General features: G+C 34.3%; 44 protein-coding genes, 5 tRNA genes and 2 pseudogenes (2 of these 51 running past the window's edge). 38 read left to right on the top strand and 13 right to left on the bottom strand.

What is annotated here, in order from left to right:
* The 3 genes from IPP61_16775 to IPP61_16765 form a co-directional block, all read left to right on the top strand.
* Positions 1-363: the 3' end of a hypothetical protein gene (locus tag IPP61_16775; GenBank protein ID MBL0326797.1), read on the top strand. 678 nt of this gene lie to the left of the window's left edge; only the last 363 of its 1,041 coding nucleotides appear in the window; its start codon lies beyond the left edge, outside the window; the stop codon is at positions 361-363.
* A gap of 177 nt (positions 364-540) precedes the next feature.
* On the top strand, positions 541-1,503 hold the full coding sequence (locus IPP61_16770) for a bile acid:sodium symporter (protein MBL0326796.1): 963 nt from the start codon (positions 541-543) through the stop codon (positions 1,501-1,503).
* Positions 1,504-1,847: 344 nt separating this feature from the next.
* Positions 1,848-2,510 carry a response regulator transcription factor gene (locus IPP61_16765; protein MBL0326795.1) on the top strand — a complete coding sequence of 221 codons (663 nt, stop codon included), beginning with the start codon at positions 1,848-1,850 and terminating at the stop codon, positions 2,508-2,510.
* An 8-nt stretch (positions 2,511-2,518) separates the two neighbouring features.
* Here IPP61_16765 and IPP61_16760 read toward each other — a convergent pair whose 3' ends face one another.
* On the bottom strand, positions 2,519-4,489 hold the full coding sequence (locus tag IPP61_16760) for a hypothetical protein (GenBank protein MBL0326794.1): 1,971 nt from the start codon (positions 4,487-4,489) through the stop codon (positions 2,519-2,521).
* A gap of 163 nt (positions 4,490-4,652) precedes the next feature.
* Here IPP61_16760 and IPP61_16755 point away from each other — a divergent pair, with 163 nt between their 5' ends.
* From IPP61_16755 to IPP61_16735, 5 genes are all read left to right on the top strand, one after another.
* Entirely contained in the window at positions 4,653-5,174 is a 522-nt protein-coding gene (locus tag IPP61_16755) for a hypothetical protein (protein ID MBL0326793.1), read from the top strand.
* Between the two features lie 96 nt (positions 5,175-5,270).
* Positions 5,271-5,600 (top strand): LytTR family transcriptional regulator DNA-binding domain-containing protein, encoded by a 330-nt coding sequence (locus IPP61_16750; GenBank protein MBL0326792.1) that lies wholly within the window; start codon positions 5,271-5,273, stop codon positions 5,598-5,600.
* 2 nt (positions 5,601-5,602) lie between these two features.
* Positions 5,603-8,356: a hypothetical protein gene (locus IPP61_16745; protein ID MBL0326791.1), complete on the top strand. Its 2,754-nt coding sequence runs from the start codon at positions 5,603-5,605 to the stop codon at positions 8,354-8,356.
* The gene (locus tag IPP61_16740; protein MBL0326790.1) at positions 8,353-11,115 is read left to right on the top strand and encodes a hypothetical protein; all 2,763 of its coding nucleotides are present in this window, start codon (positions 8,353-8,355) and stop codon (positions 11,113-11,115) included. The genes IPP61_16745 and IPP61_16740 overlap by 4 nt, the downstream gene beginning before the upstream one ends.
* Positions 11,116-11,135: 20 nt before the next feature.
* Positions 11,136-12,815: a hypothetical protein gene (locus IPP61_16735; protein MBL0326789.1), complete on the top strand. Its 1,680-nt coding sequence runs from the start codon at positions 11,136-11,138 to the stop codon at positions 12,813-12,815.
* A 643-nt stretch (positions 12,816-13,458) separates the two neighbouring features.
* On the opposite strand, the gene ybeY is transcribed toward IPP61_16735, so the two are convergent.
* Positions 13,459-13,875 (bottom strand): rRNA maturation RNase YbeY, encoded by a 417-nt coding sequence (gene ybeY / locus IPP61_16730; GenBank protein MBL0326788.1) that lies wholly within the window; start codon positions 13,873-13,875, stop codon positions 13,459-13,461.
* Positions 13,876-13,878: 3 nt separating this feature from the next.
* The gene (locus tag IPP61_16725; protein MBL0326787.1) at positions 13,879-14,478 is read right to left on the bottom strand and encodes a hypothetical protein; all 600 of its coding nucleotides are present in this window, start codon (positions 14,476-14,478) and stop codon (positions 13,879-13,881) included.
* A 45-nt stretch (positions 14,479-14,523) separates the two neighbouring features.
* Here IPP61_16725 and IPP61_16720 point away from each other — a divergent pair, with 45 nt between their 5' ends.
* The 5 genes from IPP61_16720 (at position 14,524) to IPP61_16700 (ending at position 20,540) form a co-directional block, all read left to right on the top strand.
* On the top strand, positions 14,524-15,393 hold the full coding sequence (locus tag IPP61_16720; GenBank protein ID MBL0326786.1) for a phosphatase: 870 nt from the start codon (positions 14,524-14,526) through the stop codon (positions 15,391-15,393).
* A 6-nt stretch (positions 15,394-15,399) separates the two neighbouring features.
* Positions 15,400-16,809 carry a TlpA family protein disulfide reductase gene (locus tag IPP61_16715; GenBank protein MBL0326785.1) on the top strand — a complete coding sequence of 470 codons (1,410 nt, stop codon included), beginning with the start codon at positions 15,400-15,402 and terminating at the stop codon, positions 16,807-16,809.
* Positions 16,806-17,267 carry a C40 family peptidase gene (locus IPP61_16710; GenBank protein ID MBL0326784.1) on the top strand — a complete coding sequence of 154 codons (462 nt, stop codon included), beginning with the start codon at positions 16,806-16,808 and terminating at the stop codon, positions 17,265-17,267. Before IPP61_16715 ends, IPP61_16710 begins: the two co-directional genes overlap by 4 nt.
* Before the next feature lie 30 nt (positions 17,268-17,297).
* Positions 17,298-20,417: a PD40 domain-containing protein gene (locus tag IPP61_16705; protein ID MBL0326783.1), complete on the top strand. Its 3,120-nt coding sequence runs from the start codon at positions 17,298-17,300 to the stop codon at positions 20,415-20,417.
* Positions 20,418-20,466: 49 nt separating this feature from the next.
* Positions 20,467-20,540, top strand: a tRNA-Ala gene (locus tag IPP61_16700).
* Positions 20,541-20,553: 13 nt separating this feature from the next.
* Here IPP61_16700 and hisC read toward each other — a convergent pair.
* Both hisC and IPP61_16690 read right to left on the bottom strand, forming a co-directional pair.
* Positions 20,554-21,614: pseudogene (hisC, locus tag IPP61_16695) on the bottom strand (histidinol-phosphate transaminase).
* Positions 21,615-21,665: 51 nt separating this feature from the next.
* Positions 21,666-22,733, bottom strand: a complete 1,068-nt coding sequence (locus tag IPP61_16690) for an o-succinylbenzoate synthase (GenBank protein MBL0326782.1) — start codon at positions 22,731-22,733, stop codon at positions 21,666-21,668.
* Positions 22,734-22,735: 2 nt separating this feature from the next.
* On the opposite strand from IPP61_16690, the gene lpxK reads away from it, so the two are divergent.
* Together lpxK and IPP61_16680 are read left to right on the top strand one after the other, a co-directional pair.
* On the top strand, positions 22,736-23,740 hold the full coding sequence (gene lpxK, locus IPP61_16685; GenBank protein ID MBL0326781.1) for a tetraacyldisaccharide 4'-kinase: 1,005 nt from the start codon (positions 22,736-22,738) through the stop codon (positions 23,738-23,740).
* 52 nt (positions 23,741-23,792) lie between these two features.
* Entirely contained in the window at positions 23,793-25,643 is a 1,851-nt protein-coding gene (locus tag IPP61_16680) for a hypothetical protein (protein MBL0326780.1), read from the top strand.
* On the opposite strand, the gene IPP61_16675 is transcribed toward IPP61_16680, so the two are convergent.
* The 3 genes from IPP61_16675 to IPP61_16665 are packed head-to-tail and all read right to left on the bottom strand — an operon-like array spanning position 25,640 to position 28,039.
* A complete protein-coding gene (locus tag IPP61_16675) occupies positions 25,640-25,933 on the bottom strand; it encodes a DUF4286 family protein (GenBank protein MBL0326779.1) in 294 nt (97 codons plus the stop codon). The two genes, IPP61_16680 and IPP61_16675, sit on opposite strands and share 4 nt — an antisense overlap.
* Positions 25,934-25,982: 49 nt before the next feature.
* Positions 25,983-26,549, bottom strand: a complete 567-nt coding sequence (locus IPP61_16670) for a hypothetical protein (protein MBL0326778.1) — start codon at positions 26,547-26,549, stop codon at positions 25,983-25,985.
* Positions 26,550-26,605: 56 nt separating this feature from the next.
* Positions 26,606-28,039 (bottom strand): circularly permuted type 2 ATP-grasp protein, encoded by a 1,434-nt coding sequence (locus IPP61_16665; protein ID MBL0326777.1) that lies wholly within the window; start codon positions 28,037-28,039, stop codon positions 26,606-26,608.
* A 79-nt stretch (positions 28,040-28,118) separates the two neighbouring features.
* Between IPP61_16665 and IPP61_16660 the strand changes: the two genes are divergently transcribed.
* On the top strand, positions 28,119-29,669 hold the full coding sequence (locus tag IPP61_16660) for a hypothetical protein (GenBank protein MBL0326776.1): 1,551 nt from the start codon (positions 28,119-28,121) through the stop codon (positions 29,667-29,669).
* 76 nt (positions 29,670-29,745) lie between these two features.
* On the opposite strand, the gene IPP61_16655 is transcribed toward IPP61_16660, so the two are convergent.
* A tRNA-Leu gene (locus tag IPP61_16655) sits at positions 29,746-29,829 on the bottom strand.
* 69 nt (positions 29,830-29,898) lie between these two features.
* Complete coding sequence (locus IPP61_16650; GenBank protein ID MBL0326775.1) at positions 29,899-30,636, bottom strand: hypothetical protein; 738 nt, start codon at positions 30,634-30,636, stop codon at positions 29,899-29,901.
* 39 nt (positions 30,637-30,675) lie between these two features.
* On the opposite strand from IPP61_16650, the gene IPP61_16645 reads away from it, so the two are divergent.
* The 9 genes and pseudogenes from IPP61_16645 (at position 30,676) to IPP61_16605 (ending at position 40,188) form a co-directional block, all read left to right on the top strand.
* Positions 30,676-30,748, top strand: a tRNA-Lys gene (locus IPP61_16645).
* A 23-nt stretch (positions 30,749-30,771) separates the two neighbouring features.
* A tRNA-Lys gene (locus tag IPP61_16640) sits at positions 30,772-30,844 on the top strand.
* 170 nt (positions 30,845-31,014) lie between these two features.
* Complete coding sequence (gene rlmD, locus IPP61_16635) at positions 31,015-32,424, top strand: 23S rRNA (uracil(1939)-C(5))-methyltransferase RlmD (protein ID MBL0326774.1); 1,410 nt, start codon at positions 31,015-31,017, stop codon at positions 32,422-32,424.
* Positions 32,425-32,442: 18 nt separating this feature from the next.
* Entirely contained in the window at positions 32,443-33,279 is an 837-nt protein-coding gene (locus tag IPP61_16630) for an MBL fold metallo-hydrolase (GenBank protein ID MBL0326773.1), read from the top strand.
* Positions 33,280-33,287: 8 nt separating this feature from the next.
* The gene (locus tag IPP61_16625; protein ID MBL0326772.1) at positions 33,288-34,070 is read left to right on the top strand and encodes a patatin-like phospholipase family protein; all 783 of its coding nucleotides are present in this window, start codon (positions 33,288-33,290) and stop codon (positions 34,068-34,070) included.
* 77 nt (positions 34,071-34,147) lie between these two features.
* The gene (locus tag IPP61_16620; protein ID MBL0326771.1) at positions 34,148-36,280 is read left to right on the top strand and encodes a tetratricopeptide repeat protein; all 2,133 of its coding nucleotides are present in this window, start codon (positions 34,148-34,150) and stop codon (positions 36,278-36,280) included.
* Positions 36,281-36,414: 134 nt separating this feature from the next.
* On the top strand, positions 36,415-38,109 hold the full coding sequence (locus IPP61_16615) for a sodium:solute symporter (protein MBL0326770.1): 1,695 nt from the start codon (positions 36,415-36,417) through the stop codon (positions 38,107-38,109).
* Entirely contained in the window at positions 38,102-38,800 is a 699-nt protein-coding gene (locus tag IPP61_16610) for a response regulator transcription factor (protein MBL0326769.1), read from the top strand. Before IPP61_16615 ends, IPP61_16610 begins: the two co-directional genes overlap by 8 nt.
* A 12-nt stretch (positions 38,801-38,812) precedes the next feature.
* Positions 38,813-40,188: pseudogene (locus IPP61_16605) on the top strand (HAMP domain-containing histidine kinase).
* 35 nt (positions 40,189-40,223) lie between these two features.
* Here the strand turns inward: IPP61_16605 and IPP61_16600 are convergent.
* A tRNA-Met gene (locus tag IPP61_16600) sits at positions 40,224-40,297 on the bottom strand.
* A 141-nt stretch (positions 40,298-40,438) separates the two neighbouring features.
* Between IPP61_16600 and IPP61_16595 the strand changes: the two genes are divergently transcribed.
* The 9 genes from IPP61_16595 (at position 40,439) to dapB (ending at position 49,071) form a co-directional block, all read left to right on the top strand.
* Positions 40,439-40,819 (top strand): ATPase, encoded by a 381-nt coding sequence (locus IPP61_16595; protein ID MBL0326768.1) that lies wholly within the window; start codon positions 40,439-40,441, stop codon positions 40,817-40,819.
* Positions 40,820-40,889: 70 nt separating this feature from the next.
* Positions 40,890-42,368, top strand: a complete 1,479-nt coding sequence (locus IPP61_16590; protein MBL0326767.1) for an LptF/LptG family permease — start codon at positions 40,890-40,892, stop codon at positions 42,366-42,368.
* 177 nt (positions 42,369-42,545) lie between these two features.
* Entirely contained in the window at positions 42,546-42,821 is a 276-nt protein-coding gene (gene rpsO / locus IPP61_16585; protein MBL0326766.1) for a 30S ribosomal protein S15, read from the top strand.
* 122 nt (positions 42,822-42,943) lie between these two features.
* Complete coding sequence (gene pnp / locus IPP61_16580; GenBank protein ID MBL0326765.1) at positions 42,944-45,088, top strand: polyribonucleotide nucleotidyltransferase; 2,145 nt, start codon at positions 42,944-42,946, stop codon at positions 45,086-45,088.
* Between the two features lie 73 nt (positions 45,089-45,161).
* Positions 45,162-46,025: a sigma-70 family RNA polymerase sigma factor gene (locus IPP61_16575; protein MBL0326764.1), complete on the top strand. Its 864-nt coding sequence runs from the start codon at positions 45,162-45,164 to the stop codon at positions 46,023-46,025.
* A gap of 89 nt (positions 46,026-46,114) precedes the next feature.
* Positions 46,115-46,771, top strand: coding sequence for a ParA family protein (locus IPP61_16570; GenBank protein MBL0326763.1), 657 nt, complete (start codon positions 46,115-46,117; stop codon positions 46,769-46,771).
* Positions 46,764-47,654 carry a ParB/RepB/Spo0J family partition protein gene (locus tag IPP61_16565; GenBank protein MBL0326762.1) on the top strand — a complete coding sequence of 297 codons (891 nt, stop codon included), beginning with the start codon at positions 46,764-46,766 and terminating at the stop codon, positions 47,652-47,654. Before IPP61_16570 ends, IPP61_16565 begins: the two co-directional genes overlap by 8 nt.
* A gap of 11 nt (positions 47,655-47,665) precedes the next feature.
* Positions 47,666-48,352 (top strand): hypothetical protein, encoded by a 687-nt coding sequence (locus IPP61_16560; GenBank protein ID MBL0326761.1) that lies wholly within the window; start codon positions 47,666-47,668, stop codon positions 48,350-48,352.
* 2 nt (positions 48,353-48,354) lie between these two features.
* A complete protein-coding gene (dapB, locus tag IPP61_16555; protein ID MBL0326760.1) occupies positions 48,355-49,071 on the top strand; it encodes a 4-hydroxy-tetrahydrodipicolinate reductase in 717 nt (238 codons plus the stop codon).
* A gap of 25 nt (positions 49,072-49,096) precedes the next feature.
* Here the strand turns inward: dapB and IPP61_16550 are convergent, their stop codons facing one another.
* Together IPP61_16550 and IPP61_16545 are read right to left on the bottom strand one after the other, a co-directional pair.
* Entirely contained in the window at positions 49,097-49,603 is a 507-nt protein-coding gene (locus IPP61_16550; protein MBL0326759.1) for a PDZ domain-containing protein, read from the bottom strand.
* Entirely contained in the window at positions 49,566-50,822 is a 1,257-nt protein-coding gene (locus tag IPP61_16545; protein ID MBL0326758.1) for a M61 family metallopeptidase, read from the bottom strand. The genes IPP61_16550 and IPP61_16545 overlap by 38 nt, the downstream gene beginning before the upstream one ends.
* Before the next feature lie 239 nt (positions 50,823-51,061).
* Here IPP61_16545 and IPP61_16540 point away from each other — a divergent pair, with 239 nt between their 5' ends.
* The 4 genes in view from IPP61_16540 to IPP61_16525 are tightly spaced (at most 14 nt apart) and all read left to right on the top strand, a layout consistent with a single transcriptional unit that may run on beyond the window.
* On the top strand, positions 51,062-54,055 hold the full coding sequence (locus IPP61_16540; protein ID MBL0326757.1) for a tetratricopeptide repeat protein: 2,994 nt from the start codon (positions 51,062-51,064) through the stop codon (positions 54,053-54,055).
* Between the two features lie 2 nt (positions 54,056-54,057).
* A complete protein-coding gene (locus tag IPP61_16535; GenBank protein ID MBL0326756.1) occupies positions 54,058-55,758 on the top strand; it encodes a hypothetical protein in 1,701 nt (566 codons plus the stop codon).
* Between the two features lie 14 nt (positions 55,759-55,772).
* Positions 55,773-56,756, top strand: a complete 984-nt coding sequence (locus tag IPP61_16530) for an SPOR domain-containing protein (GenBank protein ID MBL0326755.1) — start codon at positions 55,773-55,775, stop codon at positions 56,754-56,756.
* A gap of 12 nt (positions 56,757-56,768) precedes the next feature.
* Positions 56,769-57,671, top strand: partial view of a hypothetical protein gene (locus IPP61_16525; GenBank protein MBL0326754.1) — the 5' portion only. The gene runs 39 nt beyond the window's last position; only the first 903 of its 942 coding nucleotides appear in the window; its start codon is at positions 56,769-56,771; its stop codon lies beyond the right edge, outside the window.

Genomic DNA, 57,671 nt, shown 5'->3' with positions numbered 1-57,671 from the left:
ACTATTACCGATGATAATGGAAACGCTACTGTGGAATTACCTAGTTATTTTGAAGACCTCAACAAAGATTTTCGCTATCAATTAACTACCATTGGTTCATTTTCGCAGGCTATTATTTCGGAAGAGATTGTAAAAAATTCATTTAGTATAAAAACTGACAAACCCAATATTAAAGTTAGTTGGCAGGTAACAGGAATAAGACACGACGCATTTGCCGAGCAAAACAGAATAATTACTGAAGTAGAGAAAAACTCAAATGAAAAGGGTAAATTTTTACATCCAGAGGCATTTAAAAAAACTAGCAATATGGGAATTATTCAAAATCAATACATTGATAATTTAATAAACCATAAAATAGACTAGAAATTGGAAAGCAAGAAATTTATCCGGATGAAAAAGGCATAAAAAATATTTATTTAAAAGAAGTATTGAATTATCCTTTATCTATTTATTTTTAAATGTTTTAGAATGCTTGACTAAATATAATTACATAAAGAAATGATTTTAAAATATTTAAAATACTTTTAATTTACTTTTTATTTGAAATTCAAACCCGACAATTTTATTCTCGCCCTCATTGTTGTAGTGACCTTGGCTTACTTTTTCCCCAATTTTGGCACAAAAGAAAGCGGTTTCCCAATAGATTCAGTGGCGAGCCTGGGCGTGGCTTTGATATTCTTTTTTTATGGGCTCAAACTCAGCCCTGAAAAACTAAAGTCCGGCTTGAAAAACTGGAAATTGCATGTTTTAGTACAATTATCTACTTTTTTGCTATTTCCAATCATCATATTATTGTTCAGGCCATTAGCTCAAAATGAGCATTTTCAAAATATCTGGCTTGGATTTTTGTTTTTAGCGGCGTTGCCTTCCACTGTGTCTTCGTCTGTGGTGATGGTTTCATTGGCAAAAGGAAATGTGCCCACTGCCATTTTTAATGCCAGTATATCGGGACTCATCGGCATTTTGATTACACCTGTCTGGATGGGATTTTTCATCAAACAATCGGGCAATGAGTATGAATTAAGCGGTATTTACCTCAAATTGCTTTTTGAAATCCTTCTTCCGGTTGTTTTGGGATTGAGCCTTCAAAAATTCCTTGGAAAATACGCTCAAAAATATTCTGCTTATTTGACCACCTTTGACAAATCAGTGATTCTGTTGATTATTTATAAAAGTTTTGCAGTTTCGTTTTCCACCGGTGTATTTAGCTCTGTAAAAATTAAAGATTTGATATTTATTTCTGTGGCTACTTTTATTCTCTTTTTTGTAGTCTATTTTGTTACCGGTTTATTATCTAAGTCGCTAAATTTCAACAGGGAAGACCAAATAACCGCTCAGTTTTGCGGAACCAAAAAATCACTGGTACATGGCACCGTTTTTTCAAAAATCCTTTTTCCAGCCAGCATGCCATTGGGCATTATTTTATTACCATTGATGATATTTCATGCGTTTCAGCTGTTTGTGGTAAGCATAATTGCAACAGAAATGGGTAAAAAGAAATAAATTAATCCAAAATTTGCTCTTTCAATAGCTCAGAATGCGATCGGCTGATTCTATGGCCTGCTTCGGGGATAAAAATTGCTTTCACACTTCAAAATGTTCCTTTTGTCATAGGAGTACGAGAGTGCGAACTTTGGGAGGGAATCTCAGTCGATGCTAAATAAGGAGGATTTGTTATCCAAAAACGAAAATTTGCTTGATAAATATTTGAAAAAATTCAATTATTTGTTAAAAAAATATTGCAAAAAGAAAAATCTGGATTCAAATGATCAAATAATCTCCGCTTGTCTTAATCAAATCAATTCTGTAGGCAAATAGCGTAACTAAATTTTATTATATTGCGGTGAATTTATAGTCCCCTTATGAGAATTCTGATAGCCGACGATCATCAATTTATTCTAGAAAGTATTGAGATATTGTTGTCCACAATTCCTGATTTTGAGGTAGTTGCCATGCACAATAATGCAAAAGACTTGTTGCGGTCCTTGGAGTTATATACTGACATTGACCTTGTGATGACTGACTACAATATGCCCGAAATGAATGGCATAGAACTTACCTATCAAATACGTCAGAAGTTTCCGCAAGTCAAAGTGATGTTATTAACGGTGTCAGAGGAAGTTCAAACTATTCAGGAGGCTTTTCAGGCTGGAGTTGCTGGTTATGTTATGAAAAAGGCCGGTAAAGATGAATTTGAAAAAGCATTGAAAGTTATTGCCTCGGGACAAAAGTACTATAGCGAGTCTGTGGTTTTTGAGCTTTTGAATAGAGACAAAAAAATTTCTGATTTGGTGAGAGATACCTTAAAAGATGACCTAGCCAATCTCTCAGGACGAGAAATCGAAATCATCAAACTTATTGCCGAAGAGAATTCTACAAACGTAATAGCTGAGAAGTTGTTTTTAAGTCCTGCCACAGTGGAGACGCACCGCCATAATATTTTGAAGAAATTAGGTATAAAAAATGTAGTGGGATTAGTGAAATTTGCAATAAAAAATGGGCTGATTTGAAGGAATGCTTATATAGGGATTACTATCTCTACACTTAGGCCTGCTTTGTTAATAAAGTCTATTTTTCCTTTCAAAGAAGCTACTCTAGACCTCAAATTGGGCATTCCCATGCCATTTTTCTCGGATTTTTCAGATAAACCTATTCCGTTGTCCGAAATTTTCATAATCAAATTAGTCCTGTTTTCTTCAAGTATAACAGCGGCCTCGGTGGCTTGCGAATGTTTGAGGATATTGTTGGAAACCTCCAGGAGAATACTGAAAATTTCATATTCGATTTTAATATCAAATCGACCAAAATTTTCGGATGTTTCGTTTTTGAAATGTGTTTTTCCAAGTGAATTTAACTCCACCAAGAGTTTTTGTATGGCTACTTTTAATCCTTTGGTTTCGAGTTCTTCAGGCAGCAAATTGTGCGAAATTAGTCGTACGTCAGTATAAACTTCGGCCAAGGCATTAATCGTCGAATAGTAAATATTATCCTGCTTTTCGGTCTCAAACTTAGGTTGTATAGATTCCAACCTCCAACGAATACCGGATATTTTGGCAGAAAGATTATCGTGAAGTTCTTGTGCAACTCGTTTACGTTCTATGGTTTGTCCTTTCAGTAAAGCTTCTTTTATTTCTCCGTTTTTTGCCCGGAGTTTTCGGTTATTGGTAAAAATATAAAAACTAAATCCAAAGCCAGTGAGTAGGCTTATAATGAGTGCGTTACGAATAAAATTGTTTTTGTTTGCTTCGGATTGTAGTTTTTCGTTCTCGAGGGTTTTTATTTGATTTTCTTTTTTTGTTAAATAAAAATCAGCCTGAATTTTACTGTTTTTCTGTAGAGCTAAGGAGTCTTCTTTTCTTTTAAAAATCTTGAGGTAATTTATTTCTTTTTCTTTAGAGATTTTTTCATTCAAAAGGTTCTGAAATTCGAGCTTTTGAATGGCAGATTCTTTACTGGCGAGGTCATAGTCGGCATATATTTTTTGGGTTTTCTCAGTAGCAAGTGAATCTTCATGTGCTTTATATTTTTCTAAAAATTCTAGTGCTTTCTCTTTATTATTTTTGAATTTATAAAACCCATATAAGTAACCCTCAGCTATTGAAATAAACTTCTTTACTCCAAATTTTTTGGAATATTCGTAAGATTTCTCGAGGAATTCCTGACTTTTAGTAAAGTTTAATTTAAGTGCTTCGTGCTCGGCTTTAAATCTATAAATAGATAATAAACTGTAGTAATCTTGCTGCTCCTCAGCCAATCGGAGCGTTATTTCGGAGTAGGTTAGGGCGTTTTTTCTATCAAGTAACACATTGTAAGTAGTTGAAAGCATGCCATATATAATATTTTTGGTTAAATATTCTACATGGGCTTCTTGGCTGAGTTTTTCGGCTGATTTTAAATCACATAAAGCCTGTTTATAATTTCCCGAAGTATTCCAAAAATTGGCTTGATATACCAATCCAAGACATAGAATTTCATTATTTTTGGCCCTTACTCCCAAGCCGTATATTTCCTTGGAAATAGCCATGCCTTTTTTCAGAAACTCATTTTTACTGACAGCAATATTTTGAATATTCCATAACATAGTGGAGGCTATTCTAACTTTTGCCATTGCCAAAGCTTCATAGTTCCTTGTTTTTTCGAGTAAATCTTTCGCCCTCAGTGCATAAGTCAAACCTCTTGAAAAGTCGTTTTCAAAATACGCAATGTAATATGATTTGTTCATTAAAAACATTCCTTCACCTGTTTTCCATTTGGTTTTTTTGGAAAGGATTTCTAAAGAATCTAACCTCGATTTTGAGTGTTTCTCATGGAAATAAATAGAATAATAGGAATATCTCCACATTGAAGTAAGCAACAATGTATCTCTGCTAAATGAGGCAGGCATTTTGGTTACCTTTTTTACCTCTTTGGCCAAACTATCCATAATGGGTCTACCTGCCAGAGCATTAATCGAAAGAAGAACTAAAAAAAGCAGGGGTATTTTTTTCATTCAGATGTAATATAAACTTCTGAAATAAAGATAAAAAGCAGTTATTTCCTAAAATATCCGATAAAATACAGGAATACCTGTAGAGCTTCTCTCGAAAAATACAAGAATACGTGGATTGATTGGGTTTAGGGAAGTGAGCAAATTTGTATAAATTATTTTGCCTATGAAAAAAGTAATATTCCAAGTATTTGTGTCATTGATATTTTTAAGCTGTAAAGAGGAAATTACTGTCGTTCCTGAAAGCAAAACAGACCTATTGACCAAACAAAAATGGAACATTTATAAATATACTATTGGTACTCCGAACACACCTACTCGAAGTATTTCACAGTTGGCCAGCGAAAAAAATAACGGCAAATATTACGCTGATTTTTCATTTGCATATTCTATATATAAAAAAGATGGCAATTTAACAGTATTAAACACATCCAATGAGTTGGTCGATTATAAATGGAAATTTATAAATGAAACGCAAATAGAAACAACCAGAGTGCAAAATGGCAATTCCCAGATTGATGATATAATAGAGTTAAGTGAAACTAGACTTGTGTTAAAAACTACACTAAAAAAAGGCGTGACCCCAAATGATCGGTGGAATTCGGTAGCAGCAGATCTTCGTTCGCATGGCTTTGGGGTTGGTTTTACTGAGGTTTATATTATTGAAGAATTTACGGCCGAAAGATAGTTTAAGGTTTTTTTTAGGGGAAAAGATATTTTTTCTGGCAAGTTTGGATATCAAATATGAATGAAATTTTGAAAATATTTTTGTAAAAATATAACCATGAAAACACCAGAAATAGCAATAGGAGGAAGAAAGAAAGTTTTGCCAAGCGAGGTAATTTTGTTTGAAGCTGAAATCAATTACACCAGGCTGCATTTGAGTAATGGTCAATACTTATTTGTAGCTACCACTTTAAAAAAACTCGAAAAAAGCTTCTCTTCTTTCAGATTTATTTATAGAACCCACAAAGGTTTTATGATAAATCTGAATTTTGTACAAAGTCATGATAGTAATGAAGTTACGCTAAAAAATAACAGAAAGATATTGGTTTCAAGAAGGCGGAAAGAATTGTTTTTGAAGAATTTGGGAGAGATGAATTTTAAAGTTTAAAAATGAAAAGGTTAATTTTTATTTATTTGTCTTTTTGCTTTTCAACATTTGCTCAAAATGTAGAACTCGTAAAAGATATCAAAACAACAGGTTCCGAAATAAATAGTTTTGGAGTTTCTGGAAATAGTATTTATTATTTGGTACCTGAACTAGACTATGAATTGTGGAAGAATGATGGGACTGTTGGAGGAAATACAAGGCTTAGTAATCCTATTCCGATGGGTGGCCAATTTGTCAGAGGGTTAATGGAGCATTTTAAAGATGCCAATGGAAATGTGTTCTTTAAAAATATATTTTACAGTCCTGAAAAGTGGGAGCTTTGGAAATCTAATGGAACATTTGGAAGCCTTTCTTTACTAAAAACATTCAATGATACCAGTAAATCTAAACTGTATGATTTAGGGTCTTCTGTTTTTTTTGCAAGCAATGATAATGTTTCGGTTGGAAATGAACTTTGGAAAAGTGATGGAACAAGCCTAGGAACCGCATTGTTTAAAGATGTCTTTTTAGGTGCATCTTCTTCTAATCCTGTTTTATTGGAAAAGCTGAATAATCAACTCTATTTTACAGCTTTGGGTACAAATGGCCTAGATTTATGGAAAACAGATGGAACTTTGGCCAACACAGTTTTTGTGAAAAATCTTTCAAGCAATAGTAATTATCTAGCTCAAGAAAATGCAATTGTCGTAAATGGATTATTGTATTTTACAGTAAATACTGGTGCTTCAAATCAAGAAATATGGTCAACTGATGGATCCTCTTTAAACACTATTAAAGTAGCTTCATTTTGTAAAGATGTACTGTTTGTAAATTACCAAAATCAACTTTATTATACCACCACAATATCGAATGGCAATAGCGACCTCTGGAAAAGCAATGGAACTCTTACAGGTACGAGTTTAATTTCCAGCTTCAATTATCGAGTTATCGAATCTGAGGTTTCGATGAGTAAAATTTTTTTGGCAGCGGCTGACAATGTAAACTTTATTTTTCAACTTAGAACCAGTGATGGAACAGTTGGAAATGATTTATTGGTAAAAGAATTTGATTCGGGAAGTACATATTTTGCTAATTTGACAGATGTTAATAATACGCTATATTTTACAATAAATGATGTTACAAACGGAGAAGAAGTATATGTAAGCGATGGAACAGAGCTAGGAACTGTGCTTTTGAAAGATATTGCAACAGGTTTGGATTTTCTTGATGACCCTGCATCTTCATACCCAAACATGCTTACGAAAGTTAATAATTCTTTGTACTTTTTAGCTAGCGAAAACTCGATAGAAAAATTGTTTAAAAGCAATGGTACAACTATTGGTACTGAAACTTTTTCTATTTTCAATGGTAGTTCATTGCCATATCAGCTAATTAATTTTAACAACAACATTGCTTTCACTGCACGTAATGACATCCATCAACAAGAACTTTGGACTAGTGATGGCTCTACTACAGGTACAGCTTTAGTAAAAGACATTAATAATCTCAATACTTCAGATTTTTATTCGAAGTTTACGGTTTGCAACAACCTCTTGTTTTTTGCTGTTGGATCAGAAATTTGGCGGTCCGATGGTACTTTGGTTGGCACTTTCCTTTTAAATGGTCCTACACCCAATTTTGAAGGAAATTTAGATTGCAGTTGTTTAGGAAACACTTTGGTTTTTGCAGGAAAAGACGCCAATGGAACCGAGCTTTGGAAAACAGATGGTTCGAACCCTAATACTGTACTATTAAAAGATATATTAGCTGGCTCTAACAGTTCTATTCCTACCAATTTTATTACAATCAATGGAGTTATTTATTTCGGAGTTTATGGCACAGGTGGTGCCAAAGAACTTTGGAAAACTGACGGAACAGCTTCAGGGACAGTTATGGTTAAAAGCTTCGGTCTGGTATTTTTAGATTTCCTTGACACATTTACTCCTTTTGGATCAATATTATATTTTAGGGTCGGAAATCAGTTATGGAAAAGTGATGGAACAGAGGTTGGTACAGTATTATTAAAATCTTTCAATTCATTGAATTCTCTTTTTAAAGTTGTAAACGGGATTCTTTATTTCGGAGCAAATTTTAACAATCAATATGGCCTTTGGAAAAGTGATGGTACGGTGGGCGGCACAATATCTGTAAAAAACATGAGCTATACACTTCAAAACTTTGCTGAACTCAATGGAAACCTTTTTTTTAGTTTGTATGAGTCTGCCACTGGCTCTGAACTATGGAAATCTGATGGCACTTTAATAGGAACCGTTATGGTTAAAGATATTAATCCTATAACTGGAGCGAGTGGAATAGATAGTAATTCTCCTAATCCCATTTACAACTTTGACGGGGCTTTATATTTTTCAGCCAATGATGGTGTAAATGGCACAGAGCTATGGAAAAGTGATGGAACCAATGCTGGTACTGCTCTTTTCGCAGATATTAATCCTGTTGGAAATTCAAACCCTAAGTATCTTGTTAAAATGGGAACCTACATTTATTTCCAAGCAAAATCTACTACCCTGGGTAAAGAACTTTATAGAATTAACCTAGTTAATGGCATCTTCGAATCCATTACTACTGGAAATTGGAATACTGGAAGCACATGGATATCGCCGACAAATACTCTTTTGCCATCTGCATCTTCTGCTACAAAAATTAATTCTACACACATAGTAACCATCCCCAACACTGGCAACGAAGTAAAAACCATTCAAATGAATGGAGGAGTGATTAATCTAAATGGTGGCACTTTGGAAATAAAAAATCAATGAGAAAACTATTGTACCTATTAATTTTTCTGAGCCACTTAGTAGATGCTCAAATTCCTGATTTAGTAAAAGAAATCAGGACTTTGCCCCCAACTACACCAACAAATAGTACAACTTACGGTGGTGGCCAACATCCGCTCGGGCAAGCTACAATGGGTGGATATGTATATTTTTGGGGAAAATCTTGTCAAACTTGTGGTTACTCTTTGTACAAAAGTAATGGTACAGCTGCTGGTACACATGAGATTAGGAGTTTTAATGGTGATGGAGATAGAAATTTTCAATTAATAGCCTCCAATAACAAGGTTTTTTTCAAAATTGATTGGCATATTTATGCAACTGATGGCACTACGGCTGGTACTGTAGAGATTGCAACCGATGTAACTAGATATTCGATTGGTTTGGTTATAAGCAATAATTTTCTTTTTTATTTTGAAAATAAGAATGGACAGTCTCAACTGACTAAGTCCGATGGAACTGTGGCAGGAACTACCGTGGTATATCAATTTGGTACATCAAGTCCTGACCGTCTTTTTGATAATAATGGGACACTGTTTTTTACCGTGGATAATATCTACCTCTGGAAAAGTGATGGCACAAATGCCAGTACAAGTAGTATTGCAGGTACAAACGGATTTGAAAACCCTGTAAATGTAAACGGTACTTTATATTTTAATGTGGGCACTCAACTATGGAAAACACAAGGAACTTTGGCAACAACTGGTGTAGTAACTACCCTGAGTAATATCCCAATTAACCTTACAAATTTGAGTGGTGTGCTATATTTTGTAAATGGCAATGCTCTTTGGAAGAGCGACGGAACTGCTGCAGGTACGGTATTGGTCAAAAATATCGTGATGGGTTTATATGGCCTAATAGTTTTTAATAATACCCTTTATTTCGGTGGTAATGATGGTACAACAGGCTATGAACTTTGGCGAAGTGACGGCACAAACGCAGGTACATATTTGGTAAAAGATATTAATATTGGCACAAATAATGGATTATACAGTCTTGATGAATATTTAATTCCTCCTACCAATAATGTCTTTTATTTTTTTGGAAATGATGGCTCAACGGGCAATGAAATATGGAGAAGTGATGGCACAAATGCTGGCACTTATTTGGTGAAAGATATTTATGCTGGAGTAAATTCTTCTTTTTCACTTTACAATACCGACTTTTTAGGGGTAACCAATTCTTCTTTGTTGTTTACCGCCAATGATGGCGTTACTGGACTACAATTATGGAAAACCGATGGCACAAATGCTAATACAACTTTGTTAAAAACCATTGCTCCAAGTATATCTTCCTCATTTGATTTCCTCTACAGTATTCCCAACATTGCTCAGTTAGATTCTAATAACTTGATTGTAGTACCGAAAGATGATAGCGATACTACTGCCCTTTGGAAAACCGATGGTACGGCAATCAACACCCTTAAAATTAAAAAAATACAATTAGATAATTTCTGGACAGGAGATTTTGGAAGATTGAATAATAAAATTTATTTCAGTGGAGGTAATTTTAGTTCAACCTTTGGCAATTTCGACCTTTGGGTAACTGATGGCACAACAACAGGAACACAACTATTAACTAATCTTAGACCTTCAGGAAGTTCATCACCTTCACAATTTTACACATTTAATGGCTTGGTGTATATGGAAGCTTGGAATACTGCTACCCAAAAATCTGTATATCGAACTGATGGTACGGTGGCAGGTACTTTTAAGCTATTAGATAATTACTCAATTGGTGCTTATGTTGAGTTTAATGGGAATTTGTTTTTCAAAAACTTTAAAGGTAATCTATATCGAACAGATGGAAGCATAGTAAACACCGTGGCAGTTACTAATTTAAGTATCAATAATAGTTTAAACGCAAGTTCGGAATTAGCCGTTGCTAACAATTTAATTTTTTTCGTTGCTTATAATGCAAGTAGCGGAGCAGAACTATGGAGTAGTAATGGTACTATTGCAGGAACTGGTCTTATAAAAGATATAAATGTAGGAGTTGGCTCATCCAGTATTCAAGATTTTGCAGTATTAAATAACAGCCTATATTTTCTTGCCTTCGATGGTACTAATTATGGACTTTGGAAGTCTGATGGCTCAAATGCAGGGACGATTTTGGTAAAAACATTGGGTGTTAAAGTAAATATCACATATTATTTTCAATTAAAAAATGTCAATAACGTCCTCTTTTTTGAATACAATGATGGTATAAATGGTCATGAACTTTGGAAAAGCGACGGCACACTCGCAGGAACAGTTTTAGTAAAAGATATCAATCCTAATGGAAGCTCAGCTCCAAGAAACTTAACTGATATAAACGGGAAGCTATATTTTACGGCCAATGACAATATTCATGGTATGGAACTTTGGACAAGCGATGGCACAGCCGCAGGTACAAATATGCTTTATGATGTGAATATTGGGGTTGGAGGCTCGTTTCCCCAATCAATCACTTTTTTCAATAATTACATCTTTTTTTTCGCCTTTTCTGCTACAAATGGCTATGAATTATGGCGTTTCGATCCCAATAATAATATTTTCGAATCTATCACCACCGGAAATTGGAACACTGGTAGCACATGGATTTCTCCATCAAATACGCTTTTGCCAACGGCCACCAAAACGGCTAAAATTAACTCAACCCACACAGTTTCAATCCCTAATACAGGTAACGAAGTAAAAACCATTCAAATGAACGGAGGAATAATAAACTTAAATGGTGGAACGCTTGAAATTAAGAATCAATGAGAAATATTAACTATATAACAATGAAAAATTTATTAAAAATTTTGATTATTAGCTTGTTAGGATTGAGTGGTTTTGCTCAAAACTCTATAACTACCCCAACAGGTATTCCATTAACAATTGGTAATAATGGTGTAAAGCTTGCAAATTTTACTTCGGCATCTGCTACCTCAGCAAGCAATAGTAAAACTTTAAGTGTTGATGCTTCAGGAAACTTAATTTTGGTGCCAGATGTAGTCGGAACATTTCCTAATCCAATTACCACTTCTCCAGGAACCCCTCTTACTATCGGTAACAATGGCGTTAAGCTCGCAAATCTTACATCTGCCTCGGCTACTTCTACCTCAAATAATAAGGCCTTGAGCGTGGATGCAACTGGAAATATCATTTTAGTGCCAGACAACGTCGGAACTTTTCCAAATCCGATAACTACTTCGCCAGGGACACCACTCACAATTGGCAACAATGGTGTTCGACTAGCAAATTTAACTTCTGCTTCTGCAACAACTGCCACGAATGGAAAGGCATTGAGCGTAAATGCAAGTGGAGATTTGATTTTAGTGCCAGATGTTTCAGGTTCAGGTGGTGGTGGAAATCCTAATTTTATTACCTTAAATGCTAATCTAACTTTTGGTGGAATAAGTGCAGGAGCTTTTCTTAATACAAATTCTACAGCCGCTTCAAACGCTACAGGACATACTTTAATGGGAACCAATGCCGGTGCAGCTATTGGAACCAACCCAACAGTCACTACCTATGGAAATACGTTGATTGGTGCCGCAGCTGGTAATTCGACCACAAATGGTGGAAATAATAGCTTTTTAGGAATTAGTTCTGGAGTTTATAACACTACAGGCTCTTTTAATCAATACTTTGGCTCAGGTGCAGGTGCCAATAACCGTACTGGAGATCATAATGTAATGATAGGATCCAATGCGGGTTATGATGGTGTGGGAACAACTGCCAAAAACTCATCATATGGAGTATTTATTGGCAATTACACAGGTGCACAGAATATTGGTAATTTTAATATTGCTATTGGACATGCAGCTTCATCATATAATACTACTGGAGGGGCGACAATAGCGATAGGTGGCTATGCAAATGGTCATTCTGCAGCAACAAATAATATTAATTCTGTTTTTATAGGTTCACAATCAGGTACTTGGACAGGTACAAATCATGCCTCCCCAACCACCGTAGTTAATAATTTGACCAATGCCACTGCAATTGGTTACCAAGCTCAAGTAACAGTTTCAAATGCCTTAACTCTCGGTGGTACTGGGGCAAACGCTGTAAAAGTAGGAATTGGTATGCACAATCCACAGTATCCACTTGATGTAAAAGGCGTTGTAAATATGCGAACTGCTTTTAATTCACCGAGTATGAAAATCAATGATCGTGATTTTATGGGAATTGGCGAATCTGGCGAATTTTGGGTTTCTAATTTTAAAATGAAATACGACAACGAGGCTCAGTGGTCAGACAAGGTTTTTGATAAAAATTATAAGCTCTTAACTATCCAGGAATTGGATGCATTCGTTTCAAAAAACAAGCACTTACCCAATATTCCTTCTGCAGCAGAAGTGGTAAAAAATGGTGTCGACAATACCGAAATGACCTCCAAACTTTTAGAAAAAATTGAAGAAATGAGTTTGTATATTATTCAATTGGAGAAAAGAATTTCTAAGATAGAAAATTAATGGAGGTTACAAATTGAAGTGATTAATTATACTTTAATTAAACCCAAAGATCTCAATAGACCATGGACTGCAATAATATTTGGCTTTTTATTCATTCCCCACCAAAATCAAAGGTATCCTGATACCTTCTCACTCAGTTGTCATAACTATTAACAAAACCGTACGACGCAGCGTTTATATCATCATCAATTCTATTAAGATATTTGGATTTAAGAAAAAAATATAGACTAAAAAAGCATGAAATTCTACATTGTTTTTAAGTGACATTTCAATTTTTCAATAAGAGCAAACAAAAGATTTGTATAGGTAATCCTGTGACTACCTGTAGCAATAAAATGGATTTTTTTCTGTAAAAGGCTGAAGAAAAGTTGCCTAGAAAAGCGTTCCCAATGCCTGGGAGCTCCATAAAGAAAAATCAATTATTGGGAGGTGGCTGAGCCAAAAGTACCACAAAATATAGCAGATTTGTCTCCTTTCACTATTTGTTATTATGGCTTAATACCCAAAATATCAAAATGAGCGATGATTTTTTTTTCAGAAACAATATATTTCCTGAAGCAGGAGCTAAGACTTAGTGAAAACAGAATAAGAATGAAATATTGTTTGAAAGTTTTCATTTATTAATCCATTCAAAACTGGAGGTTCATTTCCAATTTTGTAAATAAAAATCCTCCTTAGCTCTCATTATTTTCACCTCATCATCTTTTTTATCTTTATAACCGCAAAGATGAAGCAATCCGTGTGCAAGCACCCGGAGTAATTCGGTTTCAAAATCAACCTTAAATTTGGAGGCATTTTCCATGACCCTATCTACACTTATAAAAATATCCCCTTCAATTTTGCCCTTCTTCTCTGAATTGTCAAATGTGATGATATCGGTATAAGTATCATGTTGGAGGTATTCGATATTGATTTTTAACAAAGATTCATCATCCATGAAAATATAAGACAATTCCAAAATCTTAAATCCTTCATTTTGAGCCAATTCCTTAAGCCATCTTTTCTTTTTCAGAATTTCTTTTAGCTTAAATCCTTCTTTTTCTGAATGAAAATTTATCATAGATTATTCAATACTTTTTAAAAAATACAAAAATAAAGTGCCGGTAAAATTCCCCAATAACAATCCGGCAATAACCTCCCTGGGCTTATGTCTTGACAATTGCACCCTGGACCAGCCGTTAACAAATCCATAGCCCATTAAGCCTATCCCAAAATATAGATTGGTGGGAATCATCATCAATGCAAACAGAAAATTGAAGCTGGTATGCATCGAAACCTTGATCCACTGGTTAACAATAAAACTTAAAAACAAATGCATAAACAATATTCTAATGATTAATTGCAGATCAGCGGGTACGTTTAAAAAATATAAAACCAGCATCAAAACAAATATCAAAACAAGGGCAAATTGGTACAAAGAATTTCGCCTTTTTTGGTGTGACACATCATAATCACGAAAGTTCTTCCTGTTTACCTGATATTTTATGTAAGACCCAATCGGAATCACCACGATGGCCATCAAATAAAGCAGTAAATGATTGGTGGGCGATCCCTGGTGAAAAAACTGGATATACAAAACCACCAACAAACCCAATGTCATAGGATTACCTATAAAGGAAATAATCCTGGCTATTTTATTCAAACTCTCTGATTCCTTAAGCATTTTCAAAATTATCCATATTTTTGCATAAAATAAAACATTAAACCAATGAAGATTGCCGCCATCGATATAGGATCCAACGCAGCCCGTATGCAGATTTCTTCTGTTCTAAATGACGAAGGAAGAATTTCCTTTAAAAAAGTAGAATATGTGAGGTTTGCTCTTCGCTTGGGTCATGATGTTTTTACTGCCGGAAAAATACACTACGAAAGTGAAGCCCGAATCAAGAAACTTTTGACGGTTTACAAATTGCTGATGGAGCTGCATGAAGTTGACGCCTATCTGATCTGTGCCACGTCGGCACTGAGAGAAGCTGAAAACGGTCTGAATATATGCGAAAGGGTAAAACTGGAACTTGGAATGACGATCAATCTGATTTCCGGTGAAAAAGAAGCGGAAATGATCAATAATGTAATAGTGAATGAGTTGAGAGAAGGTCAGGTATATTTGCATATTGATGTGGGCGGCGGCAGTACCGAGCTCAACCTTTATGATGGAAAAACCAAAGAAACCTCACAGTCGTTTAAAATTGGCTCTGTACGGTTGATGGAGGGGAAAGTCAACAAAGATCAATGGAAAAAAATGCATAATTGGATTGAGGAAAATGTACATAGCCGTAAAAATGTGATTTCAATCGGTACAGGAGGCAACATTTCTAAACTTTTCGAGTTTATTGAGACTAATGAGCAAGGAATGGCCAATTTGCAGCAATTGGAAGATGCACTTAACAATGTGAGTAGTTTTACAGTTGATGAGCGAATAAACAAACTAAAAATGAACCCCGATCGTGCAGATGTGATAGAACATGCATCAGAAATTTATTTTTCAGCGATGAAATGGGCAAAATCTGATCAAATGTTTGTACCTGACTTAGGACTTAAGGACGGAATCTTGCTTGAAGTTTACCAAAACCTATAATTTGATTTGAAAAAAACATTTGTCAATATAATACTCATTCAATTCCTGCTATTTTTTATTGCAAAAATTGAATTAAAAGCCCAGAAAGTATTCAGAATTTCCGGAAAAATAAGCGGTTTTGAGGAAAATTCGATAGGAGTGACTATTTACAAAAACTGGGTAGAAGAACCCTTGGCCTATGATTTGAAACTCGACAAGAAAAAACAGTTTGTTTTTGAAACCGTGCTCGAAGACATTGCTTATTTTGATTTCAATATTGGAGAATATGGTTTTTATCAATGGAAAATAGAACCCGGTGACAATATTAACTTCTCGGCAAACTATGCAGACTTTCATAATTCGATTAAAATAAGTGGTGAAGGCTCAACAAAATTTCAATATTTATTAGAACAGGAAAATAAATTTACCAAAGAAAAAGATTGGGATTTTGAACTCCAGAATTTAAGGAAAATCTCCAGAAAAGGATATTTTGACCTGACCAATTATCTTCGAAATGAGCAACTCAATTTACTTAATAAATACAAAAAAGAACTAAGCGAAAGCTTTTATTCTTTGCAAAGGGCTGATATCATCGGGAAATACTATAATTCCGAATTAGGTTTTTTAATGTTTCATAAGATATTTTCAAAAGATGAGTTAAAAACATTTGATTTTAAAATTGTTAATGCAAAAACACAGGCCAAATCTCTGGAGTTCGGGATATTTATCGAACAATTGATTGATAATACCAACGCAACAGCAAAGAAATATCCTGAAGACAAACTAGTTGAAATTGAGTCAATTAAAGATTATTTTGAATCATTGGATTTGGTTGAAAGGCCGTTATTGGAAAGAATTATTGCTACCAAAATTATTCAGTTTATTGAAAAAGATGGTGCTACTGAAGAGAACAAACTGATGGTAGGGAGTTTTAAAAACTACGCAAAGAATCCTGCCTATGTAAATGCCATCTTAAAAAAGATTATTAAATATCAGGAAGTGGAAACAGGTAGGCAGGTAAAAAACTTTATCCTGCCTGATGAAAAAGGTAACTTAGTTTCTTTGAAAGATTATCGTGGAAAAAATATTATTCTGATAAACTATGCTTCCTGGTGCGGGCCTTGTGTGCAGGATCTGGAATATCTCAAAGTGGTACTAAATTATTTCAAAGCCTATAATGATTTGGTTTTAATTGCGGTTTCTACAGATACAAAAGAAGACTTTGAAAGTTTTGTAAAAGCCTCAAAAAATCAGGCTATAAACCTAAATGCTTATGAAATAGAGGATTATAAAGAGAATTTCAATACTGATTTTTTGCCAAATTACCTTTTGATTGACAAAACTGGCACAATAATTATTGATAAAATTGAGGAACCTTCGCTGGACGAAGGACGATCGCTGATAAGACAGATCGAATCCTTAATCTATAAAAAATGAAAAATCTTGCTTTCTTTTTCATACTGTTATTATTATTCTCATCATGTAGGAAAAACGCTGTTCCCAAAAGTTCGGCCAACGGTAAAATCATCGTAAAAAACGCAGAAAAATACATAGGAACGCCCTACAAGTTTGGTGGATCTGAAACAGATGGAATGGATTGCTCAGGATTGGTATTTCGAGTTTTTGAAGATTTAGAAACAAAAATCCCAAGAGTTAGTTACAAACAAGCTGATCATTTTAAGGAAATTAAACTAGAACATGCAATCCCTGGTGATTTGGTGTACTTTAAGGTGGGTTCTTCAAGAATAAATCATACGGGCATCATTTCGGACATAAAGGGTCCAAAAGAGATATTGTTTATTCATGCCAGCACAACCAAAGGAGTTAGAGAAGACAATTTGTTTTCTAAATACTGGTATCCTAAATTTGTAAAAGTCACTAGACCACATTTGTGATTTTTACGTTAATCTTAGAAAAATATTCTGATGCCAAAGAAGATTATTCTGTTTTTATTTATTTTTTGTCAATCGCCATTGTTGCACTTTGGTCAATCCCAATATTTTGGTCAAAATAAGCAACGAAATAAAACCAATAATTTTAAAGTTACCCAAACCCCGCATTTTGAGTTATACCATTACCTCGATAATAAAAACACTGTTGACGAATTTCTGATCAACACTGAAAACTGGTATAAGCTTCACCAAAATGTGTTTAAAATGGCATTTGTAAAACCCAATCCTGTCATTTTATACAATTCACACCCGGATTTTCAGGAAACTACGGCTATTGGTGGTGAAATTGGTGAGGGTACTGGAGGTGTAACGGAAGGCTTCAGAACAAGAGTGGTTATGCCATTGATGTACACCAATCGTCAAACTGACCATGTTTTAGGCCATGAGTTGGTTCATGCTTTTCAGTATCAAACACTTACCTATGGCAGTGATTCAACCTCTTTGGCCAATATTCAGAATTTACCATTATTTATGGTTGAAGGCCTGGCCGAATATATGTCTTTGGGTCGAATCGATTCACATACAGGTATGTGGATGCGGGATGCTGTGCTTAATAGTGACATACCTACAATAAAGGATTTGGTAGTAAAGCAACATAAATATTTCCCCTATCGCTGGGGACAGGCTTTTTGGGCTTATGTTACTGCCAATTACGGTGATGATATTATTAGGCCATTGTTCAAAGAAACGGCAATTTTTGGATTAGACAGGGCATTTATCAGTGCTTTTAAAATGGATACTGACGCTTTTTCCCTACGTTTTATTAATGATCAGAAACAATATTATAATAAGTTAAAAGAAAACCGGGAAACCGAAATCAGAGGAAAAGTTCTGGCATCTTCCAAATCTGGCGGAGAAATGAACATCGCACCGGTAATAAGTCCTGATGGTAAGTATTTCGCCTATATTTCTTCAAAAAATGTGCTTTCGCTTGACATTTTTGTAGCTGAAAGTGCTACAGGAAAAGTAATTAAAAAAATTGAAAGTACTTCTTTTGGTGCCCATGTCGATTCTTACAGTTTTATTGAAACTTCAGGCTCGTGGTCGCCGGATAATCGAAAACTTGCCATTGTAATTCAATCCAAATCAAAGAATAAACTATTATTGATTGATATTTTCACCGGAGAAAAAAAAGAATATTCTCCAAAAGATATCGATTCGTTTACCCATCCTTCATGGTCGCCAGATGGATCTAAAATCGTATTTTCTGGATTAAAAGATGGAAAATCAGACTTGTATTTATTTGATATTGCCGCTCAGAAGACCGAAAGTTTGACTCAGGACGTTTTTTCCGATATTCAATCGACCTGGAGTCCCGATGGCACTGAAATCTATTTTGTGAGTGATAGGGGAGGAAAAAGAAACTTACTATCAAAAGAAGAGTTTTGTATTGCTAAAATCAATCTTCTTGATAAAAAAATTGAAGTGTTGCCACTTTTTCCTAATGCCGACAACATGAACCCACAGGTCAGTCCGGATGGCAGATTTGTTTATTTCCTTAGTGATCCTGACGGATTCAGAAATCTGTATGCCTTTGATCTGGACACCAAAGAAGTCAAAAAACTAAGCAATTTTTTTACAGGAATAAGCGGTATTACCATGTACTCGCCGGCTATTTCTGTTGCCTCCAAATCAGGTGAGATTTTGTACAATTATTTTTCCAAAGGTGAGTATTCCATAATAAAAGCCAACAAGGAGGAATTGTTAAACGAAACTATCCTTGAATCGAGCTCAAAAAATGGGGCAATTTTGGCTCCCGGAAACGAAATCAATGGGGCTGACATAGTTTCAAATAATTTAAAAGCAGATTATTTGAAAACCAGAATCGGTTTAGGCGAATTTAAAAACCTGAAATACAGTCCAAAGTTTAAATTGGAATATCTGGCCAATTCCGGCCTTGGAATGAGTACCAGTCGCTTTGGTACAGGCGTAGGAGGGGGGATTACGGCACTTTTCAGTGATATGCTCAACAATAACCAATTGATGGGCACTGCAGCCCTAAACGGCGAAATTCAGGACTTTGGTGGCCAACTATTTTATCTTAATCAAAAAAGACCAATACAGTTTGGTATTTCGGCTTCTCATATTCCATATAGGTTTCTTGATTCCACCGGGGTTAAGATTCATGACACACTTGGAACAGTTAATAATCTGAAGTATTATGATGCTACCGTTAATCAAAGAATTGCACGCTTGCTGATAGATGAAGTTTCAATTTTTGTGATGAAGCCTTTAAGTAAAAATACCAGATGGGAATTTGGAGCATCCGCAAATTGGTATTCATTTGTTGTAAAGGAGTACCCACAATTTGGACAAATTGGAGTTGCTCAAAATGGTTCAATTGTTGATTTTCAACCAAATTATTCCGAAAAACCAATAAAAATTGACAATAAATCAGATGGCTATGACAATTTTAAACTTGCTCAGATTTATGCTGCTTTTGTGGGAGATAATACCACTTTTGGTACCACGGCTCCACTTAATGGCTACAGATACAGGTTGGAATTGGCAAAATATATGGGCTCAACCAGCTATAATTCTGTATTAATCGATGGCCGGAAATACAATTATATAAAGCCATTTACCATAGCCTCCCGTTTTATTTATAATGGAAGGCTAAATCCAACCAACCTGGAGCTTCTAAACAAAATAAATCCACTTTATCTGGGTTATCCATGGAATATGCATGGATTTTGGGGAAATGCACTCAGTAAACAAACTGGATTTATTACGCAGGAAAATCTTCAGGGCGAACAAATGGCTTTGGCCAATTTTGAAATCAGATTTCCTTTTACAGGACCTGAAAAGCTTTCTTTAATTAAGTTTGATTATTTACCTAGTGATCTGAATTTCTTCATAGATGCGGGTCAAATATGGTCAAAAAACAATCAAATGGGCGAGACAAAGGAATTTTCTACCTTTGCCAAAAACAATATCTCATTCAAAAATTCCCCGATAATTTCCGCAGGATTAAGTATCAGAATTAATGTTTTGGGATATTTAATCCTCGAACCTTATTTTGCTGTTCCTTATTACAATGGGAAAAAACAGAACGTAGTAACAGGAATGAATTTTATGGTGCCTGGATGGTAATTTTTTTTGAAAATTAAAAAAATGATGTTAGTTTTGCACTCAATAATACGGGGATGTAGCTCAGTTGGCTAGAGTACTTGACTGGCAGTCAAGGGGTCGTCGGTTCGAGCCCGATCTTCTCCACAAAAAAGCCTCATTACGAGGCTTTTTTGCTATAATATCTTTCAATTTCTTCAATTAACTTTTGATTATCCTCCTGATTACCGATTGTAATCCTAAGGCTGTCCTCACATAAAATCACATTTGTACGATCACGAATAATGATTTTCTGAGCAAGAAGGTATTCAAACAGCTCCTTTGCTTTTTCAAATTTCACCAATAGCATGTTGGAATCAGACTTTACTATCTTTTTACAAATGAAAATCCAATTAACTTATTTTCAAGTTCTTCCCGGTTTTTGATGATAACCTTTACGAAATCATTTTTAACATTTTCATTATCAAGAGCTTCCAGAAGTTTCTGTTGCGTTAAAATATTCAGATTATATGGATACTTTATTTTATTCAATATTTTGATTAAAAACGGATGACAATAGGCCACTCCAAGCCTCAATCCGGCCATTCCCCAGGCTTTTGAAAAGGTCTGCAAAACAATCAGATTAGGAAATTGATCCAAATTCTCAATAAAAGAAGAAGTTTCTGCAAAATCAATGTAGGCTTCATCAACCACCACGAGTTTTTCGGGAAATGACTTAAGTATTTGAATTATATCTGAATTATTTAAAAGATTTCCGCTTGGGTTATTGGGTGAACATAACCAAATGATCCTGGTTGCGGTGTTTACCGTATCAAAAACACCATCCATGTCAATCTGAAATTCAGTAGTAAGTGGAACTTCTATCACATCAACCTGCTGTATATCAGCACATACCTTATACATTCCATAGGTAGGAGGTAGGATTAGAATATTATTTTCTTTCGGTTCACAAGTTGCTTTTATTATCAAATCAATAGGTTCATCAGAGCCATTTCCAAGAAATATATTTTCAGGTTTTACTTTCTTAATCGTCGCCAATTTCTTTTTGATTTCCCATTGGTAGGGGTCTGGATATCGATTATGAGCTTCGCCAGTTACAGATTCAAATGGATTTTCGTTGGCATCCAGAAATATTCCCTCAGTTCCGGAATATTCATCTCTTGCCGAAGAATAGGGTTTCAATGCTAATAAATGGGGGCGAATCAATGCCTCGAAGTTCATAAATATCGTTTTTTTATGCAAATTTACCAAAAATAGCCCGCAAGCTAAAACTCAATTGAAATAATCCAGATTCCATTCCAAATCTTTTCTATAACTGATTTGGCCATTTTCAACTTTCAAGGGTGAATCAAAATTGTTATGGTAAAGCTGTCCGGTACCTAATCCCTGAGCAAGACGATTATCGGGAAATTCAGCAACAAACTGACAAATGGCATTTAAACCAATATTTGATTCCAATGCAGAGGTAATCCACCACTTAATATTATTCTTTTCTGCAATATTAATCCATTCCCGGCTTCCGCTTATTCCGCCCATTAAGCTTGGTTTTAAAATGATATATTGCGGTTTTATGATTTCTAAAAGCTCGTTTTTTTCCAAAGTTGGGTTAATCAACTCTTCGTCTAAAACAATAGGAATGGGAGATTTTTGGCATAAAAATGTGATTTCATCGACTTGATTTGCCTCAATAGGTTGTTCTATGCTATGTATGTGAAAATCTGAAAGTCGTTTGAGTTTTTCCAAAGCGTCCGTTTTTGAAAACCCACCATTGGCATCTAGTCTAAGTGTAATTTGTGAAGAGCTAAATTCTTTCCTTAAATTTTTTATGATGCTGAGTTCTTCTTCAAAATTCAGAGCGGCTATTTTCAATTTAATAGTATCAAAACCAGCATCAATTTTTTCTTTTATTTGCCGCTGCATAAATTCTTTACTTCCCATCCACACCAAACCATTAATCGCAATGGGCCGTTGGTTTTCAAAAAACGAATTTTTAAAAATTTCCCGTTTTCCATTATTTTGAAAGTCAAAAAGAGCAGTTTCCAATGCAAAACGAACACTTGGAAATCTTTCTAATGTGTTAATTAAACCTTCAAAATCAATATTTCCTGAACTGAGATTAACCAATTCAACTATTTCTTTTATTTTTCTTTCAGCTATCTCACCATAATCTATGCTAAGGCCTTTAAGAGGCCCGGCTTCTCCGATTCCAAACACATCAGGTTGGTCTTTTTGGAAGATTTTCAGGAAATATGAATCTTTTTTTCTTAAAACTCCTCTCGAAGTACCCGCATCAAATCTGAAATTTAACGTATGTTTGTAGTATTGAGCACCAAAGGCCATAAATGGTAAAATTTTTTAGAAATATTTTGTTTCCCTTTTCTATTTCTTACAAAGTTATCACAACTTTAAGAAACCTGATGTTTGATTTAGGAATTCTAAAACAAACAACACCCGAAATTCCATCAATTGGAGTTGGGAATCTTACCGTTGGTGGCACAGGAAAAACCCCGGTGGTAGATTATCTATTGGAGAAATTGAAGTCAGAGAATGGTATAACCGTGATTAGCAGGGGATATGGACGAAAAACAAAAGGCTTAAGGGTAATAGCAGATGGAGAATCCCCAGAAACTGTTGGAGATGAGCCATTTATGTTATTTTCTAATCATCCTGAAGTACAATTTATTGTTTCAGAAAAAAGAATAAATGCCTTAAATTATTTAAAAAAGGAAAATTCTGGTTCAAATATCCTGATTTTTGATGACGTTTTCCAGCACCGATGGGTAAAACCAAAGGTAATGATTATGCTTTCTGACTTTAACCGGCCATTTTTTAATGATTCCCATTTACCAGTTGGTAATCTACGGGAAAGTAGGTCAGGAGCCAAAAGGGCTGATATTATTTTGGTTACGAAATGTCCGGTTGATTTAAATCCCTACGAAAAGGATGAAATTAAAAACCGGATTGCAAAATATTCTGATGCGAAGGTTTATTTCTCAGAAATGATTAGTTCAATCGAACACCTAAAAACACCGGAGAAAGAAATTCCTGGAGAAAATGTTGTATTGGTATCAGGATTGGCTGATAACGAGCAGTTTTTTGAATCTTTAAAAAATAAATTAAAAATTAGCGACCATTTTAAATTTCCAGATCATTATAAATATTCAGAATCAGACATAAAAAAAATTCTAAATTTCAATCTTCCGGTTGTAACTACAGAAAAAGATATTGTAAAATTCAAAGCCTTTTTGACTAAAGACACTAATCCTGACATTTATATTTCTAAAATTATGTTAAAAATTGATGATGAGGATGGTTTTTGGGATTACCTGAGTCCCAAACTCAAATAATAAAGATAAAATCACGTAATTTGTATATTAATTGAAAAGCAAAAACTGCTTTATGCGTTTTAGAAACCTCTTTTTTTTCCTTCTGACTGTCAGCCTAAATTCATTTGGCCAGATTCTCGATGATTCTACCAAACAGGTTTATGGATTCAATTCTGTATATTACATTACCGAAAATGACCTGATAAAAAATCAAAAAATTGAACACAGGCCTGACACTTTGATTCAAGGTTTCTACAAATCAGACTTAATTCTTAAAAATAACTGGCAATATCAGGATCTTGGAAATGTGGGCACGGCTCAAAAACCTTTTTTCTACAATCCTGATAAAAACATAAGCCAAAATGCCGGATACCACGTTTTTGACTTGTATGCACCCAAAATTGACGAATTCAAATTCTATCATACACGCTCACCATATACCGACCTCAATTATACGCAAGGCTTTAAAGGTTATTCAAAATTAGATTTTTTGCACAGTCAAAATATCAATAAGCAGCTCAATTTTACCCTGGAAGTGAGCAAATTTAACAGCTCAAAGCAAATTGACGCAACTATTGCCGAAGACAAACTGGTGGACCATTGGATGTACAATCTGGGTGGAAATTATTTCTCAAAAAACAAAAAATATCAGGTTCTGGCGGCATTTTATCATTTTAACCACTCTCAAAATGAGCAGGGTGGAATCCTGGAAAAATCAAGTCTTAGTATTAAACCTGAAGATTTACTATCAAATTATCGAAATAATTATTCCGGGCAACTTTTGGCGGGAGTTTATAATCGAGAAAAATGGAACAACCTCCATCTTTTCCAGCAAATGGTGCTGAAAAACGGTTTCCAGGTTTTTCATATTCTGGATTTTCAAAAAGAGAAAAGAATATTCTTAGATCCTGTTTTTACAAACAATTATACTGCAAAAGCCTACAATTTAGATTCTACACAGTCAAATATTGATACCTTAAGTACTAATTTTTCTTTCAATGCCTTCAATAATAAAGTAGGTTTTAAAGGGCGTATCAAAGGATTTAACTATGAAATCTATGGAAGGCAACGTTTATACGAGCAAAAAAACAGATATTTTGAAAGCTTAAATCAAAAAATAAAACCTGAAATATTTTTTGGAGGGGCCCTCAGATATTTTTTCCCCGATTCTACCAATTTTCTTAATGCTGATGCCGAATTTTCAATCAATAGCTTTTATCTAAACGGAATAATTTCATTTAAAGGGCTGGAAGGGCAGTTTTTTCAATCAATCAGGCCTGCGGGGCTATTTTTCCGGAATTTTGACAACGGAATCGTTAATTGGAATTTGGATTTTGGAGCGGTGTCAAATACCTACATTAAAGCTGACTATAAATTACATTTTGGACAATTCAGGGTTGAACCTGGAATTTCTAATACGTTATATGCCAATTATTTATATCTAGACCATAATGCTAAACCTGCACAATCCACATCTGCATTTACAGTATTGCAGGTACGTAGCTTGTTTGGTTATAAATCAAAAAGAATAAATATTTCAACTGTTTTTGATTTAGGAATTAATTCAAACAGCGAAATTTTCAGGTTGCCAAAAATTCAGAACTACACCAATGCCGAGTTTGATCTGACCTATGCCAAAGTTCTACATATTAAAACAGGTCTCGATTTTTTCTACAAATCAAAATTTAAAGCAGAAGCCTATTCGCCTTTATTAAATCATTTTTATTTACAGGATGACTTTGAGGTATGGGGTAGTTTTGTGTTAGAACCTTATTTAAGCTTTAAAATCAACAAAGTTAAGCTGGCATTTAAGTTTGGGCACGTAAACCAGGGCTTGCCAAACAACGGATTTTATGTAAGTCCTTATTACCTTGCTATGCCACGGGCATTACTATTAAAAGTCAACTGGCCACTGTTTGATTAGATTTTTTCTAAAAGGGTGTCAAAAAAAAGCACGTCTGTTCCAAAAATGCCCGAACTTTCATTAATTAAATTTTCAAATTCAGTATCACGAAAGTTCTCAAAACCTACTACATCAGGCAAACTTATTTGTAATGAATAGTTTGAGAGATTTTCATCTACTTCGGTAAGGATTTTCAATACTTTTACTTCATAGCTATTTTCAATAAAATAAAACTCTTTTGCTTTTAACCATTTTTCAAAGCTTGAAACTTCCACTTTGGGAATGACAAATGTGATGTTATATAAATACATAAAAAAAGAGGTACCAGGGTACCTCAATTATAATTTCAATAATATTATTTTAATAATTTTTGGAAAATGAAAATCCAAAGTTTTTTACAAGATAAAATGTCCCAAAAATAATGGTGGTAAACAATAAATCACCAACTAACATATTTTTATAGAAAGGAATTCCGGCTGAATATGAAGCCAATATACCCTGCATATTGTGAGGATAATATCCCAAAGTGGCATTTACTTCCGTTGAAACAGGGTAAAACAATGCAAAATTAGTAATCAGGAAAAATATAGTGGTTGCCAATATTGTAGTTAACCCAACATTAACAATATTTACTTTTTTCAAAAGGAAATATGCTGAAAGGCCTATTAGACCATAAGCCAGATATACAACAGGGAATAAAGCATGAAATCCTTCACCGGTTGTAAGCTCCAAAATCAAATCACTAATGAAAATAAACGCCAACGGAACCATGAATTTGTAGATTGGTTTTTGAAAAAAAGCAACTCCAAAAAGCATAATTCCTACCATTGGAGTAAAATTACCCGGGTGATCCACCAATCTGCTAATAGTTGCTATACTTAATAAGCCTAAAACCAACACTATATTTTTTATCTCTGACTTTTGCATATAAATATTTTTTTACAAAAATATTAAAAATATTAAAGATAATACTATGAAAAAAGTCATTTTTTTAAGACCCATGTATCTTTACTTCCGCCACCTTGAGAAGAATTTACTACCAAAGAGCCCTTTTTCAATGCCACACGTGTCAAACCTCCCGGAGTTACGTAAATATCCTCGCCATAAATAATATAAGGTCTTAAATCTACGTGTCTCCCTTCTATGGTTTCATTGATCACACAAGGCGAAGTACTTAAGGAAATTGTTGGCTGGGCTATATAATTCCTTGGATTGTCTTTTATTCTTTTCCTGAATTCCTCATGATCGGCTTTAGTAGCTTTTGGTCCTATCAACATGCCATATCCACCGGCTTCATTCGCTTCTTTTACAACCAGTTTTTCGATGTTTTCTAAAACATAAGACATTTCTGAAGGGTTTTCACAAAGGTAAGTCTCAACATTATTGAGCTTCGCGTCTTCTCCCATGTAATATTTAATGATTTTTGGAACATACGCATAAACTACTTTATCATCAGCTACACCAGTACCCAGGGCATTTGCGAGGCCAAGATTACCCTTTGCATAAGCCTGAAACAAATTAGGAATACCAATCATCGAAGATTTGTTAAAATGCAATGGATCAATAAATAAGTCGTCAAGTCTCCGATAAAGTACATCAACGGTTTTAAAACCACGGGTCGTACGCATTTTTAAAACATCGTTTTCAACAGTTAAATCGCGGTAATCGACCAATTCTACTCCCATTTGTTGAGCTAAATAAGAATGCTCATAATATGCCGAATTATAAATACCTGGAGTAAGAACAGCAATGGTTGGCTCAGTTTTACCCGAAACAAATTTTAAGGCATCAAATAGTTTTTCAGGATATTCTGAAATCGACCTCACATTTGATTTAGACAATAAACCTGAAAGGCCTTGCTTAGAAAGTTCCCGACCCTGAAGCATATAAGAAACTCCTGAAGGACATCTTAAATTATCTTCAAGAATCACAAATTCACCTTTTTCATTCCTTATGAGGTCGGTTCCGGTAATATGAATAAAAATGTCTTTCAAGGGCTTTATATCCATGCATTCTTTCAAAAAACCTTTACTGGAAAGGACCACATCAGAAGGTATTGTTTTGTCTTTCAGAATTTTTTGGTCAGAATAAATATCTTTTAAAAACTCATTAAGAGCATAAATCCTTTGAATTAATCCTGCTTCAAGCACATCCCATTCTTTGGCTTTTATTATTCTTGGTATTATATCTATTGGAATAATCCTTTCCGTTCCGCCTTCTTCAGAGTAAACATTGAAAGTAATTCCCATATTTATCATAGTACTTTCAAGATTTTTTTGCCTTTTTTTCAATTCTTCAACACTCATTTCGTTGAAATAATCAAATACGGATTCCAATTCAGGATGTGGCATGGAATTTTCTGATACTAATTCATCATAGAATTTCGTATTCTGATAATTTGAGAAGTTTTCATTCATAATTTCTTTGGTTATTGTTACTGTAAATCAAGTTAATTAATCATATTTTTGCAAACCCAAATTCAATCAAACAGGATTAATGCCTTTAAAATACAAAATATTCTTTTTTTTATTAGTAAGTACACCACTTTTTTCTCAAAAATTTCAAGGAATAGCGGAAAGTAATTATGCTGGTACCATAGGAGTTTTCAATAATCCGGCAAATGTGGTTGATACGCGTCAAATGGTTTTTATCAATTTGGCAGGCGTAGGCATTGATTACCAATCAAATTATGTAAGATGGAATGCCCCGTTTTCAGTTGGAAAGATGATGCTGGGTATTGTACCAGAGGAATACAAAAATTCCTCAAATGGGAAAATTATCATGAAAGACAGCTACAATAAAACCAACAATAATGTACAAAATGTTGCGGCATATCTAAACGGGGCTATTTTGGGTCCATCTATTGGGCTTGATATAAAGAAATGGGGCTTGGGTGCTGCAGGTGGAATTAGATACAGGTATCTGAATTCGATTTCCAATACAGACCCTTCGATTGGGCATAGCCTGGTTCATGGTGCCAAATCAAAAGAACTGATTGGTCAAAATTTCGATAATTCGAGTATTTACTTTAACAGCGGTTTCTTCAATGAGTTATATGGAACATTGGGAAAAGTTATCATAAATGATGAAGATCGGCTGATAAAAATAGGAGCTACAGCTAAATATCTGTACAGCAATAGTTTTGGGTCTATAGTAGGCAATAATTTCAGTTTTAAACTAGATAATAATTCCATAGATCCAACACTAAATGAACTGGTTCTGACCAATGTTACAGGTTCAATTGCTGTAGCAAGTTTGTTTTCAACTCTGGATAAATCAAATTTTACAAGCCAATTGACAGCCTTAAATGGTTTGGGAAAAGGGATAGGACTTGATTTAGGTGTAGTATATGAATACCGGCCTGATTATCATTTATTTAGTAGAAACAGGAAAGGGAAAAATTATACTGATCCAACTCAAAACAAATACTTGTATAAAATTTCTTTTTCTGTAGTTGATTTGGGCTTTTTAAAATTTTCAGATCCACTGGTAAATGTCAATTCACTGGATGGGAAAACGCAAACAATAAATTTTGGTGATATCCGGAAATTTGGAGGAATAGAAAAACTAATTGATGATCTGGAAGGAGTATTTGGGCTTGGCAAGGGAGCTACAAGTTTTAATATTTTGATGCCTGCAAGTGCCATTACGAGTTTTGATTATAAATTTTCTGAAAAAATATATTTTAATCTAACTTACCGCCAATATCTTCTTCCTTCAGCACGTAGAGGAGTTATTGGACATTCGGGACTTTCTTTTACACCAAGATTTGAGAAAAAAATGTTAGAATTTGCCTTACCGGTTTCACTTGACAACAATTTTAGAAATTTCAACCTGGGAATTGCCATGAGGGCAGCAGGTCTATATTTTGGAGCAGATAATATTACAGGACTTTTAAATACATTCAATCCAAGGGGAGCTTCGTTTTTTGCAGGTGCATTTATTCCAATATATCACCGGTTGCCTGAAAGTCCTTTGAAATGCTTTGAGGTAGAAAATCGGCCATCATATCGCAAAAAATTCAAATTATTTCAAAAAAAACGTTAAACTCGTCATTTTTGAAAATCATAAGAAATAGAATTTAAAAAAGAAAAAGCCGCATAATTGCGGCTCTTATTTTTTGTGACGAGAATGAGATTCGAACTCACACAAGCTAACGCTCACTACCCCCTCAAAGTAGCGTGTCTACCAATTCCACCATCTCGCCTTTGATGCCGCAAAATTAGCAATTATTTACTACTAACAAAAAATCAATTAGAAGATTTCATAAAAAACATTAATCCTGAATGAGCCAAACATCATTTTTATTGACAAATGCCACTTTATTGTTGTGAATAGTTCGCAACCAAATATCCTGCTGGCCAAAAATATTAATTTTATTTCCTTCAGATATATTTCCTGTAATGGGAGAAGCCCCGGAAGGAAAACCCCGTAGATATGCTTTTTGACTGACAATCGCCGATTTGTAGGAACTGGGTACATTAATTAAAACAAGAAGCACAATCAAAAAAAATCCCATTATCCAGAGATGGCGTTTATTAATTTTTTGGTGAGTTTGTTTTTTTCGATAAAAAATAACCAGAATTACTATTCCAATCGAAATCAGTATATATAAAATAAAAACAAAATACTGTTGATATAGCATTAGAATAAAATTTACATCATTTCTTTCAAAACCACCATATTTATTTTCAAGGGCGATCTTATTCATTTTTTCAAATACTTCGTCGGATGGTTTTAGGTTATAATAGTTGCTCAAATAATACAAAGCACGCGGGAAATCTGCCAAATTCTCATAAATAAAAGCTAGTTTTAGATTAAGATTCTCTTTATTTATAGAATTATCGTTGGAAAGTACTTCATATATTTTTGCAGCTTCCGAATATTTTTTTGCACTAAACAAAGAATCTCCTTTTTGAGCAATATCGTTTTGAGCCTTAATATCAATGGCTTGAAAAAAAATTAAAAAAAATACTGAAAGAAATATTATCTGGTAGTTTGGCTTTTTATTCATAATTTCCTAATTTTGCATCCTCATTTAGAAAGGCACAACGATTCCGTAGCTCAGCTGGTAGAGCAATACACTTTTAATGTATGGGTCCTGGGTTCGAATCCCAGCGGGATCACTTAATTTTTGAAACGGTTTTTCGATTCCGTAGCTCAGCTGGTAGAGCAATACACTTTTAATGTATGGGTCCTGGGTTCGAATCCCAGCGGGATCACAAAGCGGTGAATTTTTCATCGCTTTTTTTTTGTTATTTGCATTTATTTTTTTGATTGTATTATTCAATATTTCGAATTTGGCTCCAAATTTATGAAATTAAACTTACTAAATCGTAGAGAGCTGTCAATAACTTTTTTCCTGATCACTATCTTTTTTAATTTGTTAAAGATGAAAAAAAATAAAAAATATACCATAGAAAATATTAAAATCCTTGATTTTGCTGCTGAAGGAAAGTGCATTGTAAAAAACGACGGTGAAGTGATTTTTGTAGATGGTAGCCAGGTCTGTCCCAATGATGAAGTCACGATTCTGGTAAGTAAATCTAAAAAGAAATATTCGGAAGGTAGGGTACTTAAGATAAATTCATTAAGCCAGGACAGGGTAGAACCTTTTTGCAGTCATTTTGGTGTTTGTGGTGGCTGCAAATGGCAACACGTACCTTATCAGACACAGCTGGCACAAAAACAAAAGCAAGTTACTGACCAGTTAACCAGAATCGGGAAAGTACAACTCAATGGTTTCGAAAGCATTTTAGGTTCTGAAAAAATTCAATTTTATCGCAATAAACTCGAATACACTTTTTCAAATTCCAGATGGCTTACTCCTGATGAAATAGCGACCGGAAAAGAATTTGACACAAATGCATTGGGATTTCATGTTCCAAAAAGATTTGATAAAGTTTATCCGGTCGAAAAATGTTATTTGCAACCAGATCCATCAAATTCTATCCGTGATTTTTTCAATGAATACTCCCGGAAAAGTGGATTGCCATTTTATAACCATATAGTACATGAAGGTTTTTTCAGGTCATTAATGATCAGGACTACATCCACTAACGAAAGTATGGTGGTAGTTCAATTTGCAAAAAATGATAAGGAAAATATTGAAAAAACGCTCAATGCTTTTCTGGAAAAATTTCCAAAAACCACGTCTTTAAACTATTTTATAAATACAAAACGAAACGATTCTTATTTTGACCTTGAGCCAATAAATTATTCCGGTAAACCATACATTACCGAAAAAATGGAAAATCTTGAGTTTAGAATCGGGGTTAAATCTTTTTATCAGACCAATTCTGAGCAGGCATTTAATCTTTACAAATTAGTCAGGGATTACGCTCAGATTCAATCTGAAGACATCGTTTACGATTTATATACGGGTACAGGTACCATTGCACTTTTCGTTGCTTCTCTGGCAAAAAAAGTCGTGGGAATAGAGTATATTGATGCAGCAGTGGATGATGCAAAACTCAATGCCGAAATAAATTCAATATCTAACTCCTCATTTTTTGCAGGTGATATGGCCAAAATCTTCACCGAGACTTTTATTGAAGAAAATGGAAAACCCGATATCGTGATTGCAGATCCACCCCGGGCGGGTATGGACAAGCCTGTAATCGAAACATTATTGGCAATAGCCCCCAGAAGGATAGTGTACGTAAGTTGTAATCCCGCTACACAAGCACGTGACCTTGAATTACTATCTGAAAAATACATTGTCGAAAAAATCAGACCTGTGGATATGTTTCCACATACATTTCATGTCGAAAATGTGGTAAGTTTGATTTTAAAAATTTAATTTGGCAAAAAAATACCTATGCGAATTACTGTTATTGACGCCGGAAATTTCAAATTAGATGGTGGTGCCATGTTTGGCGTGGTGCCAAAAACAATCTGGCAAAAAATGATTCCGGCAGATGAAAATAACCTTTGCAACTGGAATATGCGTTGTCTTTTAGTGGAAGACGGTAAAAGATTGATTTTGGTTGATACCGGAATGGGTGATAAACAACCACAAAAATGGCAAAATTTTTATTTTCGTAATGGTGATGGTGATTTGATAAAATCGATTAGAAACGCCGGATATCACGAATCGCAAATTACCGATGTTATTTTAACTCACCTGCATTTTGACCATTGTGGGGGAGCTGTTACCCGAACTTCGGAGGAAATTCTGCTTCCAACATTCGTTAATGCCAAATATTGGACTCACTCTGGCCATTGGGAATGGGCAATGAACCCCAATCAAAGAGAAAAAGCCACCTTTCTTTCAGAAAATCTGATGCCAATTTTTGAATCAGGGCAACTCCATTACATTGATAAAAATACGGATAGGCCTGATTTCGAATATCTTTTTGCTGATGGCCACACTGAGAAAATGATAATGCCAATAATAAAAGTATCTGATAAAAAAATAATTTTTGCTGCTGATACTATCCCGTCATTCGCTCATATTCATGTGCCATATTGTATGTCCTACGATGTTAGACCGCTGGTAACCATGCAGGAAAAGGCAGTTTTACTGGAAAAAATCGTGGATGAAAATATTATTTTAGTGTTTGACCATGATTTGGAAAACCAGGCAGCCATCATTGAAAAGACCGACAGAGGATTTAAATATGTATCTTTGGGAGATTTGACCGATTATATATAAATTATACTATGAAAATCGGATTAACACTTTCGGGCGGTGGTTCAAGAGGTTTTGCCCACTTAGGAGTACTAAAAGCAATAGATGATTTAGGAATCAAACCATCCTATATTTCGGGTTCAAGTGCAGGAGCATTGGTTGGAGCATTATACTGCTCGGGAATAAGTCCTGTCGAAATAGGAAAAATCATCAAAAATAATGGAATTACCGGAAGTTTAAAATTAGCTTTTAATCGTTTTGGCTTATTTTCAATTGAAAGGGTTCAAAAAATAATGTTGGAGCATATTCCTGTTAATAATTTTGAATCACTAAAAATACCTTTGATTGTGTGCACAACAGACATAAAAAAAGGAGAAGCGACTTATTTTGACTCCGGTGAACTCATAAAACCTGTCTTGGCATCCTGTGCAATTCCTGGTATTTTTTCTCCTGTAATGATCGATGGTGTTGCTCATATAGATGGGGGAGTGGTCAATAATTTACCGGTGGAGCCAATTGAGCATAAAGTGGATTTCAAAATAGGTGTCAATGTAATGCCTGAGGAAAAAAATATGCCGGTAGGATCCGGAAAAGAAATTCTAATGAAATGTCTCATGTTGACAATTGGCAAGCAAACCATTCAGAAATACGATAAATTTGATATTTTGATTGAGCCCGAAAAAATCAACAGATTTGATGGGCTGAGTCTAAAAAAATCTGAGGAAATGTTTGATCTGGGCTACAACTCAGCAATGAAAGCCCTTAAAGTTTCACAACTCGTTGGATTTCAAACATTAGAGATTACAAATAACTAAGTTGATATTTGGCACTAATTTGGATAATTATTAATAAAAGTTTTCGTTTTACCCTTCAAAAACCATTTCAAATATTTGTGAAAATAAATTTCCTGTTTCTTTTAATTTTCCTAACCTCTTGCTCTCAATTCAGCAAAAGTCCAACCAGTAAAGCCTGGCATAATATCAATGCCAAGTACAATGCTTTATTGATAGCCCGTGAGGACTATTCAGAGGCAGGATTTCTGATTAGAAGTAAGCAAAAGGAAAATTTTGATCAGATATTGCCAATTTTCCCAAAAATTGATTCATCCAAACTAGATTCTGCTAAATTTTATTTGATTGATGCAATAAAAAAATCTTCGATAATTGCAGAAAGACATTCAAACTCCAGATATCTGGATGAGGCATATTTGCTTCTTGGTAAATCCAGATTAATGAAGCAGGAATATTTTAATGCCATTGAAACCTTTAAATACGTTAATACCAAAGCAAGAACTGAAAGTAAGAAAACTGAGGCACTGATCTGGTTAATGAGGGCTTACATTGAAAATCAGGATTTAAATTCTGCAAATCAAGTTTCCGAAATCATAAAAACCAGAAAACTTAATAATCGTTCTAAAGCTGATTTTTTAATAATGAAAGCTTATTATCACCAAAATTTAAACCAGAACCAGGCAGCTTTAATATTGCTGGAAGAAAGTTTGAAGTTTCTGGGTAAATCAGAGAATAAAGCCAGATATAATTTTATTTGCGGTCAATTAAATGAGTCTCTTGGCAATGGACTTGCAGCAAGAAAATACTACAGAAATGTATTAAAATCAAAACCTGACTATGAAATGGCATTTAATGCCCAGTTGGGTTTATTGACTTCCGAATCTTTGGCAAATAATACCAATATTTTGTTTGAAGATATGCTTGAAGATAGGAAAAATCAAGATAATAAAGGACTGATTTTTCAAAAAATGGCCCAAACCGAAGCGAGAAAGAAAAATTTTAAACAAGCGATTGAATTTTACAATAAATCAATTGCTAATTCGGGTGAAAATGCAACTCAAAAAGCTAATGCTTACCAAGCTCTCGCCGATATTTATCTGGATAGTTTTCAGGATTATGAAAAAGCAGGAATTTATTATGATTCTACAATAGTAACATTGCCTAAAAACGAATCAAATTTTGATAAATTGAGCCAAAAAGCTATAAATTTAAATGAATTTATCAGATACAAGAAAGCCTATGATTTGGAAGACAGCCTGCAGATGCTTTCCGCTTTACCAAATGATGTACTGGAAGCAAAACTTTATAAAATAGTTGAATCCAGAAAAAATTCTGAAAAGCAATCAGAAGAAGCTAAACTGGTAAAAACTGACAATCCCAAAACTTTAAGTACATCAAATATCAAAGACCGCTGGGTGCTGTATGACCCTATCGAAAGTGTAAAGTCAAAAAATGATTTTGTACGGAATTGGGGAAACCGTCCCCTGGAAGACAACTGGCGAAGAGCTGAAAAAACAATGGGTTCTTTCAGTTTAAAAATTGAAAAAACCACCATTGAAACCGGCCAACCTGCTGAAAATCAAAAACAAATTGAAACAACTCAGGTAGAAGTTGAAGACCTTGAAAAAAAGGCAATAGAGCAAGAAGTCAAAGAAATGATGAGGAAAGTTCCCCGAAGCAATGTCCAAATCCTTGCTTCAAAAAGAAAACAAGAAGAAGCTCTTTTTCAGATTGGAAAAATTTATTCACTGAAATTTAATGATAATCAAAAAGCCAAAGAATATTATCAAAAGCTTCTTAACGACCATCCTAGGTCGATGTATGAACCTGAGGTTTTGTACTTTATGACATTAGATCAGCCCGATCCTTCTAATAATATTTATTCGGCTAAACTACTTGCTGATCATCCCTATTCGTCTTTTACCCGGCAATTAAAAAAAGGTGGCCAAAAGTTCTCTAAAGACCGGGAGTCAGAAGTGTCAGCATTTTATTCTGATAACTTTAAATTATTTGAAAACGGACAATACGAAAATGTATTAAAAAACCTGGACGAAGGTTTAAATAAATATCTTGGAAGTCAAATTGAAGATAAAATGGCCATGCTCAGACTTTTAACTTTGCAAAAACTGGGTTTAAAAGACCAATATTTGATTTCATTAAATGACTTTTTAAGAAGTTATCCTTCATCGGAGCTTCAATTTAAGGTCAAAGATTTTCTCGATGCCATAAAATAATTAAACCCAACCTTTATGAACCAACCCGAGGAAAAACCGCCTTTTTTTAAGAAATGGTCAGGCTTATATTGGACTTTAACTTTATTTATCTTATTTTTAATATTGTTTTTTTATTATTTAACTCAATCATTATCATGAACTTAATTGATTGGGCTATCTTATTTATTACCTTATTTGTAATAATCGTATTTGGAATCTATAAAAACCGAAAAGACAAAAATATTGAATCCTATCTTCTTGGAAATCAATCTTTACCCTGGTATCATGTTGGATTTTCGGTGATGGCGACCCAGGCAAGTGCTGTCACTTTCTTGTCTGCTCCGGGGCAAGGTTATGTAGATGGTATGCGTTTCGTACAGTTTTATTTAGGTTTACCTTTGGCTATGATCGTTTTGAGCGTCACTTTTATTCCGATTTTTCACCGACTTAAAGTATATACAGCCTATGAATACCTCGAAACCAGATTTGATTCTAAAGTAAGAATTTTTACAGCCATTCTTTTTTTATTCTCAAGAAGCTTATCTACAGGAATTTCAATATATGCACCATCAATTATTTTGTCAACAATATTTGGTTGGGACATCGTTTATACCAATATTTTCATGGGTGGCATTGTGCTCATTTATACTGTAGTTGGAGGCACCAAAGCTATTTCTTATACCCATCTCCAACAAATGTTTCTAATAACCCTGGTTTTGTTTTTTGTAGGATATCTGGTGGTTAAAATGTTACCATCGGATATAGGAATGATTGATGCCATAAAAATTGCAGGGAAAACACAGAAAATGAAAGTTCTGGACCTTGAATTTAACCCGAATGAGAGATACAATCTTTGGTCTGGCTTGATTGGAGGCTTTTTTTTACAGCTTTCTTATTTTGGAACTGACCAGTCTCAGGTGGGCAGGTATCTGACTGGCAAATCAATCAAAGAAAGTCGTTTAGGCCTGATAATGAATGGATTTTTAAAAATCCCAATGCAGTTTGGAATATTACTTATCGGGGTTTTAGTTTACGTATTTTATCTTTTCAATAATACCCCAACGGTTTTTAATCAGATAGAAGCTACGAAATTAGAAACAGGAAAATATTCAGAACAATTTAACAGTATAAAAGACCAACATCAAAAAGTGGTTACTGAAAAGAAAATATTCTCAGAAAAACTCAATTTATCATTAAAAAATAAATCAGAAAGTCAGATAAAAGAAAATTCAAGTCAACTAAATCTGATTTTGGAAAAAGAGAAAAATCTGAATAAAAAAGCAAGTGATCTGATAAAAAAGAATAATCCGGAAGGCGACGCCAATGATATCAACTATATATTTCTTCGCTTTGTAATTGACTATTTACCGCATGGATTGATAGGATTGATGATTGCCTTAATATTTTCAGCCTCAATGGGATCAATTGCCTCGGCCTATAGTTCCCTTTCTGCTACAACTTTGGTTGACGTAATCAATAAAAGCCGATTTAAACCCAAAACTCCGGAGTTGGAACTCCAATACACAAAAGGCTTTACTATTTTTTGGGCTGTTTTTAGTATTATCGTTGCTTCATTCGCTCAAAAACTTGGAAGTTCAATGATAGAACTCGTAAACATACTGGGTTCCTGGTTTTACGGGATTATTTTGGGAATATTCCTGGCAGCTTTTTATGTAAAACAGATTAAATCGCAAGCATTGCTTTACAGTGCTATTTTATCCCAAATATTAGTAATTTTAATCTGGAAGTACGAACTTGTAGCGTTTTTATGGCTTAACCCAATTGGAGTAATACTGGTTTTGTCAATAGGATTGATCTTTCAGAAAATATTGTCAAAAAAAAATGAGTGAAACCAAAAGAATATTAATCATAGAAGATGATGTCAGGATTGCTCAGAATATAAGCAAAGGACTGGTCGAAAAAGGATATGAAACGGAAGTGGCATACGATGGTAAAATTGGTCTCAAATTAGGTCTTCACAATGATTTCGACCTCATTCTCTTAGATCTTAACCTCCCAAGTCTCAACGGTTACGAAGTATGCGAGGAAATCAGACGTAAAAAACCAGTAATTCCTATCATAATGCTTACAGCCTTAGGAGAAACCGAAGATAAAATTGAAGGTTTCGAAAAAGGAGCAGATGATTACCTTGTTAAGCCATTTGATTTCAGAGAGTTACTTGCCAGAATCAACGTTTTTATCAAACGAAATGCACGTTCAATTGAACCCGATAATAATAATGTTCTGAAAATAGCGAACCTTGAACTTGATCCGGAGTCAAAAATCGTTACCCGAGATGGTATCGAAATAGAATTGACACCAAAAGAGTTTTTATTATTGGAATATTTGATGCGTAACAAGGGCAAAGTAGTGTCCAAAACCGACCTCGCTGATAATATTTGGGAACAAAACTCCCAGCAAAGTCTCAATGTTATTGAAGTTTATATTAATTTCCTAAGAAAAAAAATCGACAAAGAATTTATCCCTAAGTTGATACACACCAAAACCGGTATGGGATATATTCTGAAAGAAGAGGTGTAGGGCTTTTTAAAAATGAAAATCAGGACTAAAATCACTTTCCAATTTACCTTAATCGTTGCGATGATTTTGGTGATATTTTCTGTTTCTCTATATTATTTATTGGAATCTTACAATAAGAAAGAATTCAACAACTATCTGAAAGACAGAGCAGTAACTACCGCTCAGCTGCTGATTAAAGAAAAAAATATTGATCGCAAATTTTTGAGAATTATTGACCGAAATACCCTTTCAACCTTATATGCAGCTGAGGTTTTGGTTTTTGATGAAGATAATAAAGTAAAGTACTCAAATTTTGAATCTGATACAGTAATATATTACAGTCCTGAACTGCTAGAACAAGTTAGACAAAAAAAATACCTGGAGTCAGACTATAAAAACAAGGAAGTAGTGGGCCTGATGTATAAAGATCAGGAAAGTCAAAAAGATTACCTCATTCTTGCTCAATCAGAAGATATTTATAGTAAACAGAAGCTCGAAAATATAAAATATGCCATGACCATCGGGTTGATATCGGCAATTATCTTAACCATCGTTTTCGGATTCGTTTTTTCAGGCCAATCATTGAAGCCTATTTCAAGAATTAATCAGGAAGTCTCAAAAATTACCGCAAACGACCTAAATAAAAAACTTAGCACCGGAAACAGTAAAGATGAAATAGCCCAATTGGCTCATAATTTTAATCAAATGCTTTCAAGAATCGAGAAGTCATTCGAACTTCAAAAAAGCTTTGTAAGCAATGCCTCTCATGAATTAAGAACACCCCTTGCTGCCATAAAATCCGAAATTCAGGTTGCACTCGAAAAAACCCGAACTCCGGAAGAATATCAGGAAATACTTTTATCTTTAAATATTGATAACCAAAGACTTATTCAGCTAACCAACGGACTTCTTCAACTTGCAAAATCAGATCGGGGAGATAAAAGTATAATTCTCAATCCATTAAGAATTGACGAGGTGCTTTTTGAAGTTCAGGACGAACTACTGCATCAGCATCACGATTATCATATCAATATAGACTTTGAAGAAATACCTGAAGACGACGCTTTTGTCACGATATCTGGAAATAAATCATTAATAAAAACACTTTTTAATAATCTATTTGACAATGCCTGTAAGTATTCTGATAATAAAACTGCCGTTGTTAGTATCAGATCCAATAAAAGCAATTGTATAGTGATTGTTACGGATGATGGAATTGGTATTTCAAAAGAAGATCAGGAAAAGATTTTTGAGCCATTTTATCGCACCAAGAACGCAAGTAATTTCAAAGGCCATGGGATCGGGCTTTCAATCTGTAAAAGAATCGTTGAGATTCATAAAGGCCGGATAGTTATTAAAAGCGAAGAGAAAAAGGAAGCAGTTTCAGTGTGATACTGCCCCATATTTAATGCCAAAAAAATAATTGGTAATTATCTTAAAAAAGTAGCGGGGAGGGGAATCGAACCCCTGACCTCCGGGTTATGAATCCGACGCTCTAACCATCTGAGCTACCCCGCCGTCGTTTGAGGGTGCAAAACTATTCATTCTTTCTTTAAAAACAAAAAATGATTTAGAAATTTCCTCAAAAAAATAAAAAATCGAGAATTTGTTTGGAATAATTACACAAATATTATAAATCGGAAGAAAAAGAAGAGTAAAATGTCAAAATATAAATTTTCACAAGAATTTCCCTTTAAAACATCACCTAAAGTGTTGTTTAACTATATCAGTACTGCAGGTGGTTTACAGCAATGGTTTGCAGAAAAGGTAGTTATGGATAGCAATCATATGTTTCATTTTTATTGGGATTCTGAAGAGCATGTAGCTGAACTATCCTCAACCCGACTTAACAAATCAACTCGTTTTGATTTTATTGGTGAAAATGAAGGCTGCTTTTTGGAGTTTAAATTAATAACTTCTGAAATTGACAATTCTGTATTTTTAAAAGTAACTGATTGCTCGGAAATTGAAGATCAGGACGAACTCGAGTCAATGTGGAAGAGCCTTATTCATGACCTTAAAGAAATAGTAGGAGGGTAAAGCTTAATAAATCTTAATTATTTGGTATCCGCTGAAAAGATTTCGATTTTTGTATCATTAAAGTTTCTTTATGAGAAAAATCGATAAGCTTTTTATAAAATCATTTATTGGTCCATTCGCCTTAACTACTGCCATTGTAGTTTTTATTTTTCTCATGAGATTCCTGATGATGTATTTCAATGAATTCATTGGAAAAGATTTAGGAATCGACGTATTTTCCAAGCTTTTCTTCTTTTTCTCAATGATTACTGTACCAACTGCTTTGCCTTTGGCAACTTTGTTGGCCACTTTAATGTGTTTCGGAAATTTGGGAGAACATACAGAACTAACGGCAATGAAATCAGCAGGAATTCCGCTATCAAGGTTGATTTTGCCAACGTTTATTTTAAGTTTAATCGTTAGTATTGTTTCTTATTTTTACAATGATCGTGTAAATCCTTGGGCCAATCTTAAAGGTTATTCTTTACTTTATGATATTAAAACCACCAAAATGACTTTAAATATTCAGGAAGGTATTTTTTATAAAGAAATTCCGGGTTACAGAATTAAGGTTCAGAAAAAATTTCCGGATGGAAAAACTCTGAAAAACATTATTGTTTACAACCATTCAAGCAACTTAGGAAACAAAAACATTACCATTGCCGACTCCGGCAAAATGTACACAATGTATAATGGGAACTATCTGATTTTTGAGCTTTTTAATGGTTACAACTATACTGAAAGTCAAAATTCATTCAATAACTACGATGAGACTCAATTTACAAAAACCCGGTTTAAAAAAAACAAGGTGGTTTTTTCTTTGGAAAGTTTTGGAATAAAACGTACCAATGAGGATCAATTTAAGTATCATGAATATATGAAGAATGTAAGTGAACTTACCGCAAAAATTGATTCTTCAAAAATTGACATAAAAAAAACAATAAAGCAGCAAACTGATCAAATCAAAAGTCAGAATACTTATTTATTCAAAAAAACTCTTCCTTCAGACTCTGCGAAAAAAGTAATCATTAAGCCCGGACCGTGGATAAAAAAGGAATTGCAAAAACTTGAAAGTGGTAACAGAAAAGAAGAATCTGATGAATATGCCTTATCTCAGGTAAGAAATCTAAAAAATCAGCTGGAAACAGATTTGGCAATAATAAGTAATAAAAGTAAAGAAATGTACCGGGCTGATGTGGAACGATGGCACAAATTCACTATGGCTTTTTCATGTTTGGTATTTTTTATAGTAGGTGCATCTCTGGGATCGATTATCAAAAAAGGTGGATTTGGAATGCCGGTATTACTTTCTATCAGCATATTTATATTTTATTATGTGCTGATGCAGTTAGGCGATAAATATGCAAAAGAAGGCATTATTCCTGTAGTAGTAGGGGTATGGATTCCAGATTTTGTACTGAGTTTAATTGGTATCATTTTATTAAGGAAAGCGTCCAATGATGCCAGACTTTTTGAAAATGATAATTACAACCAATACTTTGAAAAAATCAAAAAAATAATCTCTAAAATATCATTTGATAAAAAAAACCAAACAGAAGTATCTTCATAAAAAAAATTAAACATTTTATAAAAAATTATACATTTTTCTTCTCAAAAAAGCATTTATTTGCCCAGGAGAAATTCCCCTTTTCTGATAAATATTTTGAGTACATGTCCTCAAAAATTAATAAATAGTGTTATCTTTGCATCTGTTTTTATTTTTATCACTTAATCTAGGTTAACATACATGTATTTAACTCCGGAAAAGAAAGAGGAGATCTTTGCATCAAAAGGTCAACAAAGAAAAGCAACTGATACCGGCTCAGCCGAATCTCAGATTGCCCTTTTTACTTACAGAATTGCTCATTTAACTGAGCATTTAAAAACTCACAAACATGATTTCTCTACCCGTTCAGGGCTATTGAAGTTAGTTGGTAAGCGTCGTAGATTGTTGGATCACTTGCAAAAAGTGGAAATCGGTCGTTACAGAGCTATCATCGCTGAGCTTAAAATTCGTAAATAAAAAAATCAGGGAATCCCAAATTGGGATTCCCCTTTTTTTCGTAATTAATTATTTTTTATATCCCCGCGGAATTCAGGATTAAATTGTTGTATCAAAGCGGACAATACAACCAAATTATTAAAATGTTTAATATTCAATCGCAAACCATCCAAATGCCGGATGGACAAACAATCACCCTTGAAACAGGTAAACTGGCAAGACAAGCCGATGGAGCTGTAGTTTTAAAATCAGGCAATCTTGTAATGCTTGCTACTATTTGTGCCAACAAAGAACACAAAGAAGGTACTGACTTTCTTCCACTTTCAGTTGATTATCAGGAAAAATTCGCTTCTGCCGGAAAAATCCCGGGTAGTTTTCAAAGACGTGAAGGTAAACTTTCTGACAATGAGGTGCTAATCTCAAGATTAATCGACAGAGCCCTCAGACCAATATTTCCTGAAGATTTCCATGCTGAAGTACAGGTAATGGTAACATTGCATTCAGCTGATGAAAATATTATGCCTGATTCATTGGCAGCATTGGCAGCTTCTGCTGCTATTATGGTTTCTGACATTCCTTTCAACGGTCCCATTTCTGAAGTTAGAGTGGCGAAAATTGCCGGTCAATACGTTGTTAATCCAAAACTTAGTCTTATTGATAAAGCTGATCTTGACCTGATGGTTGCCGGAACAGCTGAAAGTATCATAATGGTTGAAGGTGAAGGAAATGAGGTTTCAGAAGCTGAGATGGTTGAAGCCCTTAAAGTAGCTCACGAAGCTATTAAATTGCAGGTTGCCGGACAAAAAGAATTAGAATCTAAAGTGGGCAAAACTGTAAAAAGAGAATACAACCACGAAACACACGATGAAGACCTTAAAAAGAAAATGTACGATGAACTTTTTGATAAAGTTTATGCCGTTTGTTTGAAAGGCAGTGCCAACAAGAGTGAAAGAAGTGAGGGTTTTGCAAATATTCTTAAAGAATTTATTGAAGCTCAACCTGAGGAACTAAAATCAAATCCTTTACATAAAGTATATTTTGGTGACATCACCTATGATGCATCAAGAAAGATGGTTTTAGATGAAAGTGTACGTTTGGATGGTAGAAAACTTACCGAAATTCGCCCGATTACCTGTGAAGTTGATTATTTGCCTTCTGCACACGGTTCAGCATTGTTTACAAGAGGAGAAACCCAATCACTTTCCACTACAACCCTGGGAACCAAATTAGACGAGCAAATTGTGGACCTTCCAATGGTAAAAGGTTATTCAAGATTTTTCCTTCACTATAATTTTCCTGGATTTTCGACTGGTGAAGTCAGACCTAACAGAGGAGTTGGACGCAGAGAAGTTGGTCACGGAAATCTTGCTCAGAGGACTTTGAAAAAAGTAATGCCAAATGATGATGAGAACCCTTACACTATTAGAATTGTAAGTGATATCCTTGAATCAAATGGTTCATCTTCTATGGCTACAGTATGTGCCGGTTGTTTATCGCTTATGGATGCTGGTATAAAAATCAAAGCTCCGGTTTCAGGTATTGCAATGGGTCTTATCACTGATATGGAATCCGGAAAATGGGCTGTTTTATCTGATATCCTTGGTGATGAAGATCATCTGGGTGATATGGACTTTAAAGTTACGGGTACTGCGAAAGGTATTGTAGCTTGTCAAATGGATATTAAAATTGGTGGACTTTCATTTGATATCATCGAAAAAGCTCTTAACCAGGCTAAAGATGGAAGAATGCATATCCTAGGCAAAATGACTGAGGTAATTGCTCAACCAAAAGATGATCTTAAATCATTTGCTCCAAGAGCTCATACGATTGTTATCGACAGAGAGATGATAGGTGCAGTAATTGGACCTGGCGGTAAAGTAGTTCAGGAAATTCAGAGAGAATCAGGTGCTACTGTAAATATCGAAGAGAAAGACAATAAAGGATATATTTCTATTTTTGCCACAAATGGCGACAGTATGGCAATGGCCAGAAAAAGAATCGAAGGAATTGTTAAAGTTCCTGAGGTTGGAGAAGTTTATGATTCTGTTGTAAAATCTATTCAACCATTCGGTGCTTTCTGTGAAATTCTACCTGGAAAAGAAGGTCTTCTTCACATTTCTGAAATCTCATGGGAACGACTTCCAAGTATGGACGGAATTTTGAAGGAAGGTGACAAAATTCAGGTTAAACTAACTGAAATTGATAAGAAAACCGGTAAATACAGACTTTCAAGAAAAGTGTTATTGCCAAGACCTCCAAGAGAAGAAAAGCCTGTACAAGAACAATAATTCGTTATTTTTTGTTGTTAGGTAAATTCCGAAAGAATTCGAGTGAAATCATTTATACAAAAAAAGATAAAAAATGAGACAACTAAAGATTAGTAAACAAATCACCAACAGAGAGAGTCAGTCTCTTGACAAATACCTACAGGAAATCGGTAAAGTAGATTTATTGACTCCTGATGAGGAAGTTATCCTGGCTCAAAAGATCAGAGATGGAGACCAGCTTTCTTTGGAAAGACTAACCAAAGCAAATCTCCGTTTTGTGGTGTCAGTTGCTAAACAATATCAAAATCAGGGTCTTTCATTGGGCGACTTAATCAACGAAGGAAACCTCGGTTTGATTAAAGCAGCACAGAGATTTGACGAAACCCGCGGTTTTAAATTTATTTCTTATGCTGTTTGGTGGATTCGTCAGAGTATTCTACAGGCTTTGGCAGAGCAATCCAGAATTGTTAGGCTTCCATTGAATAGGGTTGGTTCTTTGAATAAAATTTCCAAAACTTTCTCTGAGTTGGAGCAAAAATTTGAAAGAGAACCATCACCTGAAGAATTGGCCGAAGTTTTGGAAATTTCAGCTAATGAGGTAGTTGATACTATGAAAATTTCTGGAAGACACGTCTCAGTTGATGCCCCGTTTGTTCAGGGTGAAGAAAATAGCCTTTTGGACGTATTGGAAAATGATACTGAAATCAGACCTGATCAGGAGTTAATGAACGACTCATTGAGAAGAGAAGTTTTGAGAGCATTGTCAACTCTTACACAAAGAGAAGCCGAAGTAATAATGTTTTATTTTGGTCTCAATGGTGAGCAGGCAATGACTCTGGAAGAAATAGGAGAGAAGTTTAACCTTACGAGGGAAAGAGTAAGACAAATAAAGGAAAAAGCTATAAGAAGGCTACGTCAAACCTCCCGAAGTAAGGCTTTAAAAGCTTATTTAGGTTAAAGTTAAAAAAGAGGTTTAAAAACCTCTTTTTTGTTTATATTGGTTGCTAATTAATCTATTTTCTAGCAAATTTGCGATTATTTTTTTTTATGTCTTTTAAAATAGGAATTTACAGTCTGGAGAAAAATTCGGGAAAAAGTATTACAGCTGCTTTCCTTGCCGAAAGTCTGGCTACATTAAATCAAAAAGTAGCACTACTTGATGTTACCCAAGATACTTTTTTAACAGATTTTCTGCAAATAAAAAAAAGTACTCTAAATTCAATTAAAATATCAGAATCTACCTGGGATTATCAAAAAATTGAAAATATAAATAATTTCGATTCATTCATTTCGAAAAGCGAAAAATACGATTTCATAATTGTAGATTTTCCATCTTATACAGATGATTATTTACCTGAAATTTTAAGTAAACTTGAAAGTGTAATAATTCCAATTGAGTGTGAGTTTTATGGATTGGATAAATTGAATGAAACATTTGAAGAAATATTAAAATTTGAAAACCTGAAAGTCGAGGGTTTGTTATTGACCAAAGTTGATAATAATAATTCTTTGGTCGAAAAAATAAAAGGGTTCTTAAAAGATAACTTTTCGGATTTAGTATTTAATTCATCAATTTCAAGAAATTATTATTTGGGTTTACCTCACTTTTCAATAGAAAACCTAAATCATTCAATACCAAATTTTGGTTTTGCTGACTACTTAAAATTAGCAAACGAAATACTTGACAATAGAAACAATGGATAAACAAATAAAAAGAAAGGGTTTAGGAAAAGGATTAGGAGCCTTGCTTTCTGAAAGAAATCAGGAATCAAACGATCTATTGGCTGTTGATGACCGTTCTTTCGAAATATTAACTGAAAATATCAGTACAAATCCATATCAGCCAAGAACAAATTTTGACTCTGTTTCATTAATCGAATTAAAAGAATCAATACAGGCACAAGGTATTATACAACCCATTACAGTTAGGAAAATTGGCGAGAATAAATATCAGTTAATCTCAGGTGAAAGGAGACTTCAGGCTTCAAAAATGGCTGGATTATCCAAAATACCTGCCTACGTAAGAGAAGCTTCTGATAAGCAAATGCTTGAAATGGGTCTGATTGAGAATATTCAGCGGGAAAACCTAAATGCCATGGAGGTGGCCATTGCTTATAAAAGGTTAATTGATGAGTGTAACATTAAGCAGGAAGAAGTAGGAGCTAAGGTTGGAAAAGAAAGGTCAACAGTGACAAATTATCTGAGGTTATTAAATCTTCCTCCGGCAGTTCAAGAAGGTTTGAAACTCAAAAAACTTTCAATGGGTCATGCAAGGGCTCTTTTAGGAATTGAAGATGAAAAAACGATTTTAAGTATATATAAGGATATAGTTGAAAATGAGCTTTCGGTTAGAAAAGTTGAGGAAATAATAAAAAATCATAATTCTGATAGAAAACCAAAGCCATCAACTCAAAAAAGTATTAAGGCTACAAAATTTTCACTTAATGACTTACAGGAAAACCTTTCTGAAGTTTTTAAAAGGAAAGTATTGGTTTTTGCTGACGAGAATTCAAAGGGTGAAATAAAAATTCCGTTTGGTTCAAAAAGTGATTTGGACGATATTCTAAACAAACTCAAAAAAAAATAAAATTACCAGAGGTGAGTTTAACACGGTTCGGAATATTTTTTTTTCTTATTTTCTGTTTTAGCAGCCAATGGAGTTATGGACAGAGTGATTCCTTATTTTCAAAAATTGACTCATTAAAAAAGAAGCAAATAGCAACAAAAGACACAACTCAGGGTGCTAAACTTCGAAGTTTTCGGAAAAATTCTAAAGATATTGTAAAAAAATCTTTTGGACTTACACCTTTTAGTGAAAAAGAAACTCCAAAAATAGCATTTTTTAGGTCTGTATTATTTCCGGGCTGGGGACAAATCACAAATAAACAATATATAAAACTTCCAATAATATATGGTTCCGCAGCGGTTGGGGCATATTTTATCAAAAAAAACAATAATGAATTTCTGAGATTTAAAGGGTACTTGCTTGAAATGGCAGCTGATACAATAAATAATCCAACAGAATATACCATAAAAAATGAAAACGGGACTTTGTCCGGACCGTATTCAAAGAGTGTCATTACATCAGCCGCTAAACAGTATAAAAGATGGAGAGATGGGACAATCATTGGCTTTTCGGTGGGTTGGCTACTTTTTGCTATTGAAGCCAATGTAGCGGCACATATGAAGACTTTTGATATTTCGGATGACATCTCAATGAATATTTCAGGCAGCACCATAGGCCAGACAGGCCTGGGAATAAAAATGAAATTTAATTTTAAATAATTATGAGGATAGGATTGCTGGGATATGGCAAAATGGGAAAAGCAATAGAAAAAATTGCAATCGAAAGAGGCAATCAAATCATTTTCAGGATTGATTTAAATAGTCAGGAAACTTTGGATCAGTTTACACCGGACGACGTGGATGTGATTATTGAATTCAGCTCACCCCACTCTGCCTATCAAAACTTAAAAAATTGCATGGAGAAGGGCTTTAAGACGGTTTCTGGAACAACTGGATGGTTGGACCACAAATCTGAAATCGAAGCTTTGTGTTCAGAAAAAGGAGCCGCATTTTTTTATTCAAGTAATTACAGCATTGGAGTAAATCTGTTTTTTAAACTCAATAAAGTTTTGGCAGAACTCATGTCAACACAAAAACAATATGAGATTTTTACTTCCGAGATTCACCATACCGAAAAACTTGATTCTCCAAGTGGTACAGCAATAACTTTGGCAGAAGGAATTATCGCCAATAATGAAGAAAAAAAACATTGGGTAAATAATCAGATACCTAAAAAAGAAGAAGTTGCAATCTGGTCTTCAAGAGAAGGGAAAGTACCTGGAACTCACACTATAAAATACATTTCCGAGGTTGATGAAATTGAAATAAAACACACGGCTAATTCCAGGACAGGATTTGCACTTGGGGCGGTGATCGCAGCCGAATGGCTTGCTGACAAAACAGGTGTTTTTGGTATGGATGATATGCTTAGATTATAAAAAAAGTGGCTTTCGCCACTTTTTTTTAATTTAAATGCAAAAACTTATTGTATCTTTTTATTGCCATTGGGTCAGTTGACCGCATTGGTGTAAGTTTTACAGATTGTAGATTATTACCCTCCAGTTTGACAGAGAATATTCTATTAATTCCACCTCTTTTAACTTCAATTTCAATCGTTTCACCAATTTTTTTGTTTTCCAAAACATCTGCTAAATTGACAAAAGTCTTTCCATTTATTTTTAAAATTTCATCATTTACATTTAAACCATATTTATAAGCTGCCGTGCCATTATCCACTCTGGATATCATTTTTCCCCTGATTTGGGCACCCAAATACGGTTTATCAAGATTTAATTTTTCAAAACTTACATTAATATCAGCCATAGCGTAATATTTTTTGTAATCAATGGTTTCAGTACCAAATATATGATTTTTGAAAAAATCTTTCAAATCAAGACCTGATACCCTCTCGCAGGCAATTCTGAATTCATCATCAGTAAAACCTACATTTTTTGCGGAGATAATTTTCATTGTACAACAATCTCATAGCATCATCCAAAGATTTTTCTCCAATAGTATTCCCAATTATCATCAAATTAAGGATAGTTCCAATAATTCCTCCTTTTGTATAATATGAAGTAGTTGAGTTATTCGAATTTTCATTGGGTCTGTAATATTTTATCCATGCATCAAACGATGATTCTGCCACTGACTGCACTTTATTTCCAGGTGAATTTTCGGTTGTACCAATGTCGGAAGCAAGCATTCCCAGTAATTTGTTTTCATCAATCAAACCTGCCCTTCTAAGTATGTCATCCTGGTAATATGATGTAAAACCTTCAGAAACCCAAAGCATATTGGTGTAGTTTTCATTTTCATAATCAAATGGCCCTAAAGCAATGGGTCTCATTCGTTTAACATTCCATAAATGAAAATATTCGTGGGCAATCAATCCCAAAAATCCGATGTATTTGTCCTGATTTTTATAAGCATCAGGTGAAGTTTGACAAGTAGTGCTATTAAGGTGTTCCAATCCACCTCCAATGCCGGGCATGTGATGGATAATAAACAAATATTCTTTACAAGGGTGTTTTCCACCAAATACACTTCCACTGGCTTCTACTACTTTTTTATAGTCATCAATTAAAGTTTTGGGGTCATAACCCAAATTCTCAACAGAATAATTAGCAATGGTATGTTTTACGCCCAAAGCTTCAAATTCCAAAATATCATGATTACCAATTTCGATTGGACTATCCACCAAAAGATCAAAATTTTCAACCTCAAAAGTATTCTTTCCAATTGATGGTAATGCAACCGAAACCTTTTTGAAACTTTCATGAGGCGTAATTTTCAATTCTGAAGGAGAATTTAAATATTGCGGAATGAACATAAATACTGCAGCACCATTGGCATATCCATGTGTATCATCCAAATGGGCATTTCTTACTGACAACTCGAAGGAATACACCCGATATTTGACCTCAACCTCATCCAAACCATCAACTTTTACCCTCCATGTATTTTTTGAGATTTTACCTGATTCAATTTTTTTCCCAGATTGAATGGCTTCAAAACCTTCTACATTTTTGGCATATTCTCTGATCAAATAAGAACCAGGAGTCCAAACTGGCATTTTAAAGTCAATAAAACCCGAATTATCCGGCACATTTGCTGAAATTTTTACTTCAAAATAATGGGTACTGGGTTCTGGCATTGATAGCTCATATTTCATTTTGTAATTAGCCATGCTACTCTTATTAATTTTTGCTGCTGTACAGGATGAAAACACTGCTATTGTCAGCAAAAAAATTGAAATTTTCAGTTTTAACATTTGATTAAGATTTTTGATAAATACAAAACTACAATTTTTAAAAAATCAAATCGTTTTGTACCATAAATATCTCAAAAAGTTTTTTAAATCTTAGTTTTCGAGAAAAAAACAGAACAATTACTTAATTTTGTTCAATTTTATTTCAATTCCTTATTATGAAATTTAAATCATTAACAATAGCTTTCCTTATATCTTTCCATACATTATTTGGGCAAAATACGCTTAATTATACCCAAATAGAAGCCCATTTTAATAATGGAATTGAGCTTTTTCAGAAAAAAGCCTATTCAGCTGCCCGAAAAGAGCTTCATGAATATATTTCAAAGTCTGAAAATTCCCTGAATCCCAACAAATTCAACATTGCCAATGCCGAATACTATTCTGCTCTTGCCTCACTCAATACGCAAGCCAAGGATGCAGACATTGAAGTGGAGAGATTTGTTTTGAAAAATCCGGAACACCCTAAAGCCAAATTGATTTACAATAATCTGGCAAAGAGTTTTTTTGACAAAGGAGATTTCAAAGGGGCTATCGCATATTACCAAAAAGCACTTGAAAACCGGGCAGACAATATTGATACTTACGAAATTAGATATCAGTTGGCTTTGGCATATTACCAAATCAAAGATTTTAAAAATGCTTTGGTGGAATTTGATAAAGTTAAAGCAACCGTTGCACCAAATGCCCTTAATGCAGCATATTATGCGGCGGTTATCAATTTCCAAAACGAAAACTTCGACCTGGCTTTAAGTGACCTGAAAAGGGTAGAAAACGTAAATCCCTATAAAATTGAAGTTCCTAACTGGATAGGTCAGATTTATTATAGACAAAAAAAACATGACGAACTAACCGCTTATGCTGAACCAATTATTGCTAATCCAAACGGTAGAAAAATTGACGATTTGTGCCTTTTGACTGCTGAGGTTAACTTTTTTGATGATAATTTCGAGAAATCTGCGGTTTATTATGATAAATTCAAAACTTTCAGACGTGGAACAGTAAGTGATCAGGTTACATTTCGCCATGCATTTAGCCTTTATAAAACTGACAAATTTGAAAAAGCTTCCGTCTTATTTAAATCTCTGGCCAATAATAATACTGAAATTGGTCAACAATCAGCTTATTATTTGGGAATATCTTCCTTAAAAACCGGTGATTTAAATGCTGCTATGGCGGCTTTTGAAAATGCTAAAAAAGCCGATTTTGATAAAAATATTAAAGAAGAAGCTTCCTATAATTATGTTAAAGTTTTAGTAGAAAAATCTAATAATACATTAGCAATCAACGAACTACAAAGCTATCTCAAAAATTATCCTAACGGTAAATATGTTGATGAATCAAATGAACTTTTAAGCGAAATTTTCTTCGAAACAAATAGTTATGTATCTGCAATTACCTATATTGAATCTCTGACGAGAAAGACTTCAAAAATTGAAGAAGCCTATCAAAAACTTTGTTACAATCAGGGAGTGGTTGATTTTAATCTGGAAAAATATGAAAGTGCAATTAAATACTTTAATAAATCGCTGGAAAAACCCACAGATAAGGCACTTGCCACCAAATCAAAATATTGGAAAGCTGAGGCACTAAATATGTCAGAAAATCCTCAATCAGAGAGTATTTATCGTGAATTGGCCACTTCAGGTGACAATGAGATAAAACAAAAAAGCCTATATAGTCTTGGATATATGTTTTTTAATAAAGGTGAATTTGTAAAAGCTCAGAAATATTTTGAAGATTTCAGATCGGGCTCAAAAGGAGAAGCAGCATTGGCCCAGAATTATGAAGATGCTTTAGTTAGAATAGCAGATTGCCAACTTGCAGGGAAAAACTATACCCAGGCACTTAAAAATTACGATTTAGCATATCAGGTCAATAAAACTGACAAAGATTATTCTCTATATCAGAAAGGATTAACTCTGAAATATCTGGATAGAGACAAAGAATCGAAGGAAATATTCGAAAAATTTTCGAAACTATATACATCATCCCGATTAATCGATGACGCTCTTTTTCAAAATGCCGAATTTGAAATGGAAAAAAGTAATTATGCTTCAGCAATTTCGATTCTGACTGACCTTATGCGGAAAAAGCCAAATAGCATTCTCATACCTCAGGCTTTATTAAAAAGGGCCATATCATTTTCAAATTTACAGGATTACGACAAAGCTATTTCCGATTTTAAGGTCATAATAAACAAATATGGTAAAACTGAATTTGCTGAAGAAGCTCTTTTGGGACTTCGTGAAACTTTAAACAATAGTAATCGTACAGAAGAATTTGCCGAAGTGGCTGATCAGTACCAAAAAAGCAATCCCAATGATAAATCGGTTATTAACTTGCAATTTGATGCAGCAAAAGACCTTTATTACGCTGAAAAGTATGATAAAGCCATTGTTGCACTTCAGAATTTCATCAGTTCAAATCCAAAAAGTAGCTCGGCACCTGAGGCCAACTTTCTCATTGCAGAATCTTATTATATTTTGAATAAAAAAGATGAAGCATTAAAATACTATCAGGAAATTGTGATTTCAAACAGTACCGAATTCCTAAGTAAATCAGCCATTAGATCTGGCAATTTATTCTTTGAAAAACAAAACTATTCTGATGCTATTTTAAACTTCCTGCAAGTTATTTCTGCTACCTCAAATCAAAGAGACATTGTTGTTGCACAGGAAGGACTATTTAAAAGCTACTATTTCAAAGGAGATTTTGACAAATCTATAGAATACAGTAATAAGGTAATTCAGGAAGGAGGAAATACAGTGATGGGTGCTGAAAACCGGGCTATTTTATTCAAAGGAAAGTCCTTCTTACAAAAAAAGGATTTCAATCAGGCAAAGACTGAGTTTGAAAAAGTAATTGCGATGGCCAAAGATATCTCTGGAGCGGAAGCGAAATATTTTATAGGTGAAATGCATTTCGCTCAAAAAGATTTTGATACTTCCATAAAAGTTCTTCAGGACCTGGCCGCAGACTTCTCAGACTTCACATATTGGTACGAAAAAGCATTTCTGTTAATAGCAGACAATTATCTGGCAAAAAATGATGAATTCATGGCCAAAGCGACTTTGAAATCGATCATCGAGAACTCAGAAAGCAAAGACACTGTAGAGAAAGCAAAACAAAAATTAAAAGCAATCAACTGAAAATGGCATTTAAGAAAATAACAACGATAGTAATTTCGTGCTTGGTTTCGACTTCGTTATTAGCCCAAAAAGAAGTTGTTAATGAAGAAATTAACATTAAAAAGGAAAAGGAAATAGTAGTTCCGAAAGCTAACAGGATTTTAGAAAAAATACCGCCGATTGTTGCTGAAAAGAAGGAAAAGAAAATGACCTATTCTTTTTATGACAGAAAACCAACGGCTGTGGAAGAAACCAGGTTTGTACCATCAGTGGTAAATCCTGTAACTAAAAAAGCCATGGATGAAGAGATTCTTGGTTACCGGAATTATCTGAAAATAGGAGCTGGAAATTTTGGAAGGTTTTATGGAGAAACTTATATAAATTCTGACCAAAACCGCAAACTAATATACGGACTTTCTGGCATGCTTAATTCAGCAAAAAGAGGTCCAATCCAAAGCCAGAATTCTGGAAACAGCAATGCAAAAGTAAATTTAAATGGAAAATACCATCAGAAAAATTACGAACTAAAAGTCGATGCGGGTTATGAACGAAGAAAATACTTTTTCTATGGTTACGATACAACAGTTCATAGGGATTATAAGCCTGAAGACCTGAAACAGGTTCTAAACTTATTGTCGTTTTCAGGAACATTCGAAAACACTAACCCAAAACCCATAGTTGATTATTCTTTAACAACCAGCATCAAATCATTATCTGATCATTATGACGCAGCTGAAACAGACTGGGGTACTAATTTTCATGCGTTTTTTCCTGTAAAAAAAGATAATATTACTGCTCTTTTAGATGCTGAAGCTTACATTACGCATCGCTCTGACAATTATGAATTTAACCCGGTAAGAAAAAGAAATCTTTTCAGGGTAGAACCCGGTTTTAGATTTGATTTTGGAAAAATATCTGCAAAAATTGGTTTCAAAGCAGTTAATGAATTTGATCAAATCGAGAACATAAACACAACCAAAGGTTTTCCAACGGCATTATTATCATATAAAACCCCTTCACTCACATATTTCTTTGTCGGATATGATGGCGACATTATCAGAAGTACCCTGCATTCCTTTTTAAACGAGAATCCTTTTCTTGTTGAACAGGCCAACCTTTTAAATACTTATAAAACCAGTGATTTTTACATTGGCTCTAGAGCTGAGATGTATTCCGGGGTAAGTTACAATGCAAAAATTTCTTATGGTAAATATCAAAACCTTTATTACTATACACAATACGAGGGTAGTACATTTTCACCAACAGGTTTTCCTGTTAATGTTACTAAGTTTCAAATTGAGTATGAAGATGAATTGACCGATTTTATTAATTTCTCCGGAGAATTTGGTTATTCTAACTTTGACAATTGGAAGCCTAACCTAAAACTGGATTACAATTATTATGAAACGGTCAAATTTGATAAGCCTTTCCATAGACCTGCCTTTACAGCTCGTTTAGGAAACACTTTTACGCTTGCCGAAAAAATAGTTTCATCTGTTGATTTTTATTTTATGGGTGGTTTATATGCCAGAGATATAATGACAATGGAAACTGTAAAACTCAAAAATATCGCTGATTTAAATACTGAATTTACATATTTATTCAGCAAACAGTTTTCAGCTTTCGTAAAATTGAATAATATTGTAGGGCAAAACTATCAGAGATATTACAATTATCCGCAAATGGGGCTTAACTTTGTTGCTGGTATCAACGTTTCTCTATAACATTTCCTAATAAATTGAACATTCAAAAAGAAATATTATCAATTATTCACGGACAGGATTTTATAATTCTTCCAGAGATTGGTGCATTTATTTTTGAATATTCCAAGCCCTATTTCAATGGTGAAAATCAATTGGTAGAAAGTAAAAAAACTCTTAGATTTGAGAACATTATCACTAAAGACCCTGATAATAAACTAATTAACTATCTTTCAAAATCACTTTCAATCCCAAACAATTTTACGGAAATTGAATACCAGGACTTTTTAAGAGGCTTTAAAAAAGAGATTTTATTAAAGGATAAATATGACTGGGAAGGTTTTGGTATGTTTTTTAAAGGCCAAAGTGGATTGATTGAGTTTTTTCCTGAAAGAAATCAGTTAGTTGATAAAGTTACTCACGCCGTACAACCAATAAAAACTTTTCAGGAAAAAGCCTCGGTCATCACCCAAGAGTATATTCCAAAAAAAATCAAGACAAGACAGGAAAAAGTAATTAAAAATATCAATACCGGTTCAAACCAGACAAACTGGTTTAAGTATTTTTTATTTTTATTGCCAATTGTTTTGTTGTCAACGGGTTTGGCATATAATTTTTTGAAAAATTCCCCAAATAAAAGGCCAATACAAACACTTGTTGAAGAAATTGATTCGCTGGATAAAGCGGAAAAGAATATCCCTGAAATAAATAATCAAGATACGAATATCAGGAAACCTCTGGCCTCGAAAAATATCGTTACAGAAAAATCCAGTAGCATTTCAAGTAGCAATAAAGACATTGAAAATACCAAATCTAATTATACCATTAATATCGGTATTTTTAAAGTTAGAGAAAATGTTGATAATCTGGCCACTTATTTGGCTGAAAACGGAATTCCGGCAAAAGTCAGACCCAGTGGTGGCAAATATAAAGTTTATGTTTCGGCCGAATCAGAGGAACAGGCAAAAGAATTTGTTGATAAAATAGAACAATTAACCGGCGAAAGGCCCGTTTACCAATAAAAATTTAATATTGTGCAAGCTATAGATCAAAATAAAAGTCACGAAATTAAGGCAATGGCTATTAGTGCATTTATTTATGCTGCCATTTTAGTTTCATTATATTTGATTAAAATTGCCTATGAACCTGTGGAAGAATTGGCAATGGGTGTGGATTTAAACTATGGAGTTGATTTAGTTGGCTCTGGTGACATCCAAACACATAACCAGGCCAATGACTCCAAAAACAATTTTGAAGCCGCCCCACCAGCCGGAAACGAATCTCCAAAGAACGTGGAAATAAGTAAACCCGCACCGGTAACCGAAAAATCAGAACCAGTAAAGGCAACACCTTCAAAAGTTTTGACTTCTGATGAAGATTCGAAAGTCACTATGAAAGAAAGCAAAGAGCCAACTAAGCCTTCTAAACCTGCCACCGAAGCAAACAACAATTCCAAAACTACCACACCAGCTGCCCCAAAACCGGAACGCTCAGTAGATAACGGATCGATTTTTAAAAAACCAGGAACAGGTAGTAGTAATTCAAATGGAACAATTGGTACGAAATCGGGTATTGGTGGAAATAATAATGGAGATGGCAAACCTGGCGAAGTAGGTGATAAAGGTGATCCTCGAGGTACAATGGACGGAAAAAGTATGATGGGTAAACCAGGAAAAGGTGGTTCCGGAACCGGTAATAGTGGTGCTTCAGTGAGTATTTCAGGTTGGAAAAATAAAGGCCCTTTGAATATTCCGAAAGATAATTCATCGGAAACTGGTAGAATAAAATTCAAAGTTATTATTGATGATTTTGGTGATGTACAAAGAATTGATGTTGTAGAAACTTCTCTAAGTCCTTCAGTTACAAATTATTACAAATCTCAAATTACCAAAAAACTAAAAACCAACCTGGTACCTGAAGGTACACCACCGCCAAGA

Source organism: Cytophagaceae bacterium, from assembly GCA_016722655.1.
GTDB lineage: Bacteria > Bacteroidota > Bacteroidia > Cytophagales > Spirosomataceae > Leadbetterella.
This window is presented reverse-complemented; position numbering and strand designations above follow the sequence as displayed.

What these genes read in the sequence shown, in the direction of transcription:
- IPP61_16565 (MBL0326762.1), top strand. Translation starts at nt 46,764, where the DNA reads ATGGATAAACAAATAAAAAGAAAGGGTTTAGGAAAAGGATTAGGAGCC.
- IPP61_16745 (MBL0326791.1), top strand. Translation starts at nt 5,603, where the DNA reads ATGAAAAGGTTAATTTTTATTTATTTGTCTTTTTGCTTTTCAACATTT.
- rpsO (MBL0326766.1), top strand. Translation starts at nt 42,546, where the DNA reads ATGTATTTAACTCCGGAAAAGAAAGAGGAGATCTTTGCATCAAAAGGT.
- IPP61_16675 (MBL0326779.1), bottom strand. Translation starts at nt 25,933, where the DNA reads ATGTATTTATATAACATCACATTTGTCATTCCCAAAGTGGAAGTTTCA.
- IPP61_16720 (MBL0326786.1), top strand. Translation starts at nt 14,524, where the DNA reads ATGAAGATTGCCGCCATCGATATAGGATCCAACGCAGCCCGTATGCAG.
- IPP61_16545 (MBL0326758.1), bottom strand. Translation starts at nt 50,822, where the DNA reads ATGGCTAATTACAAAATGAAATATGAGCTATCAATGCCAGAACCCAGT.
- IPP61_16690 (MBL0326782.1), bottom strand. Translation starts at nt 22,733, where the DNA reads ATGGCCTTTGGTGCTCAATACTACAAACATACGTTAAATTTCAGATTT.
- IPP61_16740 (MBL0326790.1), top strand. Translation starts at nt 8,353, where the DNA reads ATGAGAAAACTATTGTACCTATTAATTTTTCTGAGCCACTTAGTAGAT.
- dapB (MBL0326760.1), top strand. Translation starts at nt 48,355, where the DNA reads ATGAGGATAGGATTGCTGGGATATGGCAAAATGGGAAAAGCAATAGAA.
- IPP61_16615 (MBL0326770.1), top strand. Translation starts at nt 36,415, where the DNA reads ATGAACTTAATTGATTGGGCTATCTTATTTATTACCTTATTTGTAATA.
- IPP61_16540 (MBL0326757.1), top strand. Translation starts at nt 51,062, where the DNA reads ATGAAATTTAAATCATTAACAATAGCTTTCCTTATATCTTTCCATACA.
- IPP61_16625 (MBL0326772.1), top strand. Translation starts at nt 33,288, where the DNA reads ATGAAAATCGGATTAACACTTTCGGGCGGTGGTTCAAGAGGTTTTGCC.
- IPP61_16660 (MBL0326776.1), top strand. Translation starts at nt 28,119, where the DNA reads ATGCCTTTAAAATACAAAATATTCTTTTTTTTATTAGTAAGTACACCA.
- IPP61_16595 (MBL0326768.1), top strand. Translation starts at nt 40,439, where the DNA reads ATGTCAAAATATAAATTTTCACAAGAATTTCCCTTTAAAACATCACCT.
- IPP61_16590 (MBL0326767.1), top strand. Translation starts at nt 40,890, where the DNA reads ATGAGAAAAATCGATAAGCTTTTTATAAAATCATTTATTGGTCCATTC.
- IPP61_16755 (MBL0326793.1), top strand. Translation starts at nt 4,653, where the DNA reads ATGAAAAAAGTAATATTCCAAGTATTTGTGTCATTGATATTTTTAAGC.
- IPP61_16710 (MBL0326784.1), top strand. Translation starts at nt 16,806, where the DNA reads ATGAAAAATCTTGCTTTCTTTTTCATACTGTTATTATTATTCTCATCA.
- IPP61_16670 (MBL0326778.1), bottom strand. Translation starts at nt 26,549, where the DNA reads ATGCAAAAGTCAGAGATAAAAAATATAGTGTTGGTTTTAGGCTTATTA.
- IPP61_16575 (MBL0326764.1), top strand. Translation starts at nt 45,162, where the DNA reads ATGAGACAACTAAAGATTAGTAAACAAATCACCAACAGAGAGAGTCAG.
- IPP61_16630 (MBL0326773.1), top strand. Translation starts at nt 32,443, where the DNA reads ATGCGAATTACTGTTATTGACGCCGGAAATTTCAAATTAGATGGTGGT.
- IPP61_16610 (MBL0326769.1), top strand. Translation starts at nt 38,102, where the DNA reads ATGAGTGAAACCAAAAGAATATTAATCATAGAAGATGATGTCAGGATT.
- IPP61_16665 (MBL0326777.1), bottom strand. Translation starts at nt 28,039, where the DNA reads ATGAATGAAAACTTCTCAAATTATCAGAATACGAAATTCTATGATGAA.
- ybeY (MBL0326788.1), bottom strand. Translation starts at nt 13,875, where the DNA reads ATGATAAATTTTCATTCAGAAAAAGAAGGATTTAAGCTAAAAGAAATT.
- IPP61_16680 (MBL0326780.1), top strand. Translation starts at nt 23,793, where the DNA reads ATGCGTTTTAGAAACCTCTTTTTTTTCCTTCTGACTGTCAGCCTAAAT.
- lpxK (MBL0326781.1), top strand. Translation starts at nt 22,736, where the DNA reads ATGGTAAAATTTTTTAGAAATATTTTGTTTCCCTTTTCTATTTCTTAC.
- IPP61_16760 (MBL0326794.1), bottom strand. Translation starts at nt 4,489, where the DNA reads ATGAAAAAAATACCCCTGCTTTTTTTAGTTCTTCTTTCGATTAATGCT.
- IPP61_16725 (MBL0326787.1), bottom strand. Translation starts at nt 14,478, where the DNA reads ATGCTTAAGGAATCAGAGAGTTTGAATAAAATAGCCAGGATTATTTCC.
- IPP61_16650 (MBL0326775.1), bottom strand. Translation starts at nt 30,636, where the DNA reads ATGAATAAAAAGCCAAACTACCAGATAATATTTCTTTCAGTATTTTTT.
- IPP61_16570 (MBL0326763.1), top strand. Translation starts at nt 46,115, where the DNA reads ATGTCTTTTAAAATAGGAATTTACAGTCTGGAGAAAAATTCGGGAAAA.
- IPP61_16705 (MBL0326783.1), top strand. Translation starts at nt 17,298, where the DNA reads ATGCCAAAGAAGATTATTCTGTTTTTATTTATTTTTTGTCAATCGCCA.
- IPP61_16735 (MBL0326789.1), top strand. Translation starts at nt 11,136, where the DNA reads ATGAAAAATTTATTAAAAATTTTGATTATTAGCTTGTTAGGATTGAGT.
- IPP61_16535 (MBL0326756.1), top strand. Translation starts at nt 54,058, where the DNA reads ATGGCATTTAAGAAAATAACAACGATAGTAATTTCGTGCTTGGTTTCG.
- IPP61_16750 (MBL0326792.1), top strand. Translation starts at nt 5,271, where the DNA reads ATGAAAACACCAGAAATAGCAATAGGAGGAAGAAAGAAAGTTTTGCCA.
- rlmD (MBL0326774.1), top strand. Translation starts at nt 31,015, where the DNA reads ATGAAAAAAAATAAAAAATATACCATAGAAAATATTAAAATCCTTGAT.
- IPP61_16550 (MBL0326759.1), bottom strand. Translation starts at nt 49,603, where the DNA reads ATGAAAATTATCTCCGCAAAAAATGTAGGTTTTACTGATGATGAATTC.
- pnp (MBL0326765.1), top strand. Translation starts at nt 42,944, where the DNA reads ATGTTTAATATTCAATCGCAAACCATCCAAATGCCGGATGGACAAACA.